Below are 57,671 nucleotides of genomic sequence, written 5' to 3'. Positions count from 1 at the left end.
TTACCATAACAATATTTTCCTGAATGTGGTCGCTCATTATTGAAATGCTCTAACCAAATATCAAGATCTAATTGTAAATCATCAAGATCAGTGTAGATCTTTTTCCGCATAGTTGTATCAAAGAATTCTTGTGTCATAGTTTTATTAAAACGTTCACACATACCATTTGTTTGAGGAGAATATGCTTTAGTAATAGTATGTTCTATACCTTCGATACTTAGAAATAATTCAAAAGCATGATGCTCTATATTTCCCTTATATTCTGACCCGCGATCTGTCAGAATACGAAGTATTGTATGCCTTGAGTTTCATACCATGGTAACACGCGGTCATTAAGCATATCAGCAGCAGTTAAAGCTGTTTTATCAGTATATAGTTTAGCATCAGCTACTCTGCTATAGCTATCAATAAATACCTGAGAATAAACCTTACCTATACCCTTAAAATTTCCTACATAATATGTATCTTGGCATCCTAGATAACCTGGATGCTGTGTCTCAATCTCGCCATGGGCTTCTTTTTCGCTACGTCGTTTCTCTAGTACTTGTAACTGAGATTCAGTAAGTACAATACCATCCTGAGCCATCCTTGCTTCTAATGCTTTAAGCCTTTTATTGATATTGTTTAAATCATTACGTAACCAAATTGATCTCACTCCTCCAGGTGATACAAGTATACCGCTCTTCTTAAGCTCATTTGATACTCTTAGCTGACCATATGCTGGATATTCTATTGCCATATCCATTACTGCCTTCTCTATCGCTGGATCAACTCTATTGGCTATTATTGGCTTCTTCCAGCTAATCTCATACAACGCTTCTTCACCACCAGTTTCATACAGTTCTTTAAATCTGTAATAACTATCTCTGCTATAGCCCATCGCTTTACATGCTGATGATATGCTACCAAGACTCTTAGCGAGTTCTAGTAATCCTAATTTTGGCTTTATTATTTTTTGATTTAAGTTCATTTCTTATCTCCATTTAATAATTAATTTATTTTACTAAATGTAAGATCAAATCTCAACTATTACAGGCAATCTCATGAAGCAATATAAAACTCCTAAGATTGCTTCATCGAAACTTATGGTTTTTTCTCGCAATGACGAGTCCGATACTACAAAATATTTTAGAGTCTTCCCAATTAAGTGTGCAAACTTTTTCAAAGGACTAGATTCTATCTTCAAATTTTATTAAAAAATGAGCCATAGCCGCATTCCAATTTGGCATAGGCATTGACCATTTTTTGGTCATGCAATAAATTGCTAAATATAAGCTTTTAAAAACAGCATTATCATTTGGAAAAACCCGTTTATTTTTTGTAACTTTTCGAAGTTGACTATTAACGGATTCCACAGCATTAGTTGTATAAATTATTTTCCTTATTTCTTCTGGATATCCTAAGAAAATCATTAAATTATCCCAGTGAACGTACCAAGATTTAGCAATTTGATGATATTGTTTATTCCATTTAGATTCAAAAGCCTCTAAAGCGGAAAGTGCTTCTTTTTCTGTGCTAGCTGTAATAAATAGGTTTTAAATCACCAGCAAGCTCTTTCCGGTCCTTGTATGATACATATCTTAAACTATTTGTAATTTGATGTACAATACATAATTAATGCTCCGTCTTTGGAAAAACAGCACCTATAGCTTCAGACATACCATTAAGGTTATCGCTACATGCTATCAGTATGTCTTGCATACCTCTATTTTTCATCTCAGTAAAATTACCAAGCCAAAATTTAGCTCCTTCATTCTCGCTGATCCACAATCCTAAAATATCTTTCCGTCCTTCTAAATCAACGCCTAAGGCAACATATACTGATTTATTGATAATACGTTTATCTTGACGCACTTTTACTATTAAACAATCAAAAAATACTATAGCATATACTGGATCTAATGGACGGCTCTGCCATAGCTTAACATCCTCTATTATATCATCTGTGATCCCGCTAATTAAACTCTTGCTTACATCAGCTCCATATAACTCCTGAAGCTGTAATTTTATATCTGATAAACTCATACCTTTAGCATACAAAGATAGTACTTTATCATCAAAACCATCAAGTCTTCTTTGACGCTTTGCTACCAATGATGGTTCAAAGCTACTATTTCTATCTCTTGGTACCTCAATCTCAACAGCACCATTCTTTGTAATTAGATTCTTTGTATTATAACCATTACGTGAATTCTGGGCAGCACTTTGATTATACTTGCTATATCCTAAATGATTATTCATCTCAGACTGTAAAGCTCTCTCTACAAGACGCTTGGTCAGTTCTTTTAATAAACCATCCTACGCAAATAAAGTTGATACATCTGTATCATTATTGATCAATAAATCTATCGCTTGATCCATTGCAGCATTTTGTTTCTCTGTCATTGTAATTTCTCTTTTTGTTATATTTTCTTTTATATAACCTTTGGGAAATTTACACACTTATTTGGACAGAGCCCTATTTTACCTGTTCATACCCGTAGATTTTTGATTAGATGCTGATTTAATATTTTGTGCATGCGAAGTTGTACGAGCAATACGAATATTTGATGCAATTAATTTTATTATCGGTTTTCCCTTTTTTATATTTTGTCCTTCCTCAGTTTGAAAAAATTGTTTCTTATAATCTTTATTTGGATATTCAAAAAATTCTTTTGGTGTTAAATATTTTAATTTTTTCTCTTTCTCATCAAATTTAATAAGACCACGTCCATCTGCGTAATCTTCTATTTTTTTTGTTGATTCACCAGGATCCCAACGTAAAGAATCATAAATCGCTCCATCCACTGTTGTTGCTCCACTGCCTAAAATACTTGCTGTTTCCCCAAGTTCTTTTATATTGTTTAACTTGCGTATTGATAATATCCTTGCCACAGTAGAATCAGTAAAAATTTTACCACGCATATTATCTGGTCCAGTTAAAAATCTTAACCTATGTATTTCACCAGAATTTAAATCATGTTCTAAATAGTAAGATGCATTACGCTTAAATTTATCAAGCTGATTTAGGTCAGCTCCTTTATCTTGCAATAATTTAATAGTCTCTACTATTTCCTGATTTTTAGGCATCCTAGCTGCATTGTTAATACAGTTAATGCTATAAAACCATACTGATCCGTGCCATTAGGATCAGCCCCCTCATTTAATAACTTTTGTACTAATCCATATTGTTCATGTTTTGCTGCTAAAGTTAGTGAAGTATTTATATAACAATCTGTTCTAACTGAATTTTTAGTTGGATCATCATATCTATAATTAATAAAATCTAGAAATTCTTTATCATCAAGCTTTTTACGTGCATCATCAATTAGCAATTCAGCTATTTTATCTTTCTTTGCCGCTATAGCGATAAGTAAACAATTATTGCCAGGAGGATCTTGAAAATCAGAGCTTGTATTATTAAAGTCAGAGTAAATTTCTTTATAACATTCTCCGTGTTTATCTTCTGACAAAACTTTTTTTATTTCTTCAATTCCTGATGGATCATTAGATGAGAGGCTAACTTGTTCTCTAAGCTTAGACATATGGGTATTCCTTTTTATTAATCCTAACTGTCAAGTTAGCTAATAAATAAATTTTGTCAATTTAAATGAAAGAATATTAACTAAATAGTTATATTATATGGCTTATATTTTAATTACTGATTTGGTAGAATAATAAAAATGCAATGCATTTTATTGGATTGCTTCGTTAATTATTTCATAATTTCCTCGCAATGACGGGTTAACCGTTTCTATTAGCATTATCTAACATAATCCTCTTAAATTTTCTTTGCTATAAATATACTAAACGGTGATATTATTTTCTCATTTATCCAATTATATCCATCTTGATCATTCCCTAAAGGCTTATGTATATTTAATATTTTAAAGTTTGATTGATCTAACATAGATTTATAATCTTCCTCGCTCCAAAAATAATCGTAAATACTTAAATTTATATTTTTAAAAAGTATTTTAACTTTACAGCCTCTAGTAAGATTTTGATTTTCAGGAAATTCGGTATTTTCCGATAGCCAATCTCTATTATAAGTATTCTCATTACAGACTAACATAATAAAAATGCCATTACTTTTTAGAACTCTTGCAATTTCTTTAGCAATCTTTGCTAGCTCCTCTTTGCTTGCTACCTCCATCATAACCCAACTAGAAAACACTAAATCAAATGTATTATCTTCCGCCAGAATATTACCGCTTTTTATTAGATTATATGTTCCTGCAGGGTCATTAGAGCTTGCTATTTTTATCATCTCTTCATTAATATCGACTCCGTTAACGTTTAACCCCAGGGATTTCAAAAAGATGGTAGACTTACCAGCTCCGCAGCCGTAATCTAATACTTTATTACCTGTAATATGATTTTTGATTATGTTTGGAATATCACGAAATGCTAAATATCCTGTTCCAGTTAGGTCTAATTTAGAGTAAGCTTGAGCATATAAAGTGGCTTGATGCCGATAGTCTATAAGAGGCATATAATACATTATTAATAAGTTTAACGTATTATATATTGTAGTTCGGCATTATCAAGTATTTCTATTTTTGGTTATCGAGTTAATAGCTATAGTTATATGCAAGCCTACCGTATAACCTTTAAAGTTTAAGTATGTAGGTAATTGATATTTTTTTTCTTAGAGAAATCAAGGAGGGTGAACTAATTTTTAAAACGTAATATTGTTTATTTTCTGTTTGCGTTTTTGCTAATTCTTCTATTTTAAAGGAGTGTATTACATTAATGTCTTGGTCATTTATGACTATTTGTTCATTGGGATAAGTTATAGTAATATGAGCTCCTATATTGCACTTTTCACTGGAATAATCAGGCTTTTGTAGATATACCTCGTATAAATGAAGAGTTGGTAGACGAAGTTTAATTTGGAAAAGAGCAAGACGACTGTAAGCCGAGGAGCGGAACGTACAAAAGTACATGAGCATCTGAGGTCTTACAAAGCCGACGTAGCCAATTTTTCAAATTAAACGAGTATACTCATCTTCGGCAATTAGAGGATATAATTTATGAATAAAATCATCGCTGATTTTTAAATAAGCATAACTTTCATTTTGTAAAACTATCCCTTCATTTTTTAAACTTTTCGCAGCTTTTATCAATTCTGGATTATCTATTTTTTGAAAAATCAGCTCATTTTTATGCATATATTATTCTAATCAATGAAGAGTTATATAGGAGTTATTGGCATGGCTCAGGAAACGTCCTCGATGTCACCCCATGGCTTGGAAACTAGATACAGAAAAACAAAAAATACTAATTTTATTAGTATTTTTAACTGGACACCATGAACAAGTTACGGGGTGACAGGGGTAAAATAGAGCCATGCAACAATACCAATTTTTCCTCGCAATGACGTTTAAGCTATAAGGTTTAAGCGTACTTCCTCATTCAGCTCTTGAGCAAAAGGGAGCTCTAAACCAAGTTTTGCAAATATCTGCACTAAAGCGGTAGATAAAGCATTTATCATTTCATCGGCATGTGCAGGAGTTGGGATAATTCTTAGGCGTTCAGTTCCTCGAGGAACAGTAGGGAAATTGATATGTTGAACGTAAATACCATACTCATTAAGCAGCATGTTAGAAGCTTTGGCAGCCTTGATAGGATCACCGATAATTATTGGCACTATATGGCTTTCATTTTTTAAATAAGGAATGTTAAAGCGATCAAAAGAGCTTTTAAGTTTGCTAACCACTTGCTGGTGTGTTTTTCGTTCTTGATTAGATTCTTTTAAATGCCTAATACTATGCGTTGCAGCGGTAGAAATTACTGGCGGCAATGAGGTAGTAAAAATAAAGCCTGACGCCGTTAATCTAATGGCATCAATTAGGCTATGGTTTGCGGTTATATAACCACCAATAGTGCCGTATGCTTTGGCAAGTGTTCCTTGGATAATATCGATTTCATCGCTACAATCGAGAAGCTCAGCAATACCTGCACCAGTTTTGCCATATAAACCTACTGTATGAACTTCATCAATAAAGGTTAAAGCGTTATATTTTTTAGCTAAATTAATTATATCTTTAACAGGAGAAAAGAAGCCATCCATAGAATAAGCAGACTCAAAAACAATAATTTTCGGTCTATTAATGTCAACTGATTGTAGTAATTCTTCTAAATGCTTAACGTCTAAATGCCTATATATATGCTTCTCGGCTTTAGAGCCAGTAATGCCGGCAATGATCGAGGCATGATTTAGCTCATCGGAAAAAAAGACAAGATCAGGCATAATTTTAGCAAGTGTCGCAAGAGTTGTGTCATTAGCGACAAAGCCGGAAGTAAAAACTAAGGCGGCTTCTTTGTTATGTAAACTTGCTAGCTCCTGTTCGAGCTCAAGGATAGCGGTATTATTACCGCCGATATTCCTAGTACCGCCTGAGCCAACGCCGTATTTCAGCACGGCATCTAAAGCAGCCTGCACTACTTTTGGATGTTTACTCATACCCAAATAGTCGTTGATACACCACATAACTATTTGCTTATCTTCGCACATAGCAAAAGGAAAATTATCGGCTTGTCTTTTTAAGGCTTTAAACTCTCGATATCTTCCTTCGTTTTTAATTTTATCTATATGATTGCTAAATATAGTATCGTAATAAGACATTTTTTCTGTCATTCCCGTAAAGGCGGGAATCCATTTTTTAATTATAAACTCTACAATTGGACATTTTTAATGCTCTTCTGGATTCCCGCTTTCGTAGGAATGACAGAGAACAGCCTTATTCTATATTAAAACTAAATAATTTAAAAGCTATAATATAGCTTTTTGTACAATATCGTTGAGTCTTTTTGAAAAAGCACCTGTATCTGCTACCGGTTCACCCTCTAAAATACAAGCTTGATCGAATATTAACTTAACTAGCTCCTCGTTATTTTTATTATCCGCTTTTAAGTCATTAAAAATTTTTTCTATGATCTTATTTTTAGGGTTTAGCTCTAAATTTTTAGCGGAGGCACTCGCTATTTGCTTCTGCTCGATCAAAAATCGTTCCATACGAATATCCATAGCGGCTTCACTAACGGCAAGACAAGCAGGGCTAGAAGTCAACTTTTTAGATATCTTAACATCTTTAACTAAAATCCCTAAAACATCTTTAAAATAATCAGTCAATGATTTATATTCATCATCGGATTTTTTATCATCCTTATTTTTTTCTTCTGACGATGAAGTAGCTTGGTCTACATCAATATCGCTTCTTGTAGCTGATTTAATCGCATGTCCTTTATACTCGCTATTAACATTTACCCAAAAATCATCAACAGTATCAGTAAATAATAACACATCGATATTTTTACTTAATAACCCCTCTATTTGCGGGCTTGAAAGCAGCTTATCAGGATTATCACCGCTTAAATAATATATAGTATTCTGCCCATCTTTAAAGCCTTTTATATATTCATCAAGGCTAATCATTTTATTATGCAAAGCACTTCTAAATATACATACTTCTAACAATTTTTCATGATCGGTGGTAGCTTCACATAACCCTTCTTTTAAAGCACCGCCGAAATTAGCCCAAAAATTATTATATTCATCCATAGCCTCTTCTTTCTTTTTTTTAAGTTCGCCTAGGACTCTTTTAGTGATAGCATTCTTGATTTTCTCAAGTACATTATTATGTTGCAACGATTCACGGCTAATATTTAGCGGTAAATCCTCTGAATCAACCACGCCTCGTAAAAATCTTAGATATGACGGGATTAAATCAATATTCTCATCAGAAATAAATACTCTTTTGATGTATAATTTTACTCGTCTTTTACGATCAGGATGAAATAAATCATATGTTTTACTTGATGGAATGAATAATAGATTTGTAAATTCTATAGCTCCCTCATTTTTGTTATGCATCGTAATCCAAGGATCATCCACAGCATAAGATAAGCTTTTATAAAATTCTTTATATTGTTCTTCGGTGATTTCGGATTTTGATCTTGTCCATAAAGCTGATGCGGAATTTAACTGTATTTCGTTATTATCCCCTTCATCAAAGAAATATATTGGCACGGCTATATGATCGGAATAGCTTTTAACTATATGCTTTAATCTGAAATGATCCAGGAAACTATCCTCTTCCTTTTTAATGTGCAAAGCAATTTCTGTGCCTCTGCTAAATTCTCTGTCAGAGTCTGATACAATATATTCGCCTTCTCCTTGCGATTCCCAAACATATACTTTATCTTCACCGGCTTTCCTTGAAGTTACAGTAACTTTATCGGCTACCATAAAGCTTGAATAAAAACCAACTCCAAACTGACCGATTAGCATATTATCTTTTTTAGAATCACCTGAAAGATTTTTAAGGAAATTTGCTGTACCTGATCTTGCGATAGTGCCTAGATTCTCAATTAAATCCTCTTTATTCATACCAATGCCGTTATCACGGATGATAACCTGACCATTATTTTTATCGACTTTAATAGTAATTTTAAAGCTAGAATCACCGGCTACTAATTCAGCTTCACTTTGAGATAGATGACGCAGCTTATCGCAAGCATCAGAAGCGTTAGAAATTAACTCCCGCATAAAAATCTCTTTATTACTATAAAGAGAGTGAATCATTAAGTTTAAAATCTTACCAACTTCGGCATCAAATTTCTTTTTTTCTTGTGTCATACTAAACCTTTAAAATTCATGTTTTTAGTTTTGTTACATGAACAACGTCATTGCGAATGAACGTAAGTGAACGTTGCAATCTCATAAAAATATCCTGAGATTGCCGCACCCTTAGCTATGCATCTCCTCGCAATGACGGGAAAATTACAACAAAACTTTATTCACTTAATATAAGCATTTAAAATCAAATTTAAATACTTCTCATCAATATTTTTTATTAAAATTGCCTTTAAGTTGTTAGTATGTCCTTTGGTAATCTCTAAATTAACTCGTAATAACTGCCACTCTTTTGCTAAAAAATTTATAATCTCCTCATTAGCTTTGCCTTGTTCTGGTAATGCTTTAACAGATAATTTTAGGTGAGGTGTATCGTTAATTATAATGAATTCTTTAATGTCGTTACTTTTAGCAGCAGCCTTAACTTTTATATTTAAAAATGCTGTTTTTAATAAAGGATTATAGGTAAAAAAATGCATGGTAAATAATGTAATAGTTGAAAATTATAAAATTTAATTTATAATTCCTTGTGAAAATTCAACTTAATCTATTTATGAGTTCTATAAATAAATATCAAGCACTTATCACTAAATTAGAAGAAAACGATCCTAATCTTATACATCTTAACTTTGAAGACATAGATTTAACAATATTGCAGCTAGAAGAAATAGCAAGCAAAATCCAAAATAATGACTTTATCGGTAATGTAAGCTGGGGGGGGGAAGTGCCTAATTCTTCCGGTGATTTTATACAAAAAATTGAAAGTAAATCATTTTAAATAATCAAAATTACAAGCACCACCCTAACGATTTTATACATGGGTTACTTAGCTCTCATGCTTATATAGATTCTAAAATACACGAAAAAGTAGCTTTTGAAAAAGTAAAATATAACCAATCTTTAGAAGACTGGAAGACATTTAAAGTATTTAATGAGCCTGAAATAGGCAGATATTATTCAGTAGCATATATAAACGAAAAAACAAAACAGCTAGTACTTGCTTATCGAGGCATCACATTTGAGAAATTAGATTTACTAAAAACTAATTCATCGCTTAAGACTCATTTTAAAAGTGTTTTAGGCGGGCAGATAGTAACACAGCAAGCAGCTTCATATCAGGCTACATATGAAATCACCGAATATGCTAAAAATCACGGTTATAGTTTATCTTTTACCGGTTATTCATTAGGGGCATGGTTTGCAGAATTAAGTTTATATTTTGCTCATCAAGATTTTAACTATTTAAAAGCAAAAGCAGTTACTTTTGATAGCCCAGGCTCTGCAAAAGCTATGGATAGTTTTAAATCAAATATAATTAGTCCTGAAACTAATTTTGATATGAGAAATTTAGATATAACTACTTACCTATCAGCTCCAAATTTTGTCAATACCAGTAACCCCCATATTCATAAAGCATACAGATTATTTCCCAAAGTTATGGCATCTAAAATAGTAAACAACTAAATAAAACCATCTCAATTGTTTCTATATTAACTTTAAGCAGAGATTTACTTAATTCAATGCTGGATATTTTTGATCCTGAAACAGGTAAACCTATAAAATATGAAAAAATATTAGATTGACCATGCTTACAATATGATTCTACAGGTGACACGCTAGGAGCTAAGTTACTTGATTCTGTACCTGTTGGCGGTAGCATTAAACATTTGACGAGTAATTTAATAAGAAGAGGTATTACGGCAATAACGTTAGGTAGCTTTTTAGAGGTATTTGATCATTTTATAAACGGTAATATCGCAATTGAGCAAATTTTAGAATCTTATAAACATTTAGAAAATCCTACACAAGTAGAGGAAAAAAAACAATTTGAGCTTTTTTATCAAGGACATTACTGCTCGCAAGAAGTGGATTTATCTAAAGATGTGGTAAATGTAAATGATATAGGAAGTAATGATTATTATTTAAAGCAATTAACTAAATTAAGTAATAAAGAAATAGATAAAAGGAAAATACCAAATTTAATAAAACAGCAGTTAAAAATAATCAAAGATCAGTATAAAATAACACCTCAAAATAGCAAGCACCATATATTTACAAACTTACCTAATATTAAAGTAAATGACCTAAGAGAACAAATTTTAAGATTAGTTGAAGTAAGTCATATAGCAAAAGAAATATTAGAAAATCTTAATGCTTATAATTCCCATGAATTAATTGAATCTACAAAAAATATAAACAGCAATTTATTTTCCTTATTACCTTATAATCTTATTCGTCGAGAAGATATACTACAGGATATTGAAAAAAACTTAAATGAAAAACAGTTCATAACAATTAGTGAATATCCAGGCATAGGCAAAAGCACTCTAGCTATAGAATATGGTCGTGAACAAAGAGACAAAACAAAGAAGATAGTACGTTTCATTAATGCGGATTCTGCCTATAAAATCTTTGAAGCATATATACAGCTTGCTAAAGAATTTTCTATTTATACAACAGGTGAAAAGGAAGAAGATATAACAAGATTAGTCCACGAGAATATCGCAAAATTAAATTCAAATACATTATTTATTTTTGATAATGTAGAAGTATATGAAGATATTGAACCTTATATTAAAGGTATAGTTAATATATCTAAAGATAAAGTACAAGCTATCATTACTACCAAAAATAATAAATTAAGTGAAAATATAACTAATATTGAATTAAAGCCTTTTAATATAAAAACAGCAATAACATATTTAAAAAATTCCTTAGGGAACAGATTAAATAATCAAGATATTAATATTTTACTAAAAGAACTTGGTAGTAGTAATGCTATTTTTCCTTATAAGTTATCTAATGCAGTAACATATTTAAAGGGAAATAAATTATTTAAAGTAGCTAATTGTATAAACTATTAAAAAAATAGAAGTGATGATTACATAGAAAATGTTATATTATTAAACTTATCAGAAGTATCACCAATAGCTTGGCAAATATTACAATATTAGGCTTACTTGGATCCTGACTTTATAAGTATAGATATTTTTAAAGAATTATTTTTATTAGATGAAGAAAAATTGCAAGAACCTATAAAAAAATTAGAAGCATTATCATTAATGAAGCTAATATACCAAGATGGACAAGCAGGTTTACAACTGCATAGGTTAATGCAAGATACAGTGCAAAGATGTATAAATAAGCAATTAACGTATACGCTAAATAAAAAAGAGATTTTAGATTATTTATTTCAATGGGTAACAAATAAACTAAATAATGATTGGGAAAATGCTAAAATACTTTATCCTCATATAATAAAAATACTAAATGATTATACTATAATTAATAAATTTAGAAAAGCAAGTTTGTATCAAAAAATAGGAAAGTATAATGAATGTGTATTATATAAATTTGAAGATTCGCTAAAATATTGTCAAGAAGCTTTAAAAGCATATCAAGCAGTATATCAAAGTAATAATCCTAATATTGCACATTCTTTTAATAATATTGGATGGGCTTATGAAAAATTATATAATAATATGATAGCACTAAAGTATAAAGAAGCGTCTTTAAAGATGTACAAAGCAGCATATCAAAACAATCATACAGATATTGCAAACTCTCTTTTTAATGTTGGAATAACTTATGAGAAACTAGGTGATATAAACAAAGCCGTAGAACTTTGTAAGCAAGGTTACTTAATGCATGTACAAACTTTAGGTTTAAATCACTTTAAGACTAAAAACTTAAAAAATTATCTAGAAAAGAATTCCCCCGAGTTTATAAAAAATAACGAGACTAGGGAATTTATATTACAACGGGGGGATTTTGAAGAAGTTACTTTAGAAATAAAGCAAAAAATACAGGAAAAAGTTTTAAATAAAATATATATTAATGCCTCTAAAGGTAAATGGAGATCGAGTAAGTTTATCGCTAAGATTTTAGACAATTGGAGTGTGAAAGGCTATTTATGCGATAAATATTTAGCAAAACAGCTAGGGGATTTATCTAGCCCCCAAAATATCGAAGTCGCTAAAATGTTATGCTTTGAAGCGATTTGCCTAGGAGCTATTAACTATCCTAGCAAAGATTTTATTTGTGCTGTGGAATTTACAAAAGCCTATCCTGAACTAACACAAAAAATAACAACCGAACATCCTGAATATTTCATTGATGGCTCAATCCTGCGAGCATGCATTAATGACGAAGCAATTTTGAGTGAATTGCTCCATCCTTTAAGTTCTAATGTTTAAAAGCAATCTTTTAAGCAAATTTATGATATTCTAAACTACAACCAATTAGGAAATTTTTCACCTCATCATGATTACCATTATGATCAAAATTTAATAATAGTTCTTCTTCTTGATTTTCATATACTTCATTAGTATATATACGCTCATCGCCATATATTTTCTTCATAGAATCCGAAATTATTAATTGATAATTAATTTCTTAAGGATATTAAGATACATATTTATAAAAAGTAAAGAAACATTTATAAAAGAGGGTAGGTTATATGGGTTTGTTGGCAGACAAAGTTTTGCTTGGAAAAAAGTAAGGCATCTTGAAGCTTAAATCCTTTGCTTATACTTATAAAACGAGTATATTTGTTATAAATTTGCTTTATTTTGAAAAGTAATTTCTATAGGCGACAGGTTACCAACTTTAAAATATATATTCATGTCTTTTAATTTAGAAGCTACTGGAATAATATTAAAATTCTTCTCAAGTAAAATATAATTTTCATTATTTTGATGTATAGAAATGAATTCTTGCGTCATAAACTCGCCTCTGATCATTTCACTTATTTGATATGTATTAATATCTAGCTTTTCCCATTTTTTAAACTTTATAATTTCTTGCCCAAAAGCTGCTAAATTCCAATCACTACTAGCCAATTCTTCAAAATTCTTACAGTTAATAATAATGGAATCAGCAGTAAAAAACTACACTGCCAATAAAAGTTTGTTTTACTAAATTTGTTATTTTAGCATAATTACTACCATCAATTGAATCATAAAGAAATTCGTTAATATTACTTTGTAAGTAAACGGCTAAATAGGGTTGATCATTGCTTTCTACTATATTAAAAGGTAGATCAAAAATAACACATTTTGTTTCTACATTTGAGGATTTTTCAAATCCTGATAAGATATTTGCCGCAGGTAAATAATAGGAAGAAAAATTATCTATAACACCTGTAATATAAGAAGTTAAAGCAGATAATTTTATATTTATTATTCTAATTTGATATTTAGATTTTTTGTAATGAAGTATTAAGAAATCACCAGGTTTAAACTCATGAAAAATTGCTGGTACTAAGAACTTGATCACTTTACTTTCGATGGAAGCATTTTTTAAAATTAATCTGCCTATATTTTCTATTTCCGACAGTGATAAAATAATAGGAATTATAACATTAAGTTCAGGGCTATTTGAAATAGTTTCATTATTTACATAAGCATAGCAATTATCATAATTATTAAATCGATCAATAAAATTGATATTTAGTTTGTTGATGATATTTTCTTCAGGTATTTCTGTTTGCTTTATATAGCTATTATCAGATAGTTTTATTAAAGCTTTTTCGTTTATATAATCTAATTTTCCACTGCCTCGTTTTAAAAATTTTATTTTTTCAAATTCATTCGCAATTATGTCAAAGAAATAGAATATTCTTAAAGAGTTAATAACATCTATAGCAGATAAAACCTTATTTAAAATAAAACCGTCTACTATTTCATCAATGGTAGAAATATCGATTTTTTGTATATCAATCCCGCATCTATCAGATAATTCAAGTATTATTTCAGCAAGGCTACAAGTGCCAAATTTATCATTAACCCAATGTCCTTTTTCCCATAAATGATTGTCACTCCAAATATTACCATGTGGCCAAGCGGGGTAGGGGCGTGCATCCCATGTCCATAAGAATATCTCTTCTATATATTCTTGTGCTTGCCAATATTCTATAAACCCTTTAATAGCTATGCGTTGTGCTGAAAAACTGTACCCGCTGAGGAGTATTTAGGAGCACCACATCCGTGCATTTAGGATCAAAAAACACATTGGGTTGATTGGATGCTTTATCTATTGATGGAAAGCCAAATTCAGTAAACCAAATTTTTTCATTTTTGGTTGCCATACTGTTTTATTCCCATCAGGGTTATAGTGATGATTTTCCCACCAATATTCTACATTCTTCCAAGCATATGCAGCCGATAAAGCTTGTTTATTACCGCTGCCATCTAAATAGTAATCATACCCCTCACCGCTATGGCAACCTTTAATAATATCCTCTTTTGTAATTCTAGAGCTTAAAGAACTAGTTAAAGGGAAATAAGCGTCTATCCCGACGAAATCAATGTAAGAAGAGGCAAATAGTGGGTCTAGATTGTACCACCCACCGCTAGTATGGTGATATTCCGACCAATCGGCTGCATAAGTAACTTGTACATTATTGCCTACTATTTCTTTTACTAAACGAGCAAGATTGTACAGTTCATTAACTGCTGGAAAGTTATTTGCTGAGTCTCTTATAGAAGTGATGCCAATTAGTTCCGAGCCGATTATAAAGGCATCTACATAATCTCTCACTAAACGAGCATAATGAAGAATAAAGTTATTATAACCATCAGTTTTATGAAAAAAATTACTTACTGCGTCCGCAGAGCCGCTAACATGTCCACGCCAAGGCTTACCGGGTAAATCCATAAAAAACATCGGATACAACATAATTTTTAAATTACGTTTTTTCAGCTCTTTGAGGTAACGCACTAAGCTAGCGTCATTAACACTACCACCATAGTTAGGGCTTTCATATTCATCCTTAGATATAATTTTAGCATTTTCTCTATTATAATGACTAACTTGCCAAGTAGATGAGTATGAGGTTAGGGGGTCGTTAAATTCTACAGCAGGTTTTATACTACAATAGTTTATATCAAGATTATCGCCAAACCAAGAAACTACTGGTGCTACCCATTTTATGTTAGGGCAGGTGGTTTGTAGTTGATTAAGGCTATATACGCTATCGGCAATGTTATAATGATTATGTGAGTTAATAGCCTCATGATTAATAACACCACCAAAAAAACTTTCCTGAGTTTTATACTGAATTTCTGTATCATAGACAAATTCCCCAGACCCTGGAATCATGCTAATACTGCTAATTAAATTTTCGACTTTTGCATAATTGTTTGGTAGATGAATATTAGGCTTCCTAGTTACTTCAAATGAGAAATTCGGAATAATATTATCAAAATCTTCTAAAGGTAATTCTTCAAATACTGCATAGCTAAGAGATCTAAAAACAGGAGTTTTATTTTTACCTAAGCATTTTTCAATCAAGGGATCGGGTAATTGTTCTTCTGATCCTTTATATAATCTAAACTTATATTTACCTAATTTTATAATTTCATCATTTGCCCATACCCTTTTAATTTCCGTGATCTCACCCTCACAAATACTAACGGCAAAAGAAAAGAAATAACTATATTCCGTAGAAGTTGTGGTAGATTTTACGTTATGAAAATAAGGAAAATATTCTTTATGACGAGTGCTATTTGCGATTTCTTTGATTTTATCTGCCCAGATTATTTTTCCGCTAACTTTTGTAGTGCCAAAAACCAAAGGGATAGGCTCACCATAACTTGCTGTAACATATTTAAAGCTTTCTTTGAAGTTTTTAATATAATCATATTCTTCTGGTTCATGGTTTAGTTGATCTAAATACTCACCAAGCATTTTACCAGCAAATCTTCCTATGCTTGAAAATATACCACCTCCGAATGCATTTCCGATAGTACCTCCAAACGAGCTAAAAAACTTCCAAACATATTTACCATATTATAGTTTAATATGGATTGATATTAGCATGATATTATGTTAACATTAAGATATGCTTTTCGGTTTAGTGTCATCTTTGATTCATTCACGAGATCCAGTTAAAATACTAATTTTATTAGTATTTTTTATTATTTTCTGGATGCCGTGGTCAAGCCACGGCATGACTACCTTAGGGCGTTTTCCGATCCACGCAGGCAAAGCCGCCACGGGGTGACAATGTATTATATTGGAGTATATTAATGCTTAAAAAATATATATTTATCTTATTACTACTTTTCACATCTATAGTTAAAGCAGAAAATATAGAAGTAAATAATTTAGATAAAATAAAACAAGATTTTGAAGAAAATTATAATAAAAATTATTTGCCGCAGGATTTACTAGTAGTAATAGACTTGGATAAGGTGTTATTTAAGCCGTTATTATCTTTAGGTGAGCAAATCGATAAAGATACTTATTCTAAATTAGCTCCCACTTTACAAAAGATGAATAAAAACCCTAAAAGTATTTATATCGACCAATTAATTTTAACAAATGATAAATATAAAAAGGAATTATTAGATTCTAGCTTTCCAAATTTTGTAAGTAACATTAGCAATAAAAATATTCCTATAATAGCCCTAAATGGAGAGTTTACAGGTAATTTTAATAATATACCTAAGTTTGAAATATGGATTGCTGATTATTTAAAAAAGAATTTTAATATCGATTTCTCAAATAGTTTTCCTAAAAATAATTATATTATTTTTAACAATTTAAAAAATTTTTCCAATACTTATCCGGTATTTTATAAGGGCATATTGACTAGCAATAATATATCAGGTGCTGAACTCATGATTAATTTTTTTGTTCAAATGAATTTTATGCCTAAAGTACTTATAATGATTAGCGGTAGCACTGAGCTATTAAGTTCAATGGAAACACAGTTAGCTAATTATAGCTCTTCTGTTTTATTTATTGGATATTATTATAATAATCAAGATAGTAGGGATAATAATGCAAACTATAATGTAATTATTAATGACTTAACTAATCAAGTGAATAATATAAAAAGAAATAACCCCCCTTTGAAAACTAATAATGTAAAAAGTAAGAACCCTTATGATCAAAGTAAATAAAATTTTATTCCATTTATTACTTTATTTAATTGTGCCAATTTCAAGCTATGGTGAAATAATTCCTACTTATTCCGTAAATTCTGTAACAATGAAAGATTTGTTACCCAAAATAGACCAAGATAGCCTTGTTTTAATAAATATAGATAATACTATTATAACGCCCAAATCAAAATTTTTTCGCTATAATAATAATCCTTATGTAAATTTTACCAAAAACTTATATAGTCTTGCGGTAAATGATTCATCAGTAAATAATTCTATAGCACAATTAATGCAACAACGCCAAATGATGCTTGTAGAAAAAGGTTGGGTGGATTTTATTAATCAAATGAAAAAGCAAGGTGCAACAGTTTTAGGGCTTCAAGAAATAACTACCCCATGTAATTTGATTGAAAATTATGAAGTATGGTTGTATACCGTACTTTACGGATTAGGTATTAATTTTACTGGTAAAGTCAATGATAAAGATGTATTTAGATTTGATCCAACTGATGCAAATGCACCTATTTTTTATTTAGGAATAATATTTACCGGAAGTACTAATAAAGTAAAGTCACTTATTGAATTTTTAAAAATTATACCAAAAGAACCTAGCAAAATCATAGTATTTGCAAATAATAAACAAGATTTGAAAGATATGAATTCTTTTTTAAGAAATGTTGATATAGAGTATTATGGAATTGAGTATTTGGGATGGCAACAATTACAAGAATCACCCGATTTAGAAGTTGCCAAGTTGCAGCAATCTACTCTTCTAAATACAGGACAGTGGCTAGAGGATGATGTAGCTGCAAAAATGTTAAATAAATAGTATGAATAATAATTTAATAAATACTTTAAAAGATTTAATTATCGATACCGGTAAAATTGCTTTAGATATAAAAAAATCAGGAATATTAATTGATACTAAGTCAGATGGCTCGGTAGTTACCAATGCAGATAAAGAAATCAGTAAAATAATCTATCAAAATCTGCAAGCATTAACTCCAGAAATAGATATAGTATGTGAAGAACAACCACTGCCAATACTTAACAGTAACACTTTTTGGTTAATTGATCCAATTGATGGAACAAGAAGTTATGTAAACGGCAAAAGTACTTATACTATAAATATAGGTCTAATTAAAAATGGTGTACCGACTATTGGCTTGATATATCAACCTGAGACAGATAAATTATATTATACTGATGAAAAAGGTCAGTTAAAAATCGAGCAGCATTCCAAGGAAATTTCTATCATTCATAAACAAAAAGAGTTAAACGCTGTCATAGGCTTTTATCATTCAAACAAAGCAACTAAAGAATTCTTAAGTAAATATTCCTTTAATAAAATAGATGCAATAGGTAGTTCAATTAAATTATGTTTAATTGCTGAGGGTAGTGTGGATATTTGTCCTAAATTCGGTCAAACTATGGAATGGGATATAGCAGCAGGTCATGCCTTAATTAAAGCTTGTGGCGGTAATATTTTAGATTTAGATGGCAAAGAAATTACCTATGGTAAAGAAAACTTTGCTAATCCTAATTTCCTTGCATGTAGCAAATATTGGCTGGAGAATGTTGTTCCTGTGTAAGGCTTGGAAAATCGATTAAGTCGGCATTGCCTGCGTGGATCATTAAAAAATACAAATATCTAAATAAAAACTGAATTACCTGAACGCTCTCAAAAAATCAAGGTTAGGCTTGATTTTATAGTACAGCAAATTTTAGAGCTTGCAAAAGATAAAATTGCTATGATTATCTTATATGGTTCTTTTGCTAGAGGCGACTGGATACGTGATTTAATTAACGGCTATCATAGCGATACTGATATTCTGATTATTTTGAAAAAAGGTAAGTATAAAGGTCATGCTACTTTGAACTTAGAAGATAGTATATATAAAAGATTAGTAAAGATGGGAGTAATAAACCCTAAACAAATTATCCCATACGATTCAGAGATATCTATAATTCTTGAATCAATAGAAGAAATAAATAGACAGCTAGAAAAAAGGCGTTATTTTTATACTGATATCAAAAAAGAAGGAATACTTTTATATGATAGTGGTGAGTATGTTTTAAGCGAAGCTAAAGATTTACTTTGGAGTGAAATGAAAGAAATTGCTCAAGATTATTTTGAACAATGGTTTAGAAGAGGCAAAGGATTTTTAAAAGGAGCAATAAATTATTTAAAAGATTCTGAAAATGCTTTATCAGCCTTTTTACTGCATCAAGCTACCGAAAGCTTGTATAGTACTATCTTACTAGTTTTCTCTAATTATAAACTTAAGTTACATAATTTACAAAAGTTAGGTAGTATGGCAGAAAATTACGACAATGAATTATTACAAGTTTTTCCTATAGTAACTTCTGAGCAGAAAGAATGTTTTACGCTTCTACAAAAAGCTTATGTTGATGCAAGGTATGATAAAAATTATAAGATTACGAAAGAACAACTACTTTATCTTATTGGGCGAATAGAAAAGTTAAAAGAAATCACTGAAAGAATTTGTATAGCAAGGATTGATAGGTAAAGTGTCATAACGTGGCAGCATTATTGCGTGGATATAGCTTAATGCGATAAGGTAGTGACTTTTTTAAGAGCATAGTAAACCGCATCAAAAAAGTGCTCAAAATTAGAAACAGTTTTTCTTATTTCGTTCTTGATTTTAAACCAGTAATGCTCAATAGGATTTAAATCAGGAGAGTAAGTTGGTAAAAATAAAATACTGCAACCAACAGATTCAATTAACGTTTTCACTTTTGTACTTTTATGAAAATTAATATTATCCATTACTACTATCTGACCAGGCTTTAACTCTTTGATCAATATCTCTTGTACATAAGTTTCAAAAATGTCCTTATTACATGTCCCATCAAATATTATTGGGGCAATAATATCTTTGGCAGACACCCCAGCAATCATACTAATCCGTGATTTATGTTGATAGACCCTTTCACCATAACATCTTTGACCGATAATGCTCCACCCGTGTTCTCTACAGCTATTATCTTCTATCCCAGATTCATCGATAAATACTAAATCTTGTTTGTCTATAGTTTTTAGTTTCAATATAAACTCATTCCTTAGACCAACATCTCTTTTGGGATGAAGAAAAGTTTTTTTTATAACTATAACCTAATTTATTAAGCAATCTTGATATCGTACTTGCAGATACTTTTTGACTCCAGTTGTTAGCTAGTTCCATGGTGGTTTTATCAAAATTTAATTCTATAAATTTTTTAAATCCCTCTATGTCTCTTATTATTCTACGATGTCCTGTATGATAACCACTTTTTGCTTTGATATCGCCGGTTTGTTTCTTTAATTTTTTCCATTCTATTATAGTCTTCCTACTAATAGAGTATATCTCAGAAGTCTCTTTTATTGTTTTACCATCTGTTAAACTTTTTATTACTCGTATTCTTAAATCGTATGAATATGCCTTTGCCATAAGTTTTTCATTTAGTATAATCTAACTCATACTCTAAGTCACTATCTTATCGCATTAAGCTATACCAAATCGTCTGAGCTACGCGAATGAAATGAGCGTGGCAATCCAGAAAAAATAATAAAAATGCTATAAATTAGCATTTTTTAACTAGATTGCGTACGTACAATTACTTTGTAATTTCCTTAGCTCAGACGACAAAACTGATCCACGCGGGCAATGCCGCCACGGGATGACAGAGAGGCGATGATAAAAGAGGAAAAAGTTTAATTAGCAAACTTCAATAATATTATTATGACCTATTAAGTCAGCTTCATTCTTTTGAAGATGACAGGTAACTAAATCATTATAACTATATCCTCTCTCAGTAAGTAATGTAAAAGACTCATTAAGCGAATCTAAAATAACTTTTTCATGATTAATAACTACATAATCATTGCCTGTGCTTTTAATGCTATCTAGCTTAGGATCTGGTTTTAGCATTACTTGACCATTGATTTTTTCCAGTCCACTACTTTAAAACAATTTTGTTTACTAGTTGCTTCAGCAAAATTCACTAATCTATGATTATTAATAGCATGTAATACCTTATTTATCCCTAGATAATATCCACATTTATTTACTACTTCACCAACTTTGCTTGTTAGATAACTTGTTAATCCCCATATACCAGCTGATTGTTCTACAACAGTATTAGCTGATTTAGGAAGAGCAACAATATTTATTTTAGCTGCTAACTGCGGATTATTAGTATTAATAAAATTATGTTTAACATTATAAACTTCGCAATGTTTTGCTAGTTCTTCTATTGGGGTTACGACATCACCCGAAAAATTTTTATTTTTTATTGCATTTTCTACTACCTTTTTTGAACCAGGATTATCAAAGGTAACAGATTTTTCAAATTTTAATCCTCTGGAGTGAATTTCTACTCCGGTTAAATCTGAAACTATTGCTCCAAGAGAGTGACCACTAGTACTAAACTTGTAATCTATAACTTTTTCTTTTCCACCAGCTTGCTCTAAAACTTTAGTAACAAATTCCTTAACTGGTAGCAGTTTATTAGGAATACGACCAAAAGTGATACGTGCATCTTCGATTAAATCATACTTTTCTGTAATTATAGTACCAGAACTAGAAATATGAATTTCTTTAGTATTACGATTAATAAAAGCTACAGCTTTGTACCCATATTGGTTAGTATTTTTATCATCAACAGAAGTAGCTAATACCTCCCAGCCTGAATTTGCGAGGTTTTTTTTCTGTATCTTTATATTGTTTTGTTCCGAGTGCACGTGCTAAACTTACACCTTTATGTGCAAGCTCATCCGCAGACAAATCTACTATATGAAAGCTACCTGTAAGAGATTCTGAATCCTTAATTAAATGTGAAGATTTTAAATTATCGCTCATATTTTGTCTCGAATTAAATAATCTGCATTATAAGCATATTAGCTTACTATGTCAACAACGTTTTACTAAATAATTAACTAAACACTAATTTATTAATATCTGGACATTAACTTTAATATTAAAAGCCTGTATAGTGCTTATCGAATAATTAAATTTTTAACAAATAACAGGGTTTTTATGAGTGATACTAGAGAAGTAGTAATAAATTTAAATGATAGTAACGAAGATAATTAAAGAATATATTAGCTTTTATAGGTGATGTAGTATTAGATAGTACTAAAGCAATGTTTACGTTATTAAAATCAATGGATGATTTTAATGATGTATTTTCAGATCAAGAAATTATTGTTGAAAATTTTTATCCTAACACACATAACAATGATATTTTCACAATAGCTTATAACATTATAGGATCTGTTTGTGATTATGTATGTAGTTATTTCTGGGGTAGTAAATAATTAGGTGTACAAAATACCATGATTAATTGTAATAGTTGAGATTTTATCTTACATTTAGTAAAATAAATTAATTAATGATACTCCTCGCAGCAGAGCTACGAGGTATCTATCCAAAAAGTTTTAACTGTTTTTGTTGAAATGCTTTATAAGAAGGTTTGCCTGAACCTTTATTTTTTACATAATTACGTAATTTCCGCTCATCACCATGTTTACATACTGTGCTCATAAAATATCCTTTACTCCAAAACTCACTTCCCCATAATTTTTCTTTAAGATTTGGATATTGTCATTGTCAATTAGAAAGGGACCAGTAAATTACGTCAAAAAGGGACCACTATATTTAAAAATTTTTATGCCATATTACCTCCAGATTTATAGTTATTAATACGATAACTTTTACCTTTTATGTTTAGTATATGAGCATGATGTACCACTCGATCAATAATTGCATGAGTTAATACTTCATCAGCAAATATTTCATTCCATTTTTCAAAATCCTTGTTTGTGGTAATAATGGTAGATTTATTTTCATATCGTTTAGCAATAATATTAAAAAAGTCTTCTACTGAATGTTTTGGCAATTGCTTAAACCCGAGCTCATCAAGAATTAATAAATCAAACGATAGGAGTAATTTAACCTTTTTGTGATAACTATTATCTGCTCTTGCAATATGTAAATTATAAAGCATATCCGATACCGTAGTAAAATATACAGAGTATTCTCGTGTTAAAGCTTTTAATGCTAGCCCAATGGCAAGATGAGTTTTCCCAGTTCCTGAATCACCTATGAATATTACATTTCCCTTAGTATTAATATAATCACAAGTTGATAAATCACTTATTACTTTGGCATCAACACTTGGTTGGAAATTAAAATCAAAGTCTTCTAAATTTTTAGTTACCGGTAATTTAGCAGCACTTTTACGGCGACGGTAATTATTATCCTTACGGTTAGATTTTTCATCTTCACATAATAGTGATAGAAATTCTTTAAATCCTAGTTTATTATTTTGAGCATAAATAATCCTTTCATTTAAACTATTGACTATACCTGATAATCTAAAGCTTCGTAGGTCATTAAATAAGTTCTGCATTATTACCTCCAAACTCTGGTAATGGTAAGTTTACTGCATTACTATTTAAAATATTCTTAATTTTAGAGTAAGAACTTATACCATAATGTAGTGCTCTATGACAGGCTTTATCTATTAAGTCATCATTGTAAACCTTACGTAAAGAAATGATGCCTCTGGCACAACGTTGCCAATCATTCACTCTTGTTTGTTGTAATGATTCTAATAATAAACTGCAATTATTCCCTATCTGCTGCATTTGTTGTTGATAATGTTCACTATATTCTATAAAACCTGGGCATAGACGTTTGTGTTTGGCATAATGAGACGGATTAGTGGTAAATATCCCCTTGCCCTCTGTTCTAACATGTCTTGCTATTAAATCATTTTGTATAGAAAATATTTGAACAAGTTTTGGGGACAATTGTACCATTACATCACTGTATATATATTTTGCTGGTACAGAGTAATAATTATTATCTATGGTAATATGACAATCTTTTGCTACTTTTCGATTATGCCAAGATGACAAATCAAAAGTTTCTAATGGTAAAGGAATTAAACTACTTCTTTCCTCTTGCTCAAACAGTTCTCTAGGTATTCTCTTAGTAGTACCATGTATTCGGCTATTGACCTTATTTAACCAATTTGCAAGACCATGTGTTAATTCTTCATATCTATCAAATTTACGACCAGCAAAAAAATTATTTTTAACGTATTTTATTCCCGACTCAACTTTGCCTTTTTCTTGCGGTTGATAAACTCGACAAGGAGAAAGTAAAATTCCATAATGATCGGCTAAGCACTTATATTCCTTCTGATATACTGGCTCATAAAAATTGGCATCTACCACTCCAGCTTTAAGATTATCAAGTTTTATTACTTTTGGACTACCAGCAAAATAATTAAATGCATTGATATGACATTGAATCCATGTTTGACAACTTTGATCAAACACTACTTCATAATAATCAAGGCGACTATAGCTTAAACGCATATTAAATACATATGCTTTAACTCTACGCCCCTTAGAATTATACTGTAAGCCTATGTCACCAAAATCTACTTGTGCTTCCTCTCCTGCTAAAGTATGAAAACGAATGCAACTGTTATCCTTAATTTTATATTTTTTGATATAACGGGTCAAAGAAGTATAACTGCTTGTATAACCTTGATTTTTTAACTCCTCAAAAATTCTTATGTAACTTAGATTTTTTTCTAATAACTCAATTATTTTTTCGTGCCAAAAATCCAAAACTGAAGATCGTTCATAGATTGCTGGGGATTCTGTACCAGCCTCTACATAGCGGTTTATTATTTTTCGTACTGTTTTGCGGTCTGTTCTTGTTAGTTTGGCAATATTCCTTTGACTATTGCCTTGTTTATAAAGGGTGATAATTGTTGTATACATATTTATTCTTATCATTGTATCACTAGATATTTACTTGCTTAATTATCTAGTGAATATTGCACATTAACCTTATTAGGTCACACCAACTTCTCTGGTCCCTTTTTCGTGCAATTTACTGGTCCCTTTTATTTTAGCAATGACAGATATTTCTTAAACATTTCCTTAGATGTAATACTTTTTATGATTTGAGTTATTTTTGTTGGGCTATACATTGGTATTGACTGTAGTAAAAAATGTACATGATCTTTATCTACTCCTATTTCCAAAAATCTAATTTCATAACGAGCTTCTATGTCCTCACAAATTTTACATAAATAATCGTCTAGTTCCTCATTGAATATTACTCTTCTATACTTTGCCGGTGTTACTAAATGATATATTAGTACTGTGACATTATGACTTTTATGTATATAACTGCTTTCTTCTATGCATCTAGTATATCACGAAGCAGAGCTTCGGGGAATTAAACCCTAAGAGATTAATTATTAAATGGAGATAAGAAATGAACTTAAATCAAAAAATAATAAAGCCAAAATTAGGATTACTAGAACTCGCTAAGAGTCTTGGTAGCATATCATCAGCATGTAAAGCGATGGGCTATAGCAGAGATAGTTATTACAGATTTAAAGAACTGTATGAAACTGGTGGTGAAGAAGCGTTGTATGAAATTAGTCGAAGAAAGCCAATAATAGCCAATAGAGTTGATCCAGCGATAGAGAAGGCAGTAATGGATATGGCAATAGAATATCCAGCATATGGTCAGCTAAGAGTATCAAATGAGCTTAAGAAGAGCGGTATACTTGTATCACCTGGAGGAGTGAGATCAATTTGGTTACGTAATGATTTAAACAATATCAATAAAAGGCTTAAAGCATTAGAAGCAAGGATGGCTCAGGATGGTATTGTACTTACTGAATCTCAGTTACAAGTACTAGAGAAACGACGTAGCGAAAAAGAAGCCCATGGCGAGATTGAGACACAGCATCCAGGTTATCTAGGATGCCAAGATACATATTATGTAGGAAATTTTAAGGGTATAGGTAAGGTTTATTCTCAGGTATTTATTGATAGCTATAGCAGAGTAGCTGATGCTAAACTATATATAGCTTAATGCGATAAGATAGTGACTTAGAGTATGAGTTAGATTATACTAAATGAAAAACTTATGGCAAAGGCATATTCATACGATTTAAGAATACGAGTAATAAAAAGTTTAACAGATGGTAAAACAATAAAAGAGACTTCTGAGATATACTCTATTAGTAGGAAGACTATAATAGAATGGAAAAAATTAAAGAAACAAACCGGCGATATCAAAGCAAAAAGTGGTTATCATACAGGACATCGTAGAATAATAAGAGACATAGAAGGATTTAAAAAATTTATAGAATTAAATTTTGATAAAACCACCATGGAACTAGCTAACAACTGGAGTCAAAAAGTATCTGCAAGTACGATATCAAGATTGCTTAATAAATTAGGTTATAGTTATAAAAAAAACTTTTCTTCATCCCAAAAGAGATGTTGGTCTAAGGAATGAGTTTATATTGAAACTAAAAACTATAGACAAACAAGATTTAGTATTTATCGATGAATCTGGGATAGAAGATAATAGCTGTAGAGAACACGGGTGGAGCATTATCGGTCAAAGATGTTATGGTGAAAGGGTCTATCAACATAAATCACGGATTAGTATGATTGCTGGGGTGTCTGCCAAAGATATTATTGCCCCAATAATATTTGATGGGACATGTAATAAGGACATTTTTGAAACTTATGTACAAGAGATATTGATCAAAGAGTTAAAGCCTGGTCAGATAGTAGTAATGGATAATATTAATTTTCATAAAAGTACAAAAGTGAAAACGTTAATTGAATCTGTTGGTTGCAGTATTTTATTTTTACCAACTTACTCTCCTGATTTAAATCCTATTGAGCATTACTGGTTTAAAATCAAGAACGAAATAAGAAAAACTGTTTCTAATTTTGAGCACTTTTTTGATGCGGTTTACTATGCTCTTGAAAAAGTCACTACCTTATCGCATTAAGCTATATTTATTGATAGCTATAGCAGAGTAGCTGATGCTAAACTATGGTAAATTAAGTTGAAGTTTGCGTATTAAAGAATTGAATTAAAGCATTATATAATTGATCAAATTGAGTAATTTTAGCTTTAATCCATCGCTTCATATTGGTCCAAAATTTCTCTATTGGATTTAGATCAGGGGAGTAAGGTGGTAAGAATATTATCCTACAACCTACTGATTCTATTAGTTCTTTGGTCCTTTGAGACTTATGGAAAGCAGCGTTATCCATCACTACAACTTGTCCAGGTTTTAGCTCTTTTATTAAAAATTCTCCAACCCAACTTTCAAATAATTGTCTATTACATGTTCCATTAAATATCATCGGTGCTATACACTCTTTATTAACATAACCAGCTATGATATTTGTTCTGTTGTAATATTTACCGCTTTTTTTACCAATAAGTTTTTCGCTTTTTTTGCCCCATCCTCTATCTTTGCAGATATTTATCTCAATACCACTTTCATCAATATATACAAGATGTTCTATTGGTGTATCTTTTATGACCTCTTGGTACTTATCTCGCTTTTCTTGACTTGCTTCCAAGTAGGAAAAGTCTTTTTTTTATAGCTAAAACCTAGTTGCTTTAACCAATAATACGCACCCACAGAACTCATATTAAAATACGTACCCATTTCTAATAATGTGAAATTAGGATTAGAACTCACGTACAACTCAACATCTTGACTTGTTACCCGTCCTTTTTTGCCTCCTATTCTTCTTGCTAAATAATGTCCTTCGGACTTATATCTCTTATACCAATTCCTTACTGTGTTTGCTGCTATTTCAAATCTTATCGCAGTGCTATTGCAGCTATTACCTCTTTCTACATATCCTATAACTCTTTTTCTAAAATCTTGACTATATGATCTTGGCATTTTCCTTTATATATATCATCCCTATACTCAAACCTCAACTTAATTTACTATACATAGCTAATACTCTTATCAAATAATTAATTCGCATATAGATAATTTAGAAGCTTAAGACAATCAATATGTTATGGAATAATATAGAAGTTAATTTATAGTTGCAATGAGAATCAATTAGAAATGTCCACAAAACCTAATATTTTAGTATTTTCTTTTTCTTTATAATTATGCCAGTCTAAGGTTATATCGAGAGTATCTTTATTATAGTTTATATCTAATAAGTTAACATCAGGGTCATAGGTTAAAATGTTATTTAACATGTAAATAGTATAAGTTTTATTAAAGCTATTTGTAGAAGTCAAGATTTGATCTTACAGACACTATAAAAATTATATCTGAATATCTGATAAATTATGACTGTCAGATGAGTATTCAAGATATAAGATTTCATTGTTCTTTTCAATAGCTAATTTCTTACTATCCTTAAAAGTTTGCATAGGCGTTTTACCATAACAATATTTTCCTGAATGTGGTCGCTCATTATTGAAATGCTCTAACCAAATATCAAGATCTAATTGTAAATCATCAAGATCAGTGTAGATCCTTTTCCGCATAGCTGTATCAAAGAATTCTTGTGTCATAGTTTTATTAAAACGTTCACACATACCATTTGTTTGAGGAGAATATGCTTTAGTAATAGTATGTTCTATACCTTCGATACTTAGAAATAATTCAAAAGCATGATGCTCTATATTTCCCTTATATTCTGACCCGCGATCTGTCAGAATACGAAGTATTGTATGCCTTGAGTTTCATACCATGGTAACACGCGGTCATTAAGCATATCAGCAGCAGTTAAAGCTGTTTTATCAGTATATAGTTTAGCATCAGCTACTCTGCTATAGCTATCAATAAATACCTGAGAATAAACCTTACCTATACCCTTAAAATTTCCTACATAATATGTATCTTGGCATCCTAGATAACCTGGATGCTGTGTCTCAATCTCGCCATGGGCTTCTTTTTCGCTACGTCGTTTCTCTAGTACTTGTAACTGAGATTCAGTAAGTACAATACCATCCTGAGCCATCCTTGCTTCTAATGCTTTAAGCCTTTTATTGATATTGTTTAAATCATTACGTAACCAAATTGATCTCACTCCTCCAGGTGATACAAGTATACCGCTCTTCTTAAGCTCATTTGATACTCTTAGCTGACCATATGCTGGATATTCTATAGTAAATTAAGTTGAGGTTTGAGTATAGGGATGATATATATAAAGGAAAATGCCAAGATCATATAGTCAAGATTTTAGAAAAAGAGTTATAGGATATGTAGAAAGAGGTAATAGCTGCAATAGCACTGCGATAAGATTTGAAATAGCAGCAAACACAGTAAGGAATTGGTATAAGAGATATAAGTCCGAAGGACATTATTTAGCAAGAAGAATAGGAGGCAAAAAAGGACGGGTAACAAGTCAAGATGTTGAGTTGTACGTGAGTTCTAATCCTAATTTCACATTATTAGAAATGGGTACGTATTTTAATATGAGTTCTGTGGGTGCGTATTATTGGTTAAAGCAACTAGGTTTTAGCTATAAAAAAAAGACTTTTCCTACTTGGAAGCAAGTCAAGAAAAGCGAGATAAGTACCAAGAGGTCATAAAAGATACACCAATAGAACATCTTGTATATATTGATGAAAGTGGTATTGAGATAAATATCTGCAAAGATAGAGGATGGGGCAAAAAAAGCGAAAAACTTATTGGTAAAAAAAGCGGTAAATATTACAACAGAACAAATATCATAGCTGGTTATGTTAATAAAGAGTGTATAGCACCGATGATATTTAATGGAACATGTAATAGACAATTATTTGAAAGTTGGGTTGGAGAATTTTTAATAAAAGAGCTAAAACCTGGACAAGTTGTAGTGATGGATAACGCTGCTTTCCATAAGTCTCAAAGGACCAAAGAACTAATAGAATCAGTAGGTTGTAGGATAATATTCTTACCACCTTACTCCCCTGATCTAAATCCAATAGAGAAATTTTGGACCAATATGAAGCGATGGATTAAAGCTAAAATTACTCAATTTGATCAATTATATAATGCTTTAATTCAATTCTTTAATACGCAAACTTCAACTTAATTTACCATATTGCCATATCCATTACTGCCTTCTCTATCACTGGATCAACTCTATTGGCTATTATTGGCTTTCTTCGACTAATTTCATACAACGCTTCTTCACCACCAGTTTCATACAGTTCTTTAAATCTGTAATAACTATCTCTGCTATAGCCCATCGCTTTACATGCTGATGATATGCTACCAAGACTCTTAGCGAGTTCTAGTAATCCTAATTTTGGCTTTATTATTTTTTGATTTAAGTTCATTTCTTATCTCCATTTAATAATTAATTTATTTTACTAAATGTAAGATAAAATCTCAACTATTACAAATTATATAATTAAAATCTACTAAATGCCTCAGGGTTTTTATTTCTTTTAAATTAGCAATCTCATATTTAGATAACCTGCTTCATTTAATTCTAGCTTATCTGAATTTAAATAAATATTTTCGTTTGTAGTTTTACCCATTTGAAATAAGTATAAACATAGATATTTGCCACCCGTTATATGAGGAAAAAACCTATCACCCAATAGTCCAAATACAAATTCATTATTAAATATATTGTCTCTGTTTTTACCATAATAAAAGCTTTTAGGTCTAAATGCTACAATTGCTCCTTTAAATAACCATGCATCTTCAGCTTTTTCTATCCTTAGCATATGGTATAAGCTAGTTTGTTTTAAATCCTTATAACAAATTTCATAAAAAAATCTATAAATTTTTAATATTTCTTTATTAGTAAATCATAAGTAGAAAAACCTGTAATAATATTATTACAAATAAAATATAAAAAGGTTATCCTGATAGGATAAAATAAATTATAATATTGTCAATCTAAAGTTTAATTATTAAAAACATGAAAACAATATATAAAACTGCTAATATATGTGCAGGATAGGAAAGATTAGACTTGAGTTTGAAAAGATTGTCAGGACTATAATTATTTCTTAAGTAATTAACGTAAATCATTAATTAAATTTCTGTTGCATTTCTAAACTTATTTTTATAACCTTAAGTTAATAAAATTTAATAGGGGTAGATTATGCAATCTTTTTTAAATATTTTTAGAAAATTAGAATCACCACCAGTAGAAGAAAAGTTACCAGATGAAGTGCTACATAATAAATTAATAGCGGCAATAAAATCAGAAAACTCTTTAGAAGCTTTAAAATTAATTCCAAAAATGAAAAATGAGGAATTAGCTAAACCTAATAATTACGGGAATACCCCTTTATATTTAGCTCTCAATAAAAAATTAGGACCAGTTTGTGAAGCACTTGTTTTAAGAATGTCTGATAAAGATATCAGTATTATTGAAACATATGTTGAACTAGATAATACAGAACAAAAGGAAACATATTTTACTTTAGCTGCCGCTAGAGGCTTTAAAAAAGTTTGTGAAAATCTTGCTCCAAGAATGTCTAAAGAAGCAATTAATGTTATAACTGCAAAAAAATACACAGCTTTAACATTAGCTGCCGCTAAAGGTTGGGGAGAGATTAGTATAGAGCTTATTCCAAAAATGGATTTTGAAGTTATAAATACTATAACTGGAACAAATAATACAGCTTTAACTTTAGCAGCTGATAAAAATTTGCCTCAAGTTTGTATAAAACTTATTCCTATAATGTCCGATGAAGTTATTAATGTCACTGAAAATAGACACAAGGATTCTGCATTAAGAAAAGCTATATGGAATGATTTAGATGTAGTTTGTCAAATGCTTATCCCAGTAACATCTAAAGAAAATATTAACTATATTGATAATAGTGATAGAACGCTTTTAATTTTAGCTGCACAAAAAGGTATGAGAGTAGTTTGTGAAATGCTGATTTCTAGAATGATTAGAAGATAAGTCATTAGATATTCTTAACCATGTTGTTAGTAAAGGTGAACTTGAAGGCGAGTCTGCACTAAGCCTAGCTATGGGGCGAAATCTTGAGACAGTTTGTCAAATGCTTATTCCAATGGCACCTAAAGAAAATATTAGCTATATTGATAATGATGACAGGACACTTTTAATTTTAGCTATACAAAAAGGTATGAAGCTAGTCTGTGAAATGTTGATTTCTAGAATGATTGAAGATAAGTCATTAGATATTCTTAACCATGTTATTAGTAAAGGTAAGCTTAAAGGTGAATCTGCACTAAGCCTAGCTAAAAAACAAGAAGGCTTTGAAGATATATGTAAATCATTACAAACGCAACAAGATGCATATGAAGAACCGAAGCAAAAAAAATATGAAGAAAAATTTGAAGAACCTCTACCAAAAAAACGATTCTGGAAGATATTAATGAATTATCAATCAAAATGAAAGATAGTGCTAATATTAATAAAAATATAGTAGAATATAGTATTGATAATAAAATAAAAAAATTAAGTGAAGATTCTGATTTATCAAAAATACATAAAGATATACAAGATATTATAGATTATAATAACAATACTAAAGAAAAATTATTGGCTTTAAAAGATCATCTTAATCAAATAATTGATGCTCAAACTATAAATACCGAGCAACAAATTAGTCTTGAAGCATTAGGCGATGTATCTGTAGAGTTCAGTAATTTTAGGGGAGTTTAATATTAAAGTATATTTCTGCTTCGAGATATTGCTGCGTGGATCAATTCAATCTTGTCATCCCGCAACTTGATTGCGAGATTCAGTTAAAAATACTAATAAAATTAGTATTTTTTATTGTTTTTCTGGATGCTGTGGTCAAGCAACTAGAATGACACCAAGAGCGTTTTTTGATCCACGTGGGACAAGCCTTAAGTGGAAATAACATAGAGCCCTCCAACAATATTCTTAGTTATACATCTTAAATGCCTGTACTGTATTTTTAAGTAAAAAAGCAATAGTCATAGGTCCGATGCCACCTGGAACGGGGGTAATATATTTAACTTTAGATTTAACATTTTCAAAATCGACGTCGCCAATAATTTTATTACCGCTGATCCTATTAATCCCTACGTCAATTACTATCGCATCTGGCTTAAAATATTTAGAAGTCAGTTTTAGAGGTGAGCCGATAGCTGCAACAACGATATCGGCTTTAGTGGTAATGGAGCTTAAATTCTGTGATTTAGAGTGGCAAATAGTTACACTGCAATCTTCTTTTAGAAGTAATGCACTCAAAGGTTTGCCGACGATATTTGAGCGTCCAATAATTACAGCATTTTTACCGCTTAAATTTGGCTCATATTTCTTAATTACCTCAAGGCAACCAAGGGCAGTGCAGGGTACAAAACCACTATCAATTCCGCTATGTAAGTAACCAACATTTAAAGGATGAAAACCATCAACATCTTTATAAGGTGAGATGGCAGACAAGATTTTATTTTTGTCTATAGATTCTGGTAAAGGAAGTTGAACTATAATTCCTGAAATATGTTGATCAAGATTTAATTCATTGATTTTTGCTATTAAATCTTCTGTTTTTATAATAATAGGAAGATTTAATAATAAAGTATCAATACCTATTTTATTAGCATGTTTTATTTTATTTTTGACATAAATAATACTTGCAGGATTGTCACCAACTAAGACTATTGCTAGTTTTGGTAATTCTCCTGTTTTATCCTTAAGCCTTTGAACTTCATGCTTTAATTCGCTCAATATTTCATTTGCTAAAGCTTTGCCATCAATTACGTTATTCACTCTTATTTGCTTCTCCGAATTTAGTAGTTGAGTACTCAAAATGTAGAGCCTTGCCATCAAATACTTTACCATAAGCATGGTGGAGACTGCTTGCTGCTTCGGCAAAACCAGTAAGAATTAGTTTAAGCTTACCATCATAATAAGCGACATCACCAATAGCATATATACCTGAAATATTAGTTTGGTAATGCACAGGATCGACTTCGATGTGGTGAAGCTTTATATCAAGTCCCCAATTTATTAAATTACCTAATTCCTGCTTCAAACCAAAAAATGGCAATAATATATTAGCATCTAATTTACGTGTATTATTTTGTAAGTCTCTAACTATAACAGCTTGAAGTTCGCTATTATTTCCCTCTAATGAATCTAATTGATAACCGGTAACTAACTCAATTTTCCCACTTTCTGCTATATCTTTTAATTGTCTTAAACTTTCATTTGCTGCTCTAAATTTATCACGTCTATGAACTAAATATATTTTATTAGCAATCTCAGAAAGAGAAATAGCCCAATCAACCGCCGAATCACCACCACCTGCTATAACTATATTTTTACCTGTAAATTTACTTCGGTTATTAATAAAGTAAAAAACTGATTCATTCTCAAATTCTTCGATATTTGTAAGGGGAGGTTTGTTGGGACCAAATGAGCCAGCTCCTGCCGCAATAATAATTACTTTGCTTTTAATAACAATATCTTTTGAGGTTTTTACTTCAAAAAATTCACCTTCTTTTTTTAGTTCTACCGCTTGTTGATTTAAGTGATAAACCGGATTAAACGGAGCTACTTGCAATTCTAGCTGTTTTATTAGCTCGGCTGCGGCAATTTTAGGGTATGCTGGTATATCGTAAATAGGTTTTTCAGGGTACAGAGTAATACATTGTCCTCCTATAACCTCTTGTGCATCTATTACGTGGCACTTCATTCCTAGCATTCCTGCTTGAAAAATGGCAAATAATCCGACAGGACCAGCCCCTATTATTAAAACATCGGTATTATGCATTGTTTTCTATATTTGATTTTAAAACAGGATTTTATTGAATATTGGGGAAATAATCAATTATTATTAATTATAATGTTTAAATAGATATTGATTTAATATACCTTAATTTAGCCTAAGTAAGAGTTTTTTGATCTCTAGTAAGTAATGTAGCCTCAAGACTTTTTGCCCTTGCTACAAAACGATTTTATCGGCTGGATTGCCATGAAAATCATCAATAAGAGAAATGCTTTTAGCCGCAATCTCTGAAGAAATATCTTTAATAGCTAACCCATTAATATCTGTTATAAAATTCAGAAAATCTTTTATAGGTCCATAGATATTATTACGCTTTTTAAAATGATATGCTATATCCTTATAGTTTTTTTCAATTTTAAATATTATTACTTTAACTTTTCAACTTCTTCTTTGGCTAAATCTGTGAAATATATTATTTCATCTAAAGGTTTATTCTTTTCTAGCATTTTTTTTTGCCATAATAGCTTTTTCTTCTTCTCTACCTTGTTGCATCCAAAGGTGAGCTATACTTTTCATAATGTTCTCTCTTTTTTTAGGATTTAATTTTGATTTAAGTAGTTTTTCTACTTCTATTATATCACTTTGCTTAATCTTGGTCAAAGTGTAGCATAAAATTAGTTCTATGTGATCAATACCAATATCAACTTTAGCAAATTTAGGTAAAAGATCAGATACCTCTTCCCACCTTTTTAACAGATCACGTTCGTGAATATGCTTCATAAAAAACTGTAATATTCCTGACCATGCTTTTTCTTTCAATTTTTCGTCCGGAATATCATGAACATTGATTAATTGATAATCACCGCTCCATGTAGCTTTTACAAGTTCACTATTTTCAAATAGTTCCCATAGATTTCGTGGAGTATTATATTTTTGTACACCGTTATAAAATATCAAAGGATATATGAAAGGAAACTTTTTGCTTTTTGTTGCTTTCTTGTGGTATTCAGCAATTTTAAGCATATATTTAAATAACCGCAAAGCCATATTATATTTAGATATGCTTTGATGTTCGAGCAACAGAAACAAGTAACCTTTGTTATCTCCGAATTTAGCAGAAAATAAAATATCTACTATCGATTTCTTAAGTTCTTTGTCTACAAAACTGTCTTTTTCCATTTTAAGAGTTTCGAAAGAAAGCAAGTTTTGTATATGAGATGGTAAATGCATCTCAAAAAACTCTTTAGAAACTAAAGGATTTTCAAACGCACTTCGGATAATTTCGTCGTGTTCAGGCTTTGTAGACACTTAATTATTGATGTACTATTAATATAAAACGCGCTATATACATTTTCTACTAATAGTAGAATAATATTATTTTTTTAATTAGTAATAGAATAGATATAAAATAAAACAAGTTTATGACTTTAAAAACTCTGTGGGAAAAATATCATAAATTTTATTTAAAATATAACTATTTTTTAAACTATTCTTGTAAAATTGTTAAGATTTATAAAAAATAAATAATAGAAATTAATTATTTTTAACTAAACAACCCTCAGCTATAAGCTGAGGGGTTATAAAGTGGAATCGATTAGAAATCGATCATCATTCACAGGTTCACCTTCCTGTTCATCAATATAGTGCTGTATCATTTCATCAGTTATATTACCTGAACTGACTGCCATATAGCCCCTAGCCCACAAATGATTGCCCCAAAATTGTTTTCGTAAATGAGTAAATTCTTGCAATAAAATTCTTGAGCTAATGCCTTTTAAATACTGTACTAACTTGCTAAGAGATATTTGCGGCTTATATGAGATAAACATATGTACGTGATCACATGATATTTTCCCTGAAATTATATGTACTTCATGTTCCATACAAATCTGCCTCAGTAAATCTCTAGTCCTTTCCGATACTTTGCCTATCAATATTCTCTTCCTATATTTTGGTATCCATATAAGATACACTTTTAAATCATACTGACTATGACTATTCTTTCTATAACTTCTCATATTTCTTGATATAAATTCATTGCTAAAGCAATTTCATTATATCTTCCCTTCGCCTAAAGGCGAGGGATTTTTGATCCCCGAAGGGGGACATTAAAATTTAGGATATTTATGAGGAATAACCTTAAGATCTTACTTAATATTATTGCTATTGGTATTTTAATACTAAATAGTAGTAAAATTTTCGCTACTGCTACAACAAATTTTGCAGTTACTGCAACAGTTTTGCCGTCATGTACAGTTACAGCAACCCCCTTAAATTTTGACCCCTACACCTCTCAGTCTAATAGTGATAAAACAAGTACTATTAGTGTAATTTGTACTACTGGCACATCTTATCATGTAAAATTAGATCAAGGTCAGCATGGTACTTCTACTACTGCTCGTAAAATGCAAGGGACTGTTACTAGTAGTACCCTTAATTATTTTATTTATTCTGATTCTGCTAGAACTATTAATTGGGGAAATAATGCAAATAACAATGATTCACCGCAAGGAACAGGTACAGGGCTTGCTCAAACCTATACTGTTTATGGGGTCGTATACCCTCAGGTCAAACAACAGCACCAGCAGATGCTTATACCGATCAAATCGGAGTAAGCATAACAGTTCCATAAATATCTAAACTTAATAATTATAAGGTCATATGTTAAAAAAATATTTTAATTTGGTGATTTTTTTACTGATATTATTTTCAAATCTATCCTCTGCTGCTAATTTTACTATTATGCCGGTAAAAATAGATATTAATAAAAACAATAAAGTAGCAACCATGACATTGCAAAATAATGATTTGATGGAAAGAAGTTTTCAGTTAACAGTATTAAAAAAAGAACACAAGGATGGTAAAGAAGAATATGTAGAGACAAAAGATTTAGTAGCAACACCTTTAATGTTCAAGGTGCAAGGTGGTAAAATGCAATTAATAAGAATTGCTGTGAAAGGTAAAGAAAATATTTCTACGACAGAAAATGCTTACCGAATTTCTGTAAAAGAATTAGCACATAAAGTAAAAATAGATGATACTATCACTTCAACAGTAGATTTTATTGTCGAATTTAACGAACCCATAACAATTTCCGGCTAAAAATTTTTAATTTAAATAAATCAAAGCCATGTGCTTTTTATATAAAATAATATCATTATTTATAGGTATTATTTTATTTAATTCATTAAGCTATGCAGAAATTACAAATGATAGTGAATTAATTGTTTCATTAAAAGTAAATTATGTAAAGACTGATGTATTTCCTACAATTGTGCAGAATAAGCAAAGAAATTATCTAATCCCGCTTGAAGATATAGAGCATTTTAATGTACAAGAAGAATATCTAAAACAAAGTTTAGTGACTTACCATGATATACAATACATAAATTTAGATTTACTTGTAGGTACAAAATATAATTTAAATCATGAAAATTTAGATTTAGATATCATTTTTCCTACCGAAAAAATGCAAGGTCAATCATTTAATGCTACTGATATGCCTATTAAAGAAGTTGATAATAAGCTAATTAATGGAGCGTATTTCAATTATAATCTTACCCTTAACTCAAGATGATCATAGTAATTATCTAGCAGGGGTAGAGGAACTAGATTATGCAACTGAAAACGGCGTATATAGTTATAGCTTTTTACTTCAAAGCAAAGCCGTTAACTCAAACTTTTCCAAAGTAAGGAATGCTCAAAAAAACTATAATAAATTTACTCGTTTAGAAACTAATTGGACATATGAAGATGAAAATAAAATGACCAATTGGCGAGTGGGTGATAGTTTTACAAAACCTGCTATTTGGTCTAATTCAACTAGATTTGCTGGAATTCAATATGCAACTAATTTTTCTGTGCGACCAAATTTAATCACTTATCCCTTACTTGACTTTAGAGGAAAATCAGAGCTTCCTAGTAGTGTTGAGTTATTTTCGAATAATATTTCTATATATAATGCAAAAGCTAGAATGGGGGATTTTGATATAAGCAATATTCCGGTTATTACGGGTAGGGGGGATTTAATAGTTAAAACGCAGGATATAACTGGTAAAATCGAAACAATTACTATTCCTTATTATGCAACCCCGAGCTTACTACGTCCTGGACTTTCAGATTTTTCGTATGAAACAGGTTTTCAAAGACAAAATTTTACTATTAAGAGTAATGATTATAAATATTTAATTCTTAATACGGATTATATGCTTGGTATAAATGATTATTTAACAAGCGGCGGACATTTTGAATTTTTGAAAAATAATGGAACTGTTGGTACAACCAGTAATTTTAAAATTGGTAATTACGGAGTTGCTGGGTTTTCTCTAGCAAGTAATATCAAAAATTTTGGACATTCTCAAAGAGTTAACTGCGGATATACTTATGAATCAGAATATTTTGATTTTAATAGTAATTTAGATTGGAATAATAAGAATTATAGAGACGTGTATAACTATCCTAATAAAACCTATTCAAATTTAAGATATCAAATCTCAGCAAGTTATGGTAATGGCGATATTGGTAATATAAGTATAAATTTTTTAACTTATGCTATAAAAGGTACACTCAAAAATAAGAGATCAAATATTATATCAGCAACTTATCAAAAAAATATTACCAAAAGAGGCGTCTTAAACTTTACTATAGGTACAGATTTAAAGGATAGGCATAACGGTAATTTTGCTTATCTTTCCTTTAATTTAAATCTAGACAATAATAGAAGTGTCTTACTTATCGATTCATATCAAAATAAGTATCATATTAAACAACTTGGCTTTTCATCACCTATCTCTTCAAATCTTGGTTGGGGATATAGTGCTAATTTAATTAAAGCTAAAAATACAAATTATAACGTACAAGTTAATCGTAATGGTGAACATAATGATATGGGACTCTATTTATATAAAAATGATGCATCAACAACTAAACAATTTAATATTCAAGGCAGTGTTGTCTCTATTGATAAGAATTATTATATGACAAGACCAATTACTGGAGGTATTGCCTTAGTTAAAGTAAGCGATATGAAAGATGTTGGAGTTTATAATAATAATCAACTAGTTGGTTATACAGATGATCAGGGTAAAATACTTATTCCAAACGTAACTCCTTATGTTCCATCTGAAATAAGGTTAGATGATGAAAAACTACCTCTTAATACTGAGTTTTCCGATATTGCATTAAATATTGCACCGAAAACAAAATCGGCAGTAAAATTAGATTTTGGTATTAAAATTGTTAGAAGTGTGGAAATGACAGTATTCGATAGTAATAAACATTTCATGCCGCTTGATAGCAATGTTACTATTTGAGGGAATAGATGAAGAGTTATTTGTTGGTTATAATGGAAAGGTTTATATAAATGATATCAAAAATCTTGAAGTATTAAATGGTTCTGTCTGTAATGAAAATGTAGAAAATAGTAAATGTTGCCATTTTAGTATACCAGTTAATAAAGATTCAAATGATCCAATAATTGATTTAGGTGAGATAGTATGCGAATAAAATATTTGGTGTTTTTGATTAGTTTAGCCTTATCAGGGCAAACTATGGCAACGTACTTAGTATCTGTACCAACTGTGGGATTTAGTAATGTTAGTACGTCGTCTAGTAAAACTACTTCAGTTACGGCTTCAGTTGTAGAAGTCAAGATTTGATCTTACAGACACTATAAAAATTATATCTGAATATCTGATAAATTATGACTGTCAGATGAGTATTCAAGATATAAGATTTCATTGTTCTTTTCAATAGCTAATTTCTTACTATCCTTAAAAGTTTGCATAGGCGTTTTACCATAACAATATTTTCCTGAATGTGGTCGCTCATTATTGAAATGCTCTAACCAAATATCAAGATCTAATTGTAAATCATCAAGATCAGTGTAGATCCTTTTCCGCATAGCTGTATCAAAGAATTCTTGTGTCATAGTTTTATTAAAACGTTCACACATACCATTTGTTTGAGGAGAATATGCTTTAGTAATAGTATGTTCTATACCTTCGATACTTAGAAATAATTCAAAAGCATGATGCTCTATATTTCCCTTATATTCTGACCCGCGATCTGTCAGAATACGAAGTATTGTATGCCTTGAGTTTCATACCATGGTAACACGCGGTCATTAAGCATATCAGCAGCAGTTAAAGCTGTTTTATCAGTATATAGTTTAGCATCAGCTACTCTGCTATAGCTATCAATAAATACCTGAGAATAAACCTTACCTATACCCTTAAAATTTCCTACATAATATGTATCTTGGCATCCTAGATAACCTGGATGCTGTGTCTCAATCTCGCCATGGGCTTCTTTTTCGCTACGTCGTTTCTCTAGTACTTGTAACTGAGATTCAGTAAGTACAATACCATCCTGAGCCATCCTTGCTTCTAATGCTTTAAGCCTTTTATTGATATTGTTTAAATCATTACGTAACCAAATTGATCTCACTCCTCCAGGTGATACAAGTATACCGCTCTTCTTAAGCTCATTTGATACTCTTAGCTGACCATATGCTGGATATTCTATTGCCATATCCATTACTGCCTTCTCTATCGCTGGATCAACTCTATTGGCTATTATTGGCTTCTTCCAGCTAATCTCATACAACGCTTCTTCACCACCAGTTTCATACAGTTCTTTAAATCTGTAATAACTATCTCTGCTATAGCCCATCGCTTTACATGCTGATGATATGCTACCAAGACTCTTAGCGAGTTCTAGTAATCCTAATTTTGGCTTTATTATTTTTTGATTTAAGTTCATTTCTTATCTCCATTTAATAATTAATTTATTTTACTAAATGTAAGATAAAATCTCAACTATTGCAGCTTATATTTAGCAATTGATTACATGACCAAAAAATGGTCAATGCCTATGCCAAATTGGAATGCGGCTATGGCTCATTTTTTAATAAAATTTGAAGATAGAATCTAGTCCTTTGAAAAAGTTTACACACTTAATTGGGAAGACTCTTAAAAATTTATCCACATAGATTAAACCGCAATATAGTGCAGACTACTGAATCAATGACTCGAATTCTTTAACTACCGCTTGGTAGAGCTTACGTTTGAATGGAATAATGATTGATAGTAATTCGTCAAGTGATGCCCAACGCCACTCGTCAAATTCTGGGTTAAGAGTATTTATGTTAATATCTTCATTAGTGCCGGTGAATCTAATTAAGAACCAACGTTGTTTTTGCCCACGAAAATTACCATTCCATAATTTAGGAATTAAAAAACTTGGTACATCGTAACTATACCAGCATTTACTTTCAGCAATTATATAGCCCTTGCTACTTCCTATTTCTTCTAGCATTTCACGCATAGCTGCAATACTTGGAGTTTCGCCAGGTACTATTCCACCTTGAGGCATTTGCCATGCAGAGATTTTAGTATCTATTCGCTTACCAACAAATATTTTATTATCGGCGTTTAATATCATCATACCAACGCCTGGTCTATAAGGTAAAGCAAGATGTTTTTTATAAGTTTTATTCATAATTATAGTTTTACAACTTTATTTTTACCAGTTGTTTTAGCTTCATACATAGCTTTGTCCGAGCGTTCAATAAAATCTTCAATTGATTCACCTTTTTTATATTCTGTGACCCCTATAGATACAGTCTTTTTTAAAGGTTCTTCTTGTTCGTCTATTTGAAAGTTCATGCTTTCTATTTTAACTCTAACTCGCTCTGCTGTATATATTGCTTGGTCAATATTTATATCATTTAAAAGTATAGTAAATTCTTCACCACCAAATCTTGCTATTAAATCAGTTACTCTAAAGGTATTTTTTAAAATACGAGAAGTGGTTATTAAAACTTTATCTCCTGCTTGGTGTCCATAAGTATCATTTACATGCTTAAAATTATCGATATCGCACATAAGCAAATATAATTTTATGTCCTCTTTATTAGCCTTTTCGACCATCTGCTTAATGTGTACATCAAAATAACGGCGATTAAATAAACCTGTTAATCCGTCTTTAGCTGCTAAATTTACGCTTTGTTCTAAATCATTACGTAAATTATCTTGATATTGCTTACGTCTTAATTGGGTTTTAATTCTTGCAGCTAGCTCACTTTCATCAATAGGATAAACAAAATAATCATTAATGCCAAGTTCAAATCCTTTCATAACTAATTGCATTTGATTTTCGTTTCCATTTTCATCTTCATAAATTTGTAAAATTAATATTACTCCTCTTATTTCCGGTTTGCCTCTTAAAATAGCTCCTACTCTTAAAGGATCTTCATTTTCAAGGGTACTACTAATTACTATTAGATCAGGTTTATATTCATTTATAGTATCTGTCTCTTCGGAATTACTTATTACTTTTACGTTCGATGTAATTTTAAGCAACATTTGTTTTATGTTCTTAGCTTGTACTACGTCATCGTTAATTAGCAATATTTTTTTATCTGCAAAATTATCATGTATTTCAATATTAACACCACCAAGTAATGCATTAGTACTATTGCGAACTTTTAACTCATCAATTAAGCTCTTCATTCTTGATAATGATTTAATTCTTATAAAAAGAGCATTATCATTAATTGGCTTTGTCAAAAACTCATCTGCACCAGCCTCTAACCCTTTGACACGATCATCCACATCAGAAAGAGCAGTTACCATTACTACAGGAATATGGGTAGTTTCAGGATCAGATTTAATTTTTTTGCATACTTCAAATCCATCCATCTCAGGCATCATAACATCAAGAAGTACTATATCAACTTTCTCTTTTTTTAGAATATCTAAAGCCTCTTTGCCGCTATTTGCTTTAAAAACAGTATAATACTCATTTAAAAGCTTTGCTTCTAGTAATTTAATATTCGTTTCTATATCGTCTACTATTAATATGTTTGCACTCATAAGATTAAATTCTTGTTTTTAAAGGAAATAATTTGTATATTTATATTTTTTTAAAGTAGGTTTAAGTGTAATAATATATGAAAATTTCAGCAAATTCAATTAGAACAGGTAATATATTAGTTTATAAAAACTATTTATGGGTCGTAAGCAAACAACCTGAGCATACTCAGCCTGGAAAGGGCGGTGCTTATGTACAAGTTGAGATGAAAAATCTAAAAACTGGCACAAAGCGTAACGAAAGATTTAGTTCTTCAGATCACTTAGAAAAAGCTGAACTTGAACAAAAAGACTATCAATTTTTATATTTTGAAGATAATAATATAGTATTGATGGATAATCAGACCTTTGAGCAGATAAGTGTAAGCAAAGAAATTTTAGATGAAAAGTTACCTTTTTTAACTGAAAATATGATTGTTAAAGTTGAGTTTTATAGTGAAAAACCTTTAAGTATTGAGCTCCCTGCAACAGTTATACTAGAAATTATTGAAACTGATCCGGTAATAAAAGGAGCAACTGCTACCGCTTCATACAAACCAGCTACCCTTGCAAATGGTGTTAAGGTAAAAGTACCTCAATATCTAGCAATAGGTGAAAAAATTGTTGTTAAGACTGAAGATTTAACCTATGTTGAAAGGGCTAAAAACTAAATGCAGCCTATAACTAATTTATTAATCAATTCACTGCGTAAAGCAGTTAAGTTTGTGCATAGAGATTTTTTAGAGCTTGAAATGCTTCAGAAAAATCATATTAGAAATGAAGAATTTTGTAAGCGATCTTATTTAAGACTAAAAACTTTGTTATGTGAGGAATTACAAAAACATACGAAATATTTATTTTTTCCTGAAGATCCATTTGATCCCAACAATAATTATGAAACTGTTTTTTTAGTAAATCCTATAGATAGTCCAAATAATTTTGCTAGAAGTCTTCCTTTTTTTGCTGTATCAATAACTTGTCTGAAGCAAAATCAAGATGGTCTAACACCTGTTTCTACTATTATATATTTTCCAATTCTTAATGAGATTTATTATGCTGAAAAGGGTAGAGGGGCTTGGGTAGAAAAAAATGATTTAGGTTCTAATCATAAAGGTTTAAGGTTAAGAGTTTCTGATAACGCTAATTTGGAAAATTGTCTAACAATTATTGAAGATTTAAAAAACAATAACTTTCAAGAAACTAATAACAGTAGAACTTTTGGTTCTCCCTGTTATGCAGCAATGCTTTTAGCATCAGGCAAGGCGGATTTAATATATTTACCATTATTAAATTTTACATTATATTATTCTTTTGATCTTTTTATTAAAGAAGCAGGTGGCATAGTTGTAGATTCTAGTGATAAATTTATATACTCAAATCGTTACATTACTAGAGAATTAAAAAAATCTTAAGCAAAACATTATTTTAAATTTGCATTTTTAGCATTAAGATATAATAATTAAGCATGTTAATTATGTCTGTAATCGTATTATGAAAAAATTCAACATTAAAGCTAACTTTGGAGGACAAGAGGCTGATTTTGCTATTTATGTAGGTACCCCACAAGATGGACATCACCCATTGCAGTTCCAAGCAAAATGGTTATCAGATGAGCGAGGCGGTACTATTCCTGATGCTGTTATGGACGCAGTAAAACAGTTATATGATCTTTCGAAAAAAAATAATGTATCGTTTGAAGATTTGTGTGTTTATGCTCTTGGTACTGCCCAAGAATCTCAAACTACAAGTAATGATGAAGATGAAAATGATGATGAAGATAATAAAGCAGAACAAGCATAAATTATCAGCTTATGAATGCATCATCCTGTGGTGGCGTTGTTGTGTGAATCGAAAACTACTTTCGGTGTTATGCCGTGGCTTGATCACGGCATCTAGAAAATAATAAAAAATGCTATGAATTAGCATTTGCGTAGGTACAATTACTTTGTAATTTCCCCGCAATGACGAAAAACCGATCCACGTACGCTATCAACATCAAAAAAAATATAATAACTATAGAGATTAAAATGAAACAATATAACGACTTATTTAAAATTATTCACCGCGAAGGTTACATATTTATTGCTAGTTTTGCATTAGTAAGCTTCTTACTTGCTTCTTTTAACGAGAAGCTTGGTTGTATGGGATTTATTGCTACTGCTTGGTGTATTTATTTTTTCCGTAATCCCGATCGTTTCGTACCGATAGGTAATGATTTGGTAATAAGCCCTGCAGATGGAGTAATTCAAGAAATTAAAGAAGCTTTACCGCCAACAGAGTTAGGGCTTGGTGATGTTGAAATGATTAGAGTTAGTATTTTCCTAAATATCTTTAACGTGCATGTGAATAGAATTCCGGCAAATGGTAAAATTTTAGCATTACATTATAATCCTGGAAAGTTCTTTAATGCTTCTCTTGATAAAGCAAGTGTTTATAACGAACGTCAATCTGTATTAATGGAAACAGAGCAGGGGCAGAAAATTGCTTTTGTTCAAATTGCAGGATTAATAGCAAGACGTATAGTTTGTGATTTAGAAGAAAGTAATGAAGTTAAAGCAGGCGAGCGATATGGTATAATTCGTTTCGGTAGTAGAGTTGATGTGTATCTACCTTTAAAAACAGCTTTATTAGTAAGTAAAGGGCAAACTGCTATTGGTGGTGAAACTATTATTGCAGATTTCGGACGCAAAAAGACAGCTGAATTACAGTTTGAAAGAAAGTAGAAATAACCGTCATTGCGAGGAGTGGCAAAGCCACACGTGGCAATCTAATGAAGCAATGTATAACTCTTGAGATTGCCGCACTCGCTACGCTCGCTCGCAATGACATTATAATATAATAAAACCATATTCTTGAGTATCCGCATTGTTAAAAATTCGTAAAACTATAATATCTAAACCTGTACCTATAATAAAATTAATACCAAACTTTGTGACTCTGCTTGGCTTAGTAACTGGGATGAGTTCAGTAAAATTTGCATTAGATAGTAAATGGGAAATTGCGGTATATTGCATTATAGTAGCAGCAATTATTGATGGCATTGATGGAAGAATTGCAAGGATGCTAAATGCTACTAGCCCTTTTGGTGCAGAACTTGATTCGTTATGTGATTTTGCTAATTTTGGTATAGCACCTGCTTATTTGATATATTTATGGTCTTTTCAGCAATATGAATATAAAGTATTTTCTTCAGCAGTGATGTTACTATTCATAGTATGTATGGCTCTGCGTCTTGCTAGGTTTAATGTAGGTATTTATCAGCCAAAACAAGATAAAAAACCTGAGCATTTCTTTACAGGTGTGCCTGCCCCTTGTGGTGCTTTACTTGCCTTAGTTCCTGTAATGATAGATTTTGAAATCGGTACATTATTAAATATAAATGTTCGTATTCATACTATAACAATTAACATCTATTTAGCTATTATAGCTTTTCTGCTTGCTAGCAGACTCCCTACGATTTCGACAAAAAATTTAAGTATTAAGCCTGAATATTTATCGCTTGCAATGATTTTATTCGCTGTTGTTATTATAAATCTTATAATATATCCATGGTATGCACTGCCATTTATTGCAGTTATATATATTCTTTCTATCCCGTTTTGTTATTTCTTAAAACATAAATTTAATAACAATTAATTATGCTTGATGTATTAAAACAAAATATTCAGAAATTTAAAAATCACCCATTTGCTAAATATATCATCATTATAGCCCTTATAGTAATAATTTATTCAGGTTATAAAATTTATGTTTGGGTAAATACAGAATCAACAGATAATGCTTATATTGATGCTGATATTTCAGATGTTAGTGCTGAAATTAATGGAGTTTTAACTAGTTTATTAGTGACTAATAACACAAAAGTTACTAAAGGTGATCTAATCGGTGAAATCGATGATAGGGACTATAAAGCCAAGCTTGCAGCACTTGAGGCATCTATCGGAGCTTCAGAAAAAAATATAGAGATTATTGATCAAAAAATATCAATAGGGCAGGTTAACTTAGAGCAATCAAATGAAAAACTAAAACTTGCCACCACAAGTTTTAATATTGTTTCAACTGATTTTACTAGAGTACAAGAGTTAAATAAGGCAAAGTTTGCCAGTATTAAAGCATTAGATGATTCTAAAAATGCTTATCAAAAAGCAAAAACCGATTACAAACAAGCTCAGCTAGATATAGATATCTCAAGGCAAAACTTACAGCTCCTTGGGCTTGAAAAAGCTGCAGAACAAGAAAAACTGAAAGAATTAGAGGCGAATAAAAAAATTACCTTACGGAGTTTGCAGAACACTAAGCTTATTGCTGCGGTATCTGGTGTATTTGGTAATAGTAGTTTAGAAGTAGGAAATTATATAACGCCTGGTAGAGCCTTATTTTCCATAGTACAAGATAATTCAATGTACATTCAGGCTAATTTTAAGGAAACACAAATTAAGAAATTTCAGTCAGGCATGAAAGTGAAAATCCAATTTGATGCTATTCCTAAAAAAACATTTTATGGAAAAATCCGCAATATTTCTCCTGCTACCGGTTCTAAATTTACCTTAATCCCACCCGATAATGCCACCGGTAATTTTACTAAAATAGTGCAGCGTGTACCTGTTTTAATAGATTTTGATGCACCTGTTGCCAATCTTATCCCAGGCATGTCAGTAATCGTATCTATCAGAACTGATCAAAAGATATGATTTTTTAGGGAAAGTGTTGTCTAAGTTGAATTTTTATGCTATAAGGCAAAACAAAATACAACTATAAGTAGTTTATATTTATATGCAAAGATATTTAGACCCAACAAATGATAGTTTGTTTAAAAAAATTTTTAGCGATATAGAACGCTTAAAAGAGTTTATCAATAGTATACTTGATTTACCTGAAGGGTATAGAATAAAAGAAATTGAATATATTCCGATAGAGCAGCTACCTTTAATAAATTTAGGAAAAAGAGTTATATTTGATCTAAAAGTAAAAGATGAAACCGGTAACTGGTATATAATCGAGATGCAAAAGAAGAATGAGTCAGATTATTTAAAACGAGCTCAATATTATTCTGCTCATGCTTATGTTAGTCAACTTAAAAAAGGTCTACTTTACAAGAATTTATTACCAGTAGTTATTATATCTTTAATTAAAGATAAGCTATTTAATGAGGAAGTACCATATATTAGTTATCACAAAACAATAGAGGCAAGTAGCAAAAAACAATATTTATACGACTTATCATATGTATTTATTGAACTTGGAAAATTTAATAAGGAAAAATTAGAAACAGTCGCAGATGAGTGGTTACATTTATTTAAATGTGCAGTAGAGGAAAAAGATATACCCGAAGATATCACTAGCGATAAAGTCAAAGAAGCTTATCATGTTATTGAAATGCATAATATGACTCATGAAGGTTATGATTTATATATTAGAACTAAACTCGCTGAGCAAACTGAAGAGATTACCTTAGAAGAACATTTTGAAAAAGGTAAAGCTGAAAGAAATATAGAAATAGCAAAAAATTTATTGATTGCAGGTGTAGACATATAGCTTAATGCGATAAGGTAGTGACTTTTTCAAGAGCATAGTAAACCGCATCAAAAAAGTGCTCAAAATTATAAACAGTTTTTCTTATTTCGTTCTTGATTTTAAACCAGTAATGCTCAATAGGATTTAAATCAGGAGAGTAAGTTGGTAAAAATAAAATACTGCAACCAACAGATTCAATTAACGTTTTCACTTTTGTACTTTTATGAAAATTAATATTATCCATTACTACTATCTGACCAGGCTTTAACTCTTTAATCAATATCTCTTGTACATAAGTTTCAAAAATGTCCTTATTACATGTCCCATCAAATATTATTGGGGCAATAATATCTTTGGCAGACACCCCAGCAATCATACTAATCCGTGATTTATATTGATAGACCCTTTCACCATAACATCTTTGACCGATAATGCTCCACCCGTGTTCTCTACAGCTATTATCTTCTATCCCAGATTCATCGATAAATACTAAATCTTGTTTGTCTATAGTTTTTAGTTTCAATATAAACTCATTCCTTAGACCAACATCTCTTTTGGGATGAAGAAAAGTTTTTTTTATAACTATAACCTAATTTATTAAGCAATCTTGATATCGTACTTGCAGATACTTTTTGACTCCAGTTGTTAGCTAGTTCCATGGTGGTTTTATCAAAATTTAATTCTATAAATTTTTTAAATCCCTCTATGTCTCTTATTATTCTACGATGTCCTGTATGATAACCACTTTTTGCTTTGATATCGCCGGTTTGTTTCTTTAATTTTTTCCATTCTATTATAGTCTTCCTACTAATAGAGTATATCTCAGAAGTCTCTTTTATTGTTTTACCATCTGTTAAACTTTTTATTACTCGTATTCTTAAATCGTATGAATATGCCTTTGCCATAAGTTTTTCATTTAGTATAATCTAACTCATACTCTAAGTCACTATCTTATCGCATTAAGCTATACAAGTTATATCTACATCAACCGGATTACCAAAAGAAGAAATTGAAAAACTAAAAGCCAAAATCAATAATATTTAAAAAATGGCTGTGTTATAATTCAGACTCCAATGATTGGAAAAGCATTATTTGTCTTTCATCTCCGCTATTTCTTTCTTTAATTTTATTACTAGGGTTTGTAATTTTTCAAATTCTTCCCTGGTAACATAATTACCTTTAAGTATTTTGTCCTCAATCACTTCGCAACTTTTATCTTTTATATTATTTATTGCTTTATGGAGGACGCTGCTAGCTCCTGTGGCTACTTTTAATAAATCATTTGTTTTCATTTTAAAATACCTCAAGTGATAAAGCATGTAAGCCATTTTGAAATTCATCAGCAAGTAGTCTATTAATAGTACGATGGTTGACGATTAGGCTTTTGCCTTGTAAAACTTCTGCCGAAATTTTTATTTTAATATGGCTTTGAATCCCGTCATAATGACTAGCATGTTTATGACTTTCGTCTATTATTTCACAAAAATGTGGTTTTAACACACTTAAGCTTTTAGTTATCCTGTCTATTCTGCTCATATTTTTATTTTATTTATAGAAAAAATATCTTAGTATTTGTTAGAATATATAATTTTATTATCAAAATGGCAATGTCAGAATTAATCACGGAATATAAAGTTTTACAAGCTGAAATGGATAAAATAGGAAAAGGAGTATGTTTTGCTTGTAAATTATTGAATTATGATGAATTTGCATTTATAGAACCAAATAAAAATTTCATAATTCAGGATTTAGAAAGAATTATTGAAAATGTAAGCAAGGAACTAAATATTCCTTTAAAGTTTAGGAAAACAGAAAAGGATATCATATTATTTGTATTAGATATTACCGATTCTGATCTAATTAAAAGTTTTGCCAGAAAGTTATATTTATCTTCTCAACTTTATATAAATGAGGAGCGACCAGAAATTTATATAAATTGTTATATTGCAAGCACCGAGTTTCCCAAAGTAAGTACTAATGCAGAAGAGATTGAAAAAATACTAAACATGTTACTTTCACAAAATAATAATAATTATTATTATCGTGAATATAATCGTGATGACCATGATTTAGAGAATATAAAAAAGTTTAATTTACAGCTCAATTTGCTTAGGCAAGCTTTAGCTAAAAAAACTATACGTTTTTCCTATCAGCCTATAATTGATCGTAAGACTTTGAAAGTACATTATTATGAATGTTTGCTTCGCATACCAGATGAGAATGGTGCTTATATTTCTGTTGGTCCTATAATTCCTATTGCTGAAAATAAAGGATTAATTTTTGTAATTGATCAGATTGTTTTAGAAATGAGTGTTCATGAGCTTGCAAACAATCCTAATTTAATGCTATCTGTTAATATTTCGAATATTGGCACAACTGATGAAGCTTTATGGGAAATAGCAGAAAATTTATTAAGAACTTATGATGTTCGAGATCGTTTAATTATCGAAATTACCGAGACTTCTTTTAACGAGAATTATGATAAAATAAACATATTTATCAATAAGTTACGTAAGTTTGGTTGTAAATTTGCTTTAGATGATTTCGGCTCAGGATTTACTTCCTTTAAACAACTTCAAAGTTTGCCTATAGATATTATAAAAATTGATGGTAAATATGTCCGTAGTATTACAAGCGATGTACAAAGTAGATATTTTGTTGAAAGATTAATTAAAATCTCGGAAGATTTAAATATTGAAACAGTAGCTGAATTTGTCGAAAACGGTGAAATAGCTAAGTTTTTAATAGATCTAAAAGTAGGCGGCTTGCAAGGCAATTACTACTCCGAAGCAAAATTTGATAGGGCGGAGTAGGGTAGAGCCGTCTTTTATGTCATTCCCGCAAAAGCGGGAATCCAGGAAAATAAACATAAAAGCAGCAAGTTTTTAAAATTAAAAGCTCGATTTCTCTCGCTTTATGCTGGATTCCCGCTTTTGCGGGAATGACATAAAAAGTATAGTACTTGACAAAATCCCTAAAACCATATATGCACAACTCAATTTTAAAAATTAACTTAAATGCTGTTACTTGAATTAAAAAAAACTAATCAAACTTTAGAAACTATACATTTTATTGGTATTGGCGGCGTTGGAATGAGCGGCATTGCTGAAATATTACATAATCTTGGTTATAAGGTGCAAGGTTCTGATTTATCAGAAAATTATAATACCAAACGTTTAGAAGCATATGGCATTAAAATATTTGTTGGTCATGCACCACAAAATATTACAAATGTCTCATATGTTGTTGTTTCTTCGGCAATTAATCGAAATAATCCGGAAGTAAAAGAAGCTTTGGAGCGTAAAATTCCAATTATCAGACGAGCAGAAATGCTTGCTGAGCTTATGAGGTTAAAATGCTCAGTAGCGGTATCAGGTTCGCATGGTAAGACTACTACCACGTCTTTAGTTGCTTGCTTATTTGAGGCAGCTGGTTTACATCCTACAGTCATTAATGGCGGTATTATTAATAACAGATCAACAAATGCATATCTTGGTTCAAGTAATTATTTAATTGCTGAAGCAGATGAATCAGATGCAACTTTTATCAGTATTCCGTCGACCATTGCAATAATAACCAATATTGATCCGGAACATTTAGATTATTACAAAGATTTTGATACGTTAATTAATGCCTTTAGAAGCTTTATTACGAACTTACCTTTTTATGGTTTTGCTGTTTGCTGTATTGACCATAAAACCGTACGTGAGTTGGTAAATAATATTACTGAGCGGAAAGTTATCACTTATGGTATTGATTCTGACGATGCTCATATTACAGCATTTAATATTAGTACAGATATTAACTCATCTACCTTTGATGTAAAAATCACCTTACCGAATGTAAGCGGTGTTACAATTATAGAAAAAATTACTATTCCCACTCCAGGAAGACATAATATTTTAAATAGCCTTGCTGCAATTAGTGTAGGGGTAGAATTAGATTTCGGTATTAAAGCTATTAAAAACGGCTTTAACAACTTTAAAGGAGTGAAAAGGAGATTTACTAAGGTAGCTGAATATAATCACGCTTCAGTTATTGACGACTATGCTCATCATCCTGAAGAAATTAAGGCAACATTATCTACTGCAAAAAATATAGCAAATAAACAGCATGGTAAAGTTATTGCTATTTTTCAGCCGCATAGATATTCAAGAATGCAGCATTTATTTGATGATTTCATGCGTTGCTTTAATGATGCGGATTTACTTTATATTACAGATGTATATGCGTCAGGTGAAAGCCCTATAGAGGGTATTAGTGGACAAAGTTTAATTGATAATATTACTAAGCTCAATTATCATAATCAAGCAAATTTCTTAGCAAAATTAGATGATAGTGTAGAAGTTATAATGAATAAAGCATCACCTGGTGATATGATTATTATGATGGGAGCAGGAAATATCTCGAATTTTGCAAATGAATTACCACAAAAATTTGGTAATTTGTCATGAATCTCCCTATAGTAAAAGGTGAATATAGGAAAGATTATAACTTAAAACATTTAACATGGTTTAAGGTAGGCGGTAATGCTGAAATATTTTTTAAGCCCGTAGATAGCGAAGATTTAGCAAGCTTTTTAGTGCAAAATAAACAAAAATTACCCATAAATACTTTTGGTGCTGGCTCAAATATTATCATAAGAGATGGTGGTATAGAGGGAGTTACGATAAAGCTTGGTCAAAATTTTAGTAATATCGATTTTACGGATGATAATTATTTAATAATCGGTAGTAGTTGCCTTAATTTTAGTTTAGCTAAATTTTGTCAGGTAAATGCTATTAGTGGCTTTGAGTTTTTAGTCGGCATCCCTGGCACTATTGGCGGCGGTGTTGCGATGAATGCCGGAGCTTATGGCTGTGAATTTAAAGATATTTTAGTTAGAATTGAAACAATTGACTTTGCGGGAAATTTTCGAACATTTACAAATGAAGAAATTGGCTTTAAATATCGTGGTAATAATTTGCCAAAAGATTTAATTATTCTCAAAGCTGTTTTTAAAGTTACTAAAGGTAATAGTGAAGATATATTAGTGCGGATGAATGAAATAAATGCTGCAAGATCATCAACGCAACCAATTAAAGAGCGTACCGGCGGTAGTACTTTTGCAAATCCGGAAAGATTTAAATCGTGGCAGCTTATTGACAAAGCAGGACTTAGAGGCTATAGAATAGGCAACGCTTCTATCTCAGAACTTCATTGTAACTTTATGATAAACAATGGAAATGCTACTGCTAAGGAGTTAGAGGATCTAGGTAATTTCGTCCAGCAGAAAGTATTTGAAGATAGTGGGATTAAATTGAATTGGGAAATTAAGCGGATTGGGAAATTCTAACTTCGTCATTGCGAGCCACTGAAAGTGGCGTGGCAATCCCATACGAATGTCCTGAGATTGCTTTGTCGCTACGCTCCTCGCAATGACATAAAAAATAAAAATATGCATAAATATCAAACACATTGGGTCGGAAGTTCAGAAATTAAAATATTAAGTGATAGTGGTAAGAAACACATAGCGTTAGTAGCTGGTGGTATGTCTGCTGAACGGGAAGTGTCGCTAATATCAGCTGAAGGGGTAGGCAAAGCTTTATTAGAAGCAGGATATAAAGTTACTTTTATAGATATGGGAGCTGATGTTGCCGTTAAGCTGCATGAAATAAAGCCTGATATTGTTTTTAACTGCCTGCATGGCACATATGGTGAAGATGGCTGTCTGCCTGGACTTCTTAATATTATGCGAATTCCTTATACTCATAGCGGGGTTTTAGCATCAAGCCTTGCTTTTGATAAGGTACATTCCAGAAGCTGGTTTTTGACTAATAATATTAATATGGCAGAAAGTATTGTTGTAAATAAAAGCGATAATATTAAGGATGATCCTATGAAGCGTCCATATGTTATTAAGCCTCTTACACAAGGATCAAGCATAGGGGTTGAGGTAATATTTGAGGAAGATGATTTTAGCTTTGCTAATTATGATTTTCCTTATAGTAATGAGGTAATAATAGAAAAGTATATAAAAGGGCGTGAATTACAAGTAGCAATATTAAATGGCAAAGCCTTAGGAGCTTTAGAAATTAAGCTGTTAAAAAACCGTTTCTATGATTACGAAACTAAATATACTGAAGGATTCGCTGAGCATCTTTGTCCCGCTCCGCTGCCAAGCGAGTTATATGATAAATTGCTTAGAGAATCTGAGAAAATTTATAAGACTATGAATTGTAGAGGTCCTGCTAGAGCTGAATTTATTTTAGAAGATGGAACAAATAAATTATATGCCTTAGAAATAAATACTCATCCTGGCATGACTCCTCTATCTATAGTTCCTGAAATAGCGGCTTCTCAAGGCATAAATTTTATTAACTTAATTGAAGAAACTTTAAAGACTGCAAACTTTGACTCATGAGAAAAAAAACAAGCTCAAATAAAAAAAATACAGCTAAAAAAAACAATAACATTTCATTGCGTCGAAAGTTAGGATTAATCTATAAAAAAACAACATTAATACTTAAAATCGTTTTAATTATCTTTATATGTTTGTTTGCTTTCACAAAATATTTTGCTTCGTTAAAAAATTATTTAACAACAAATACATATCAAATAACTACAGAACTTGGTTTTAAACTTGAGAATGTAATAATTGAAGGGCAACAAAATGTTGATGAACCTACAATATTAAAAGTTTTAAATGCTAAAAAAGGTAATTCTATTTTTGCTCTTAATTTAGATGGAATTAGGAATAATTTAAAGAATAATAAATGGATTAAGGAAGTATATGTTTCAAGAAGATTACCAAATACGATATATATAAAACTGTTTGAAAGAGAACCTATTGCCATTTGGCAGATTAATAATCAACTCTTCTTGATTGATGAAGAGGGTTATGAAATCAGTAAGAACATAGAGCCATTCCCTCATTTATTACATGTTGTAGGGGAAGGAGCAAATATATATGCTAGCAAGTTGGTAGATGAGCTACAAAAATATCCGGCAATAATAAATAAAACTTTATCTGCTGTTAGATGCGGAGATAGAAGATGGGATTTAAATCTTAAAGGTGAGATAAATATTAAATTACCGGCAAAGAATTTTGAAGAAGCCTTAAAATATATAGATGCACTCAATAAAGCAAATAAACTATTTAATCAAAATTACAAAATATTAGATTTGAGAGACAAAAATAAATATTATATAGAAAAGTATTAATTAGACTCGTCATTGCGAGGAGATGCAATGCATCGACGTGGCAATCTAAGGACGTTTAACTAGATTGCTTCGTCGCTATGCTCCTCGCAATGACGTTTTTGGGATTACAACAAACATAAAAAATGAAAGAAAAAATATCAAATTTTGTAGCACTTGACTGTGGTAGTAGTAAAATTGCTGCCATTGCCGCCTATATTAGTAAAAAAGGTGAGGTTAAGGTAGCAAGTCAAAATTTACATCACTCTAAAGGTATAAAATCAGGGGTTATAACAGATTTAAAGAGTGCTGAAAGTAGTATTATTTCGGCAATTTATGCGTTAGAAAAAGATTGTAATAAAAATATCAAAAAAGTTATATTATCGCTATCAGGAGCTGCTACTAAATCTTATTATATAAACTATACCATTAAAGTTAGTACAGTGACTATAACCGAGCAAGACATAAAAAAGCTTTTACAAAAAGCATTACAGGAATTTAAATTTAAGAATCAAGAAATTATACATTACTTTCCTCTTGAGTTTATTCTTGATAATAATAGGGTCGAAAACCCTATAGGTATGTATGGAAGAGAGCTTGGTTGTGAATTACATATTATTGCGGCCGAGTCAAATATGTTATCAAACATCGTGCAGTGTTTTGCTAAATGCCATATCGAAGTTACCAATATTACTCTAGCCATTTATGCTTCTGCAATTAGCTGTCTTACGAATGATGAAAAAAATCTTGGTTCACTAATCGTAGATATAGGTGATAAAACCACTTCTTTTGGTATTTTTTTTGCCGGTAAATTGATATATACAGGACACGTAAATATAGGTAGTTTTCATATTAGTTCTGATATTGCAAAAGTTTTCGGTACTGACCTTGCTACAGCTGAAAAATTAAAGATTTTATATGGTAACGCAATTTTATCCTCTTTTGATAAAGACAGTATTATTAATATGGAGGATTTTAATGTTGATGCTCACCATAGCCCTGCAGGAGCAGTAACGGTTTATAAACTTTCTGAAGTAATAAAAGCAAGAGCGGAAGAAATATTGTTAATGGTAAAGTCTGAATATGATAAGGCAATAAA

General features: G+C 30.8%; 59 protein-coding genes and 9 pseudogenes (2 of these 68 cut by a window edge). 32 read left to right on the top strand and 36 right to left on the bottom strand.

Annotation, left to right across the window (positions count from 1 at the left end; genetic code table 11):
* From ACICQC_RS05280 to ACICQC_RS05235, 9 genes and pseudogenes are all read right to left on the bottom strand, one after another.
* A pseudogene (locus ACICQC_RS05280) lies at positions 1-970 on the bottom strand (IS481 family transposase) (it extends 115 nt beyond the left edge of the window).
* A gap of 199 nt (positions 971-1,169) precedes the next feature.
* Positions 1,170-2,385: pseudogene (locus ACICQC_RS05275) on the bottom strand (IS256 family transposase).
* Between the two features lie 78 nt (positions 2,386-2,463).
* Entirely contained in the window at positions 2,464-3,069 is a 606-nt protein-coding gene (locus tag ACICQC_RS05270; protein WP_395476262.1) for a hypothetical protein, read from the bottom strand.
* Positions 3,048-3,524 carry an ankyrin repeat domain-containing protein gene (locus tag ACICQC_RS05265; RefSeq protein WP_395476261.1) on the bottom strand — a complete coding sequence of 159 codons (477 nt, stop codon included), beginning with the start codon at positions 3,522-3,524 and terminating at the stop codon, positions 3,048-3,050. The genes ACICQC_RS05270 and ACICQC_RS05265 overlap by 22 nt, the downstream gene beginning before the upstream one ends.
* Before the next feature lie 236 nt (positions 3,525-3,760).
* Positions 3,761-4,474, bottom strand: coding sequence for a class I SAM-dependent methyltransferase (locus ACICQC_RS05260; protein WP_395476260.1), 714 nt, complete (start codon positions 4,472-4,474; stop codon positions 3,761-3,763).
* 493 nt (positions 4,475-4,967) lie between these two features.
* Entirely contained in the window at positions 4,968-5,153 is a 186-nt protein-coding gene (locus ACICQC_RS05250) for a hypothetical protein (RefSeq protein WP_395476258.1), read from the bottom strand.
* A 212-nt stretch (positions 5,154-5,365) separates the two neighbouring features.
* Positions 5,366-6,610 carry a 5-aminolevulinate synthase gene (gene hemA, locus ACICQC_RS05245; protein ID WP_395476257.1) on the bottom strand — a complete coding sequence of 415 codons (1,245 nt, stop codon included), beginning with the start codon at positions 6,608-6,610 and terminating at the stop codon, positions 5,366-5,368.
* Positions 6,611-6,757: 147 nt separating this feature from the next.
* Positions 6,758-8,623, bottom strand: coding sequence for a molecular chaperone HtpG (htpG, locus tag ACICQC_RS05240; protein ID WP_395476256.1), 1,866 nt, complete (start codon positions 8,621-8,623; stop codon positions 6,758-6,760).
* 161 nt (positions 8,624-8,784) lie between these two features.
* Positions 8,785-9,099: a DUF167 domain-containing protein gene (locus tag ACICQC_RS05235; protein ID WP_395476255.1), complete on the bottom strand. Its 315-nt coding sequence runs from the start codon at positions 9,097-9,099 to the stop codon at positions 8,785-8,787.
* Positions 9,100-9,149: 50 nt separating this feature from the next.
* Here ACICQC_RS05235 and ACICQC_RS05230 point away from each other — a divergent pair, with 50 nt between their 5' ends.
* From ACICQC_RS05230 to ACICQC_RS05220, 3 genes are all read left to right on the top strand, one after another.
* Positions 9,150-9,398: a hypothetical protein gene (locus tag ACICQC_RS05230; RefSeq protein ID WP_395476254.1), complete on the top strand. Its 249-nt coding sequence runs from the start codon at positions 9,150-9,152 to the stop codon at positions 9,396-9,398.
* Positions 9,399-10,287: 889 nt separating this feature from the next.
* Entirely contained in the window at positions 10,288-11,484 is a 1,197-nt protein-coding gene (locus ACICQC_RS05225; RefSeq protein WP_395476253.1) for a hypothetical protein, read from the top strand.
* Positions 11,485-11,580: 96 nt separating this feature from the next.
* Positions 11,581-12,816: a tetratricopeptide repeat protein gene (locus ACICQC_RS05220; protein ID WP_395476252.1), complete on the top strand. Its 1,236-nt coding sequence runs from the start codon at positions 11,581-11,583 to the stop codon at positions 12,814-12,816.
* A gap of 10 nt (positions 12,817-12,826) precedes the next feature.
* Here ACICQC_RS05220 and ACICQC_RS05215 read toward each other — a convergent pair whose 3' ends face one another.
* The 4 genes and pseudogenes from ACICQC_RS05215 to ACICQC_RS05200 form a co-directional block, all read right to left on the bottom strand.
* Positions 12,827-12,982, bottom strand: a complete 156-nt coding sequence (locus ACICQC_RS05215) for a hypothetical protein (protein WP_187145752.1) — start codon at positions 12,980-12,982, stop codon at positions 12,827-12,829.
* Positions 12,983-13,173: 191 nt separating this feature from the next.
* A complete protein-coding gene (locus ACICQC_RS05210; RefSeq protein ID WP_395476251.1) occupies positions 13,174-13,461 on the bottom strand; it encodes a hypothetical protein in 288 nt (95 codons plus the stop codon).
* A 34-nt stretch (positions 13,462-13,495) separates the two neighbouring features.
* Positions 13,496-14,218 (bottom strand): phage tail protein, encoded by a 723-nt coding sequence (locus ACICQC_RS05205; protein ID WP_395477654.1) that lies wholly within the window; start codon positions 14,216-14,218, stop codon positions 13,496-13,498.
* Between the two features lie 325 nt (positions 14,219-14,543).
* Positions 14,544-15,721: pseudogene (locus ACICQC_RS05200) on the bottom strand (glycoside hydrolase TIM-barrel-like domain-containing protein).
* A gap of 929 nt (positions 15,722-16,650) precedes the next feature.
* On the opposite strand from ACICQC_RS05200, the gene ACICQC_RS05195 reads away from it, so the two are divergent.
* From ACICQC_RS05195 to ACICQC_RS05180, 4 genes are all read left to right on the top strand, one after another.
* Complete coding sequence (locus ACICQC_RS05195; RefSeq protein ID WP_395476250.1) at positions 16,651-17,529, top strand: DUF2608 domain-containing protein; 879 nt, start codon at positions 16,651-16,653, stop codon at positions 17,527-17,529.
* Positions 17,513-18,340 (top strand): DUF2608 domain-containing protein, encoded by an 828-nt coding sequence (locus tag ACICQC_RS05190; RefSeq protein WP_395476249.1) that lies wholly within the window; start codon positions 17,513-17,515, stop codon positions 18,338-18,340. The genes ACICQC_RS05195 and ACICQC_RS05190 overlap by 17 nt, the downstream gene beginning before the upstream one ends.
* Position 18,341: 1 nt before the next feature.
* Positions 18,342-19,103 (top strand): 3'(2'),5'-bisphosphate nucleotidase CysQ, encoded by a 762-nt coding sequence (locus ACICQC_RS05185; protein WP_395476248.1) that lies wholly within the window; start codon positions 18,342-18,344, stop codon positions 19,101-19,103.
* Positions 19,104-19,262: 159 nt separating this feature from the next.
* Complete coding sequence (locus ACICQC_RS05180; RefSeq protein WP_395476247.1) at positions 19,263-20,042, top strand: HEPN domain-containing protein; 780 nt, start codon at positions 19,263-19,265, stop codon at positions 20,040-20,042.
* A 38-nt stretch (positions 20,043-20,080) separates the two neighbouring features.
* On the opposite strand, the gene ACICQC_RS05175 is transcribed toward ACICQC_RS05180, so the two are convergent.
* The 7 genes and pseudogenes from ACICQC_RS05175 to tnpA (ACICQC_RS05145) form a co-directional block, all read right to left on the bottom strand.
* Positions 20,081-20,963, bottom strand: a protein-coding gene (locus tag ACICQC_RS05175) for an IS630 family transposase (RefSeq protein WP_395476246.1) whose coding sequence is annotated in 2 segments (ribosomal slippage) — positions 20,081-20,635 and positions 20,637-20,963 — 882 coding nt in all. Because the reading frame shifts where the segments join, the coding sequence is not laid out codon by codon here.
* A 267-nt stretch (positions 20,964-21,230) separates the two neighbouring features.
* Entirely contained in the window at positions 21,231-21,443 is a 213-nt protein-coding gene (locus tag ACICQC_RS05170; RefSeq protein ID WP_395476245.1) for a hypothetical protein, read from the bottom strand.
* Positions 21,443-22,255 carry a hypothetical protein gene (locus tag ACICQC_RS05165; RefSeq protein WP_395476244.1) on the bottom strand — a complete coding sequence of 271 codons (813 nt, stop codon included), beginning with the start codon at positions 22,253-22,255 and terminating at the stop codon, positions 21,443-21,445. The genes ACICQC_RS05170 and ACICQC_RS05165 overlap by 1 nt, the downstream gene beginning before the upstream one ends.
* Before the next feature lie 682 nt (positions 22,256-22,937).
* Positions 22,938-23,063: pseudogene (locus ACICQC_RS05160) on the bottom strand (hypothetical protein); the annotation flags it as partial.
* 118 nt (positions 23,064-23,181) lie between these two features.
* Positions 23,182-23,925, bottom strand: coding sequence for an IS21-like element helper ATPase IstB (gene istB / locus ACICQC_RS05155; protein WP_341790851.1), 744 nt, complete (start codon positions 23,923-23,925; stop codon positions 23,182-23,184).
* The gene (istA, locus tag ACICQC_RS05150) at positions 23,909-25,315 is read right to left on the bottom strand and encodes an IS21 family transposase (RefSeq protein ID WP_395476243.1); all 1,407 of its coding nucleotides are present in this window, start codon (positions 25,313-25,315) and stop codon (positions 23,909-23,911) included. The genes istB and istA overlap by 17 nt, the downstream gene beginning before the upstream one ends.
* 149 nt (positions 25,316-25,464) lie before the next feature.
* Positions 25,465-25,743 (bottom strand): annotated as a pseudogene (tnpA, locus tag ACICQC_RS05145) (IS200/IS605 family transposase); the annotation flags it as partial.
* 74 nt (positions 25,744-25,817) lie between these two features.
* Between tnpA (ACICQC_RS05145) and ACICQC_RS05140 the strand changes: the two are divergent.
* Positions 25,818-26,417, top strand: a pseudogene (locus ACICQC_RS05140) (helix-turn-helix domain-containing protein); the annotation flags it as partial.
* A 63-nt stretch (positions 26,418-26,480) separates the two neighbouring features.
* Positions 26,481-27,363, top strand: a protein-coding gene (locus ACICQC_RS05135; RefSeq protein WP_395476242.1) for an IS630 family transposase whose coding sequence is annotated in 2 segments (ribosomal slippage) — positions 26,481-26,807 and positions 26,809-27,363 — 882 coding nt in all. Because the reading frame shifts where the segments join, the coding sequence is not laid out codon by codon here.
* Positions 27,364-27,415: 52 nt separating this feature from the next.
* Here ACICQC_RS05135 and ACICQC_RS05130 read toward each other — a convergent pair.
* The 4 genes and pseudogenes from ACICQC_RS05130 to ACICQC_RS05115 form a co-directional block, all read right to left on the bottom strand.
* Positions 27,416-27,946 carry an IS630 family transposase gene (locus ACICQC_RS05130; RefSeq protein WP_395476239.1) on the bottom strand — a complete coding sequence of 177 codons (531 nt, stop codon included), beginning with the start codon at positions 27,944-27,946 and terminating at the stop codon, positions 27,416-27,418.
* Positions 27,901-28,278 carry an IS630 transposase-related protein gene (locus tag ACICQC_RS05125; RefSeq protein ID WP_395476240.1) on the bottom strand — a complete coding sequence of 126 codons (378 nt, stop codon included), beginning with the start codon at positions 28,276-28,278 and terminating at the stop codon, positions 27,901-27,903. Before ACICQC_RS05125 ends, ACICQC_RS05130 begins: the two co-directional genes overlap by 46 nt.
* Before the next feature lie 164 nt (positions 28,279-28,442).
* Positions 28,443-28,634 (bottom strand): hypothetical protein, encoded by a 192-nt coding sequence (locus ACICQC_RS05120; RefSeq protein WP_395476241.1) that lies wholly within the window; start codon positions 28,632-28,634, stop codon positions 28,443-28,445.
* Positions 28,635-28,661: 27 nt separating this feature from the next.
* A pseudogene (locus tag ACICQC_RS05115) lies at positions 28,662-29,509 on the bottom strand (integrase core domain-containing protein); the annotation flags it as partial.
* Between the two features lie 49 nt (positions 29,510-29,558).
* Between ACICQC_RS05115 and ACICQC_RS05110 the strand changes: the two are divergent.
* Both ACICQC_RS05110 and ACICQC_RS05105 read left to right on the top strand, forming a co-directional pair.
* Entirely contained in the window at positions 29,559-29,936 is a 378-nt protein-coding gene (locus ACICQC_RS05110) for an IS630 transposase-related protein (protein ID WP_395476240.1), read from the top strand.
* On the top strand, positions 29,891-30,421 hold the full coding sequence (locus ACICQC_RS05105; RefSeq protein ID WP_395476239.1) for an IS630 family transposase: 531 nt from the start codon (positions 29,891-29,893) through the stop codon (positions 30,419-30,421). Before ACICQC_RS05110 ends, ACICQC_RS05105 begins: the two co-directional genes overlap by 46 nt.
* A 7-nt stretch (positions 30,422-30,428) precedes the next feature.
* Here ACICQC_RS05105 and ACICQC_RS05100 read toward each other — a convergent pair.
* Positions 30,429-30,668, bottom strand: a pseudogene (locus ACICQC_RS05100) (helix-turn-helix domain-containing protein); the annotation flags it as partial.
* Positions 30,669-30,779: 111 nt separating this feature from the next.
* Positions 30,780-31,064: a hypothetical protein gene (locus ACICQC_RS05095; RefSeq protein ID WP_395476238.1), complete on the bottom strand. Its 285-nt coding sequence runs from the start codon at positions 31,062-31,064 to the stop codon at positions 30,780-30,782.
* 383 nt (positions 31,065-31,447) lie between these two features.
* Between ACICQC_RS05095 and ACICQC_RS05090 the strand changes: the two genes are divergently transcribed.
* From ACICQC_RS05090 to ACICQC_RS05080, 3 genes are all read left to right on the top strand, one after another.
* Complete coding sequence (locus ACICQC_RS05090) at positions 31,448-32,260, top strand: hypothetical protein (RefSeq protein WP_395476237.1); 813 nt, start codon at positions 31,448-31,450, stop codon at positions 32,258-32,260.
* A gap of 70 nt (positions 32,261-32,330) precedes the next feature.
* A complete protein-coding gene (locus tag ACICQC_RS05085; RefSeq protein ID WP_395476236.1) occupies positions 32,331-32,720 on the top strand; it encodes a hypothetical protein in 390 nt (129 codons plus the stop codon).
* A complete protein-coding gene (locus tag ACICQC_RS05080) occupies positions 32,717-32,989 on the top strand; it encodes a hypothetical protein (RefSeq protein WP_395476235.1) in 273 nt (90 codons plus the stop codon). The genes ACICQC_RS05085 and ACICQC_RS05080 overlap by 4 nt, the downstream gene beginning before the upstream one ends.
* Positions 32,990-33,214: 225 nt before the next feature.
* Here the strand turns inward: ACICQC_RS05080 and folD are convergent, their stop codons facing one another.
* The 4 genes from folD to tnpA (ACICQC_RS05060) all read right to left on the bottom strand — a co-directional run bounded on the left by folD (position 33,215) and on the right by tnpA (ACICQC_RS05060) (position 37,045).
* Complete coding sequence (folD, locus tag ACICQC_RS05075) at positions 33,215-34,066, bottom strand: bifunctional methylenetetrahydrofolate dehydrogenase/methenyltetrahydrofolate cyclohydrolase FolD (RefSeq protein ID WP_395476234.1); 852 nt, start codon at positions 34,064-34,066, stop codon at positions 33,215-33,217.
* Positions 34,059-35,072 (bottom strand): NAD(P)/FAD-dependent oxidoreductase, encoded by a 1,014-nt coding sequence (locus tag ACICQC_RS05070; RefSeq protein ID WP_395476233.1) that lies wholly within the window; start codon positions 35,070-35,072, stop codon positions 34,059-34,061. The genes folD and ACICQC_RS05070 overlap by 8 nt, the downstream gene beginning before the upstream one ends.
* 444 nt (positions 35,073-35,516) lie before the next feature.
* Entirely contained in the window at positions 35,517-36,335 is an 819-nt protein-coding gene (locus ACICQC_RS05065; RefSeq protein ID WP_395476232.1) for an Rpn family recombination-promoting nuclease/putative transposase, read from the bottom strand.
* Between the two features lie 269 nt (positions 36,336-36,604).
* Positions 36,605-37,045, bottom strand: a complete 441-nt coding sequence (tnpA, locus tag ACICQC_RS05060; RefSeq protein WP_395476231.1) for an IS200/IS605 family transposase — start codon at positions 37,043-37,045, stop codon at positions 36,605-36,607.
* Positions 37,046-37,153: 108 nt separating this feature from the next.
* Here tnpA (ACICQC_RS05060) and ACICQC_RS05055 point away from each other — a divergent pair, with 108 nt between their 5' ends.
* From ACICQC_RS05055 to ACICQC_RS05035, 5 genes are read left to right on the top strand one after another with little or no spacing between them, the layout of a single operon-like run.
* Complete coding sequence (locus ACICQC_RS05055) at positions 37,154-37,642, top strand: spore coat U domain-containing protein (RefSeq protein ID WP_395476230.1); 489 nt, start codon at positions 37,154-37,156, stop codon at positions 37,640-37,642.
* A gap of 46 nt (positions 37,643-37,688) precedes the next feature.
* A complete protein-coding gene (locus ACICQC_RS05050) occupies positions 37,689-38,129 on the top strand; it encodes a molecular chaperone (protein WP_395476229.1) in 441 nt (146 codons plus the stop codon).
* A gap of 28 nt (positions 38,130-38,157) precedes the next feature.
* A complete protein-coding gene (locus tag ACICQC_RS05045) occupies positions 38,158-38,604 on the top strand; it encodes a hypothetical protein (protein WP_395476228.1) in 447 nt (148 codons plus the stop codon).
* Complete coding sequence (locus ACICQC_RS05040) at positions 38,561-40,339, top strand: fimbria/pilus outer membrane usher protein (protein WP_395476227.1); 1,779 nt, start codon at positions 38,561-38,563, stop codon at positions 40,337-40,339. The genes ACICQC_RS05045 and ACICQC_RS05040 overlap by 44 nt, the downstream gene beginning before the upstream one ends.
* Entirely contained in the window at positions 40,326-40,532 is a 207-nt protein-coding gene (locus tag ACICQC_RS05035) for a hypothetical protein (RefSeq protein ID WP_395476226.1), read from the top strand. The genes ACICQC_RS05040 and ACICQC_RS05035 overlap by 14 nt, the downstream gene beginning before the upstream one ends.
* Positions 40,533-40,704: 172 nt before the next feature.
* Here ACICQC_RS05035 and ACICQC_RS05030 read toward each other — a convergent pair.
* The 3 genes and pseudogenes from ACICQC_RS05030 to ACICQC_RS05020 all read right to left on the bottom strand — a co-directional run bounded on the left by ACICQC_RS05030 (position 40,705) and on the right by ACICQC_RS05020 (position 43,903).
* Positions 40,705-41,789 (bottom strand): annotated as a pseudogene (locus ACICQC_RS05030) (IS481 family transposase).
* A 252-nt stretch (positions 41,790-42,041) separates the two neighbouring features.
* Positions 42,042-42,527: an RNA pyrophosphohydrolase gene (locus ACICQC_RS05025; RefSeq protein WP_395476225.1), complete on the bottom strand. Its 486-nt coding sequence runs from the start codon at positions 42,525-42,527 to the stop codon at positions 42,042-42,044.
* Positions 42,528-42,529: 2 nt separating this feature from the next.
* Complete coding sequence (locus ACICQC_RS05020; RefSeq protein ID WP_395476224.1) at positions 42,530-43,903, bottom strand: PleD family two-component system response regulator; 1,374 nt, start codon at positions 43,901-43,903, stop codon at positions 42,530-42,532.
* A gap of 77 nt (positions 43,904-43,980) precedes the next feature.
* Between ACICQC_RS05020 and efp the strand changes: the two genes are divergently transcribed.
* The 7 genes from efp to ACICQC_RS04985 all read left to right on the top strand — a co-directional run bounded on the left by efp (position 43,981) and on the right by ACICQC_RS04985 (position 49,414).
* The gene (gene efp, locus ACICQC_RS05015) at positions 43,981-44,550 is read left to right on the top strand and encodes an elongation factor P (protein ID WP_395476223.1); all 570 of its coding nucleotides are present in this window, start codon (positions 43,981-43,983) and stop codon (positions 44,548-44,550) included.
* On the top strand, positions 44,551-45,291 hold the full coding sequence (locus ACICQC_RS05010) for an inositol monophosphatase family protein (protein ID WP_395476222.1): 741 nt from the start codon (positions 44,551-44,553) through the stop codon (positions 45,289-45,291). It abuts the gene before it with no gap.
* A gap of 79 nt (positions 45,292-45,370) precedes the next feature.
* Positions 45,371-45,679, top strand: coding sequence for a DUF2610 domain-containing protein (locus ACICQC_RS05005; protein ID WP_395476221.1), 309 nt, complete (start codon positions 45,371-45,373; stop codon positions 45,677-45,679).
* A 227-nt stretch (positions 45,680-45,906) separates the two neighbouring features.
* Positions 45,907-46,602 (top strand): phosphatidylserine decarboxylase, encoded by a 696-nt coding sequence (locus ACICQC_RS05000; RefSeq protein WP_395476220.1) that lies wholly within the window; start codon positions 45,907-45,909, stop codon positions 46,600-46,602.
* Between the two features lie 142 nt (positions 46,603-46,744).
* On the top strand, positions 46,745-47,515 hold the full coding sequence (gene pssA / locus ACICQC_RS04995; RefSeq protein ID WP_011477629.1) for a CDP-diacylglycerol--serine O-phosphatidyltransferase: 771 nt from the start codon (positions 46,745-46,747) through the stop codon (positions 47,513-47,515).
* Positions 47,516-47,517: 2 nt separating this feature from the next.
* Complete coding sequence (locus ACICQC_RS04990) at positions 47,518-48,570, top strand: HlyD family secretion protein (protein ID WP_395477621.1); 1,053 nt, start codon at positions 47,518-47,520, stop codon at positions 48,568-48,570.
* An 82-nt stretch (positions 48,571-48,652) separates the two neighbouring features.
* A complete protein-coding gene (locus ACICQC_RS04985; protein ID WP_395477620.1) occupies positions 48,653-49,414 on the top strand; it encodes an Rpn family recombination-promoting nuclease/putative transposase in 762 nt (253 codons plus the stop codon).
* 1 nt (position 49,415) lies between these two features.
* Here ACICQC_RS04985 and ACICQC_RS04980 read toward each other — a convergent pair.
* The 3 genes from ACICQC_RS04980 to ACICQC_RS04970 all read right to left on the bottom strand — a co-directional run bounded on the left by ACICQC_RS04980 (position 49,416) and on the right by ACICQC_RS04970 (position 50,929).
* Positions 49,416-50,298 (bottom strand): IS630 family transposase gene (locus ACICQC_RS04980; RefSeq protein ID WP_395477619.1). Its coding sequence is split into 2 segments (ribosomal slippage): positions 49,416-49,970 and positions 49,972-50,298, totalling 882 coding nucleotides; the frame shifts between segments, so codons are not numbered across the junction.
* A 183-nt stretch (positions 50,299-50,481) separates the two neighbouring features.
* Positions 50,482-50,685 (bottom strand): hypothetical protein, encoded by a 204-nt coding sequence (locus tag ACICQC_RS04975; protein ID WP_395477618.1) that lies wholly within the window; start codon positions 50,683-50,685, stop codon positions 50,482-50,484.
* Between the two features lies 1 nt (position 50,686).
* Positions 50,687-50,929 (bottom strand): BolA family protein, encoded by a 243-nt coding sequence (locus ACICQC_RS04970; protein ID WP_395477616.1) that lies wholly within the window; start codon positions 50,927-50,929, stop codon positions 50,687-50,689.
* 56 nt (positions 50,930-50,985) lie between these two features.
* Between ACICQC_RS04970 and ACICQC_RS04965 the strand changes: the two genes are divergently transcribed.
* From ACICQC_RS04965 to ftsA, 6 genes are all read left to right on the top strand, one after another.
* Positions 50,986-52,206 carry an EAL domain-containing protein gene (locus tag ACICQC_RS04965; protein WP_395477653.1) on the top strand — a complete coding sequence of 407 codons (1,221 nt, stop codon included), beginning with the start codon at positions 50,986-50,988 and terminating at the stop codon, positions 52,204-52,206.
* Between the two features lie 204 nt (positions 52,207-52,410).
* Entirely contained in the window at positions 52,411-53,847 is a 1,437-nt protein-coding gene (murC, locus tag ACICQC_RS04960) for a UDP-N-acetylmuramate--L-alanine ligase (RefSeq protein ID WP_395477615.1), read from the top strand.
* The gene (gene murB, locus ACICQC_RS04955; RefSeq protein WP_395477614.1) at positions 53,844-54,728 is read left to right on the top strand and encodes a UDP-N-acetylmuramate dehydrogenase; all 885 of its coding nucleotides are present in this window, start codon (positions 53,844-53,846) and stop codon (positions 54,726-54,728) included. Before murC ends, murB begins: the two co-directional genes overlap by 4 nt.
* A gap of 102 nt (positions 54,729-54,830) precedes the next feature.
* Positions 54,831-55,796 carry a D-alanine--D-alanine ligase gene (locus tag ACICQC_RS04950; protein WP_395477613.1) on the top strand — a complete coding sequence of 322 codons (966 nt, stop codon included), beginning with the start codon at positions 54,831-54,833 and terminating at the stop codon, positions 55,794-55,796.
* Positions 55,793-56,596: a cell division protein FtsQ/DivIB gene (locus ACICQC_RS04945; RefSeq protein ID WP_395477612.1), complete on the top strand. Its 804-nt coding sequence runs from the start codon at positions 55,793-55,795 to the stop codon at positions 56,594-56,596. The genes ACICQC_RS04950 and ACICQC_RS04945 overlap by 4 nt, the downstream gene beginning before the upstream one ends.
* A gap of 122 nt (positions 56,597-56,718) precedes the next feature.
* Positions 56,719-57,671, top strand: the 5' portion of a protein-coding gene (gene ftsA / locus ACICQC_RS04940; protein ID WP_395477611.1) for a cell division protein FtsA. It continues 283 nt past the right edge of the window; 953 of the gene's 1,236 nt are visible here — the first part of the coding sequence; it begins with the start codon at positions 56,719-56,721; its stop codon lies off the right edge, out of view.

The sequence above is a fragment of the Rickettsia endosymbiont of Pantilius tunicatus genome (genome assembly GCF_964291875.1).
Lineage (GTDB): Bacteria > Pseudomonadota > Alphaproteobacteria > Rickettsiales > Rickettsiaceae > Rickettsia.
The sequence above is the reverse complement of the archived record's forward strand: the minus strand, read 5'-3'. Positions and strand labels throughout refer to the sequence as shown.

Bases quoted from the DNA above. Each gene is read 5' to 3' on its own strand.
- ACICQC_RS05270 (WP_395476262.1), bottom strand. From the start codon at position 3,069: ATGCCTAAAAATCAGGAAATAGTAGAGACTATTAAATTATTGCAAGAT.
- ACICQC_RS05265 (WP_395476261.1), bottom strand. From the start codon at position 3,524: ATGTCTAAGCTTAGAGAACAAGTTAGCCTCTCATCTAATGATCCATCA.
- ACICQC_RS05260 (WP_395476260.1), bottom strand. From the start codon at position 4,474: ATGCCTCTTATAGACTATCGGCATCAAGCCACTTTATATGCTCAAGCT.
- ACICQC_RS05250 (WP_395476258.1), bottom strand. From the start codon at position 5,153: ATGCATAAAAATGAGCTGATTTTTCAAAAAATAGATAATCCAGAATTG.
- hemA (WP_395476257.1), bottom strand. From the start codon at position 6,610: ATGTCTTATTACGATACTATATTTAGCAATCATATAGATAAAATTAAA.
- htpG (WP_395476256.1), bottom strand. From the start codon at position 8,623: ATGACACAAGAAAAAAAGAAATTTGATGCCGAAGTTGGTAAGATTTTA.
- ACICQC_RS05235 (WP_395476255.1), bottom strand. From the start codon at position 9,099: ATGCATTTTTTTACCTATAATCCTTTATTAAAAACAGCATTTTTAAAT.
- ACICQC_RS05215 (WP_187145752.1), bottom strand. From the start codon at position 12,982: ATGAAGAAAATATATGGCGATGAGCGTATATATACTAATGAAGTATAT.
- ACICQC_RS05195 (WP_395476250.1), top strand. From the start codon at position 16,651: ATGCTTAAAAAATATATATTTATCTTATTACTACTTTTCACATCTATA.
- ACICQC_RS05190 (WP_395476249.1), top strand. From the start codon at position 17,513: ATGATCAAAGTAAATAAAATTTTATTCCATTTATTACTTTATTTAATT.
- ACICQC_RS05185 (WP_395476248.1), top strand. From the start codon at position 18,342: ATGAATAATAATTTAATAAATACTTTAAAAGATTTAATTATCGATACC.
- ACICQC_RS05180 (WP_395476247.1), top strand. From the start codon at position 19,263: ATGATTATCTTATATGGTTCTTTTGCTAGAGGCGACTGGATACGTGAT.
- ACICQC_RS05170 (WP_395476245.1), bottom strand. From the start codon at position 21,443: ATGCTAAAACCAGATCCTAAGCTAGATAGCATTAAAAGCACAGGCAAT.
- istB (WP_341790851.1), bottom strand. From the start codon at position 23,925: ATGCAGAACTTATTTAATGACCTACGAAGCTTTAGATTATCAGGTATA.
- istA (WP_395476243.1), bottom strand. From the start codon at position 25,315: ATGTATACAACAATTATCACCCTTTATAAACAAGGCAATAGTCAAAGG.
- ACICQC_RS05125 (WP_395476240.1), bottom strand. From the start codon at position 28,278: ATGCCAAGATCATATAGTCAAGATTTTAGAAAAAGAGTTATAGGATAT.
- ACICQC_RS05110 (WP_395476240.1), top strand. From the start codon at position 29,559: ATGCCAAGATCATATAGTCAAGATTTTAGAAAAAGAGTTATAGGATAT.
- ACICQC_RS05095 (WP_395476238.1), bottom strand. From the start codon at position 31,064: ATGCTAAGGATAGAAAAAGCTGAAGATGCATGGTTATTTAAAGGAGCA.
- ACICQC_RS05090 (WP_395476237.1), top strand. From the start codon at position 31,448: ATGCAATCTTTTTTAAATATTTTTAGAAAATTAGAATCACCACCAGTA.
- ACICQC_RS05085 (WP_395476236.1), top strand. From the start codon at position 32,331: ATGGGGCGAAATCTTGAGACAGTTTGTCAAATGCTTATTCCAATGGCA.
- ACICQC_RS05080 (WP_395476235.1), top strand. From the start codon at position 32,717: ATGAAAGATAGTGCTAATATTAATAAAAATATAGTAGAATATAGTATT.
- ACICQC_RS05070 (WP_395476233.1), bottom strand. From the start codon at position 35,072: ATGCATAATACCGATGTTTTAATAATAGGGGCTGGTCCTGTCGGATTA.
- tnpA (WP_395476231.1), bottom strand. From the start codon at position 37,045: ATGAGAAGTTATAGAAAGAATAGTCATAGTCAGTATGATTTAAAAGTG.
- ACICQC_RS05055 (WP_395476230.1), top strand. From the start codon at position 37,154: ATGAGGAATAACCTTAAGATCTTACTTAATATTATTGCTATTGGTATT.
- ACICQC_RS05050 (WP_395476229.1), top strand. From the start codon at position 37,689: ATGTTAAAAAAATATTTTAATTTGGTGATTTTTTTACTGATATTATTT.
- ACICQC_RS05045 (WP_395476228.1), top strand. From the start codon at position 38,158: ATGTGCTTTTTATATAAAATAATATCATTATTTATAGGTATTATTTTA.
- ACICQC_RS05040 (WP_395476227.1), top strand. From the start codon at position 38,561: ATGGAGCGTATTTCAATTATAATCTTACCCTTAACTCAAGATGATCAT.
- ACICQC_RS05035 (WP_395476226.1), top strand. From the start codon at position 40,326: ATGTTACTATTTGAGGGAATAGATGAAGAGTTATTTGTTGGTTATAAT.
- ACICQC_RS05025 (WP_395476225.1), bottom strand. From the start codon at position 42,527: ATGAATAAAACTTATAAAAAACATCTTGCTTTACCTTATAGACCAGGC.
- ACICQC_RS05020 (WP_395476224.1), bottom strand. From the start codon at position 43,903: ATGAGTGCAAACATATTAATAGTAGACGATATAGAAACGAATATTAAA.
- efp (WP_395476223.1), top strand. From the start codon at position 43,981: ATGAAAATTTCAGCAAATTCAATTAGAACAGGTAATATATTAGTTTAT.
- ACICQC_RS05010 (WP_395476222.1), top strand. From the start codon at position 44,551: ATGCAGCCTATAACTAATTTATTAATCAATTCACTGCGTAAAGCAGTT.
- ACICQC_RS05005 (WP_395476221.1), top strand. From the start codon at position 45,371: ATGAAAAAATTCAACATTAAAGCTAACTTTGGAGGACAAGAGGCTGAT.
- ACICQC_RS05000 (WP_395476220.1), top strand. From the start codon at position 45,907: ATGAAACAATATAACGACTTATTTAAAATTATTCACCGCGAAGGTTAC.
- ACICQC_RS04990 (WP_395477621.1), top strand. From the start codon at position 47,518: ATGCTTGATGTATTAAAACAAAATATTCAGAAATTTAAAAATCACCCA.
- ACICQC_RS04985 (WP_395477620.1), top strand. From the start codon at position 48,653: ATGCAAAGATATTTAGACCCAACAAATGATAGTTTGTTTAAAAAAATT.
- ACICQC_RS04975 (WP_395477618.1), bottom strand. From the start codon at position 50,685: ATGAAAACAAATGATTTATTAAAAGTAGCCACAGGAGCTAGCAGCGTC.
- ACICQC_RS04970 (WP_395477616.1), bottom strand. From the start codon at position 50,929: ATGAGCAGAATAGACAGGATAACTAAAAGCTTAAGTGTGTTAAAACCA.
- murC (WP_395477615.1), top strand. From the start codon at position 52,411: ATGCTGTTACTTGAATTAAAAAAAACTAATCAAACTTTAGAAACTATA.
- murB (WP_395477614.1), top strand. From the start codon at position 53,844: ATGAATCTCCCTATAGTAAAAGGTGAATATAGGAAAGATTATAACTTA.
- ACICQC_RS04950 (WP_395477613.1), top strand. From the start codon at position 54,831: ATGCATAAATATCAAACACATTGGGTCGGAAGTTCAGAAATTAAAATA.
- ACICQC_RS04945 (WP_395477612.1), top strand. From the start codon at position 55,793: ATGAGAAAAAAAACAAGCTCAAATAAAAAAAATACAGCTAAAAAAAAC.